At 62.4% G+C, this 53979-nt stretch carries 61 protein-coding genes and 2 pseudogenes (1 of these 63 only partly in view); 12 read left to right on the top strand and 51 right to left on the bottom strand.

Annotated features, from left to right (window positions below):
* The 3 genes from NKJ18_RS22695 to NKJ18_RS22685 all read right to left on the bottom strand — a co-directional run.
* On the bottom strand, positions 1 to 835 hold the 5' portion of the coding sequence (locus NKJ18_RS22695) for a VOC family protein (RefSeq protein WP_352759735.1). The gene continues 38 nt to the left of window position 1, outside the view; the window shows 835 of its 873 coding nt (coding positions 1-835); the start codon lies at positions 833 to 835; its stop codon lies beyond the left edge, outside the window.
* Positions 836 to 890: 55 nt separating this feature from the next.
* Complete coding sequence (locus tag NKJ18_RS22690) at positions 891 to 1181, bottom strand: Dabb family protein (RefSeq protein ID WP_023696086.1); 291 nt, start codon at positions 1179 to 1181, stop codon at positions 891 to 893.
* 114 nt (positions 1182 to 1295) lie between these two features.
* Positions 1296 to 1430 (bottom strand): hypothetical protein, encoded by a 135-nt coding sequence (locus NKJ18_RS22685; RefSeq protein WP_023688440.1) that lies wholly within the window; start codon positions 1428 to 1430, stop codon positions 1296 to 1298.
* Between the two features lie 259 nt (positions 1431 to 1689).
* Between NKJ18_RS22685 and NKJ18_RS22680 the strand changes: the two genes are divergently transcribed.
* Positions 1690 to 2940, top strand: a complete 1251-nt coding sequence (locus NKJ18_RS22680; RefSeq protein ID WP_023688439.1) for an SAM-dependent methyltransferase — start codon at positions 1690 to 1692, stop codon at positions 2938 to 2940.
* A gap of 60 nt (positions 2941 to 3000) precedes the next feature.
* On the opposite strand, the gene NKJ18_RS22675 is transcribed toward NKJ18_RS22680, so the two are convergent.
* Both NKJ18_RS22675 and NKJ18_RS22670 read right to left on the bottom strand, forming a co-directional pair.
* Positions 3001 to 4980, bottom strand: coding sequence for a bifunctional 2',3'-cyclic-nucleotide 2'-phosphodiesterase/3'-nucleotidase (locus tag NKJ18_RS22675; protein WP_023668903.1), 1980 nt, complete (start codon positions 4978 to 4980; stop codon positions 3001 to 3003).
* 141 nt (positions 4981 to 5121) lie between these two features.
* Positions 5122 to 6371 (bottom strand): annotated as a pseudogene (locus tag NKJ18_RS22670) (NAD(P)/FAD-dependent oxidoreductase).
* 181 nt (positions 6372 to 6552) lie between these two features.
* Here NKJ18_RS22670 and NKJ18_RS22665 point away from each other — a divergent pair.
* Positions 6553 to 7218, top strand: coding sequence for a 5-formyltetrahydrofolate cyclo-ligase (locus NKJ18_RS22665; protein ID WP_023821346.1), 666 nt, complete (start codon positions 6553 to 6555; stop codon positions 7216 to 7218).
* Here the strand turns inward: NKJ18_RS22665 and NKJ18_RS22660 are convergent.
* Positions 7215 to 7688, bottom strand: coding sequence for an Lrp/AsnC family transcriptional regulator (locus tag NKJ18_RS22660; protein ID WP_023668897.1), 474 nt, complete (start codon positions 7686 to 7688; stop codon positions 7215 to 7217). The genes NKJ18_RS22665 and NKJ18_RS22660 overlap by 4 nt on opposite strands.
* 155 nt (positions 7689 to 7843) lie before the next feature.
* Between NKJ18_RS22660 and ald the strand changes: the two genes are divergently transcribed.
* Positions 7844 to 8959, top strand: a complete 1116-nt coding sequence (gene ald, locus NKJ18_RS22655; RefSeq protein WP_352759732.1) for an alanine dehydrogenase — start codon at positions 7844 to 7846, stop codon at positions 8957 to 8959.
* 275 nt (positions 8960 to 9234) lie between these two features.
* Positions 9235 to 10467 carry an outer membrane protein gene (locus NKJ18_RS22650; RefSeq protein ID WP_352759730.1) on the top strand — a complete coding sequence of 411 codons (1233 nt, stop codon included), beginning with the start codon at positions 9235 to 9237 and terminating at the stop codon, positions 10465 to 10467.
* Positions 10468 to 10857: 390 nt separating this feature from the next.
* On the opposite strand, the gene NKJ18_RS22645 is transcribed toward NKJ18_RS22650, so the two are convergent.
* The 5 genes from NKJ18_RS22645 to NKJ18_RS22620 all read right to left on the bottom strand — a co-directional run bounded on the left by NKJ18_RS22645 (position 10858) and on the right by NKJ18_RS22620 (position 14877).
* Positions 10858 to 11325, bottom strand: a complete 468-nt coding sequence (locus tag NKJ18_RS22645) for a DUF1203 domain-containing protein (RefSeq protein ID WP_023736671.1) — start codon at positions 11323 to 11325, stop codon at positions 10858 to 10860.
* Positions 11326 to 11583: 258 nt separating this feature from the next.
* The gene (locus NKJ18_RS22635) at positions 11584 to 12147 is read right to left on the bottom strand and encodes a GNAT family N-acetyltransferase (RefSeq protein ID WP_023682574.1); all 564 of its coding nucleotides are present in this window, start codon (positions 12145 to 12147) and stop codon (positions 11584 to 11586) included.
* Positions 12148 to 12152: 5 nt separating this feature from the next.
* Complete coding sequence (sseA, locus tag NKJ18_RS22630) at positions 12153 to 13004, bottom strand: 3-mercaptopyruvate sulfurtransferase (protein WP_023734046.1); 852 nt, start codon at positions 13002 to 13004, stop codon at positions 12153 to 12155.
* A gap of 95 nt (positions 13005 to 13099) precedes the next feature.
* On the bottom strand, positions 13100 to 13843 hold the full coding sequence (locus NKJ18_RS22625) for an alanyl-tRNA editing protein (RefSeq protein ID WP_352759728.1): 744 nt from the start codon (positions 13841 to 13843) through the stop codon (positions 13100 to 13102).
* Positions 13843 to 14877: a cysteine synthase A gene (locus tag NKJ18_RS22620; protein WP_023738892.1), complete on the bottom strand. Its 1035-nt coding sequence runs from the start codon at positions 14875 to 14877 to the stop codon at positions 13843 to 13845. Before NKJ18_RS22620 ends, NKJ18_RS22625 begins: the two co-directional genes overlap by 1 nt.
* A 214-nt stretch (positions 14878 to 15091) precedes the next feature.
* Between NKJ18_RS22620 and NKJ18_RS22615 the strand changes: the two genes are divergently transcribed.
* Together NKJ18_RS22615 and NKJ18_RS22610 are read left to right on the top strand one after the other, a co-directional pair.
* Entirely contained in the window at positions 15092 to 15913 is an 822-nt protein-coding gene (locus NKJ18_RS22615; RefSeq protein ID WP_023805244.1) for an SDR family oxidoreductase, read from the top strand.
* Positions 15914 to 15983: 70 nt separating this feature from the next.
* The gene (locus NKJ18_RS22610; RefSeq protein WP_352759726.1) at positions 15984 to 16964 is read left to right on the top strand and encodes an alpha/beta hydrolase; all 981 of its coding nucleotides are present in this window, start codon (positions 15984 to 15986) and stop codon (positions 16962 to 16964) included.
* 93 nt (positions 16965 to 17057) lie between these two features.
* Here the strand turns inward: NKJ18_RS22610 and NKJ18_RS22605 are convergent, their stop codons facing one another.
* Positions 17058 to 18494 carry a DEAD/DEAH box helicase gene (locus NKJ18_RS22605; protein WP_023672782.1) on the bottom strand — a complete coding sequence of 479 codons (1437 nt, stop codon included), beginning with the start codon at positions 18492 to 18494 and terminating at the stop codon, positions 17058 to 17060.
* A 407-nt stretch (positions 18495 to 18901) separates the two neighbouring features.
* On the opposite strand from NKJ18_RS22605, the gene NKJ18_RS22600 reads away from it, so the two are divergent.
* Complete coding sequence (locus NKJ18_RS22600) at positions 18902 to 20434, top strand: acyl-CoA carboxylase subunit beta (RefSeq protein ID WP_013531455.1); 1533 nt, start codon at positions 18902 to 18904, stop codon at positions 20432 to 20434.
* A gap of 153 nt (positions 20435 to 20587) precedes the next feature.
* Positions 20588 to 21511: a M48 family metallopeptidase gene (locus tag NKJ18_RS22595; RefSeq protein WP_196814072.1), complete on the top strand. Its 924-nt coding sequence runs from the start codon at positions 20588 to 20590 to the stop codon at positions 21509 to 21511.
* A gap of 25 nt (positions 21512 to 21536) precedes the next feature.
* On the opposite strand, the gene NKJ18_RS22590 is transcribed toward NKJ18_RS22595, so the two are convergent.
* Positions 21537 to 23537, bottom strand: a complete 2001-nt coding sequence (locus NKJ18_RS22590; protein WP_352759723.1) for a hypothetical protein — start codon at positions 23535 to 23537, stop codon at positions 21537 to 21539.
* The gene (locus NKJ18_RS22585) at positions 23534 to 25087 is read right to left on the bottom strand and encodes a bifunctional ADP-dependent NAD(P)H-hydrate dehydratase/NAD(P)H-hydrate epimerase (protein ID WP_023745021.1); all 1554 of its coding nucleotides are present in this window, start codon (positions 25085 to 25087) and stop codon (positions 23534 to 23536) included. The genes NKJ18_RS22590 and NKJ18_RS22585 overlap by 4 nt, the downstream gene beginning before the upstream one ends.
* Before the next feature lie 385 nt (positions 25088 to 25472).
* Between NKJ18_RS22585 and NKJ18_RS22580 the strand changes: the two genes are divergently transcribed.
* Positions 25473 to 25811, top strand: a complete 339-nt coding sequence (locus NKJ18_RS22580) for a P-II family nitrogen regulator (RefSeq protein WP_006205430.1) — start codon at positions 25473 to 25475, stop codon at positions 25809 to 25811.
* Positions 25812 to 25869: 58 nt separating this feature from the next.
* Positions 25870 to 27279, top strand: coding sequence for a type I glutamate--ammonia ligase (gene glnA, locus NKJ18_RS22575; protein WP_023672775.1), 1410 nt, complete (start codon positions 25870 to 25872; stop codon positions 27277 to 27279).
* A 136-nt stretch (positions 27280 to 27415) separates the two neighbouring features.
* On the opposite strand, the gene NKJ18_RS22570 is transcribed toward glnA, so the two are convergent.
* Positions 27416 to 28456, bottom strand: a complete 1041-nt coding sequence (locus NKJ18_RS22570; protein ID WP_023688423.1) for a glutamine synthetase beta-grasp domain-containing protein — start codon at positions 28454 to 28456, stop codon at positions 27416 to 27418.
* A 316-nt stretch (positions 28457 to 28772) separates the two neighbouring features.
* On the opposite strand from NKJ18_RS22570, the gene NKJ18_RS22565 reads away from it, so the two are divergent.
* Positions 28773 to 28970 (top strand): DUF2735 domain-containing protein, encoded by a 198-nt coding sequence (locus tag NKJ18_RS22565; protein WP_023688422.1) that lies wholly within the window; start codon positions 28773 to 28775, stop codon positions 28968 to 28970.
* 93 nt (positions 28971 to 29063) lie between these two features.
* Here NKJ18_RS22565 and NKJ18_RS22560 read toward each other — a convergent pair whose 3' ends face one another.
* The 8 genes and pseudogenes from NKJ18_RS22560 to NKJ18_RS22525 form a co-directional block, all read right to left on the bottom strand.
* Positions 29064 to 30950: an MFS transporter gene (locus tag NKJ18_RS22560; RefSeq protein ID WP_023682590.1), complete on the bottom strand. Its 1887-nt coding sequence runs from the start codon at positions 30948 to 30950 to the stop codon at positions 29064 to 29066.
* A gap of 181 nt (positions 30951 to 31131) precedes the next feature.
* Positions 31132 to 31923, bottom strand: a complete 792-nt coding sequence (locus tag NKJ18_RS22555) for an ATP12 family chaperone protein (protein WP_023688421.1) — start codon at positions 31921 to 31923, stop codon at positions 31132 to 31134.
* An 11-nt stretch (positions 31924 to 31934) separates the two neighbouring features.
* Positions 31935 to 32789: pseudogene (locus NKJ18_RS22550) on the bottom strand (DMT family transporter).
* A gap of 62 nt (positions 32790 to 32851) precedes the next feature.
* The gene (locus NKJ18_RS22545) at positions 32852 to 33832 is read right to left on the bottom strand and encodes an RluA family pseudouridine synthase (RefSeq protein ID WP_023672769.1); all 981 of its coding nucleotides are present in this window, start codon (positions 33830 to 33832) and stop codon (positions 32852 to 32854) included.
* Positions 33833 to 33965: 133 nt separating this feature from the next.
* A complete protein-coding gene (crcB, locus tag NKJ18_RS22540) occupies positions 33966 to 34340 on the bottom strand; it encodes a fluoride efflux transporter CrcB (RefSeq protein ID WP_023688419.1) in 375 nt (124 codons plus the stop codon).
* A 24-nt stretch (positions 34341 to 34364) separates the two neighbouring features.
* The gene (locus tag NKJ18_RS22535) at positions 34365 to 35195 is read right to left on the bottom strand and encodes an aspartyl/asparaginyl beta-hydroxylase domain-containing protein (protein ID WP_023682594.1); all 831 of its coding nucleotides are present in this window, start codon (positions 35193 to 35195) and stop codon (positions 34365 to 34367) included.
* 182 nt (positions 35196 to 35377) lie between these two features.
* On the bottom strand, positions 35378 to 36688 hold the full coding sequence (locus NKJ18_RS22530) for a replication-associated recombination protein A (RefSeq protein ID WP_352759720.1): 1311 nt from the start codon (positions 36686 to 36688) through the stop codon (positions 35378 to 35380).
* 47 nt (positions 36689 to 36735) lie between these two features.
* Complete coding sequence (locus NKJ18_RS22525) at positions 36736 to 38229, bottom strand: DegQ family serine endoprotease (protein WP_023736687.1); 1494 nt, start codon at positions 38227 to 38229, stop codon at positions 36736 to 36738.
* A 134-nt stretch (positions 38230 to 38363) separates the two neighbouring features.
* Between NKJ18_RS22525 and NKJ18_RS22520 the strand changes: the two genes are divergently transcribed.
* Complete coding sequence (locus tag NKJ18_RS22520; protein ID WP_155922398.1) at positions 38364 to 38990, top strand: hypothetical protein; 627 nt, start codon at positions 38364 to 38366, stop codon at positions 38988 to 38990.
* Positions 38991 to 39072: 82 nt separating this feature from the next.
* Here NKJ18_RS22520 and rplQ read toward each other — a convergent pair whose 3' ends face one another.
* From rplQ to NKJ18_RS22380, 28 genes are all read right to left on the bottom strand, one after another.
* Positions 39073 to 39504, bottom strand: a complete 432-nt coding sequence (rplQ, locus tag NKJ18_RS22515; RefSeq protein ID WP_023736689.1) for a 50S ribosomal protein L17 — start codon at positions 39502 to 39504, stop codon at positions 39073 to 39075.
* Positions 39505 to 39609: 105 nt separating this feature from the next.
* On the bottom strand, positions 39610 to 40620 hold the full coding sequence (locus tag NKJ18_RS22510; RefSeq protein ID WP_023682599.1) for a DNA-directed RNA polymerase subunit alpha: 1011 nt from the start codon (positions 40618 to 40620) through the stop codon (positions 39610 to 39612).
* A gap of 102 nt (positions 40621 to 40722) precedes the next feature.
* Complete coding sequence (gene rpsK / locus NKJ18_RS22505; protein ID WP_006205444.1) at positions 40723 to 41112, bottom strand: 30S ribosomal protein S11; 390 nt, start codon at positions 41110 to 41112, stop codon at positions 40723 to 40725.
* 127 nt (positions 41113 to 41239) lie between these two features.
* Positions 41240 to 41608 (bottom strand): 30S ribosomal protein S13, encoded by a 369-nt coding sequence (rpsM, locus tag NKJ18_RS22500; protein ID WP_006205445.1) that lies wholly within the window; start codon positions 41606 to 41608, stop codon positions 41240 to 41242.
* 211 nt (positions 41609 to 41819) lie between these two features.
* Positions 41820 to 42428 carry an adenylate kinase gene (locus NKJ18_RS22495; RefSeq protein ID WP_023726809.1) on the bottom strand — a complete coding sequence of 203 codons (609 nt, stop codon included), beginning with the start codon at positions 42426 to 42428 and terminating at the stop codon, positions 41820 to 41822.
* Positions 42425 to 43765 carry a preprotein translocase subunit SecY gene (secY, locus tag NKJ18_RS22490; RefSeq protein ID WP_023672761.1) on the bottom strand — a complete coding sequence of 447 codons (1341 nt, stop codon included), beginning with the start codon at positions 43763 to 43765 and terminating at the stop codon, positions 42425 to 42427. Before secY ends, NKJ18_RS22495 begins: the two co-directional genes overlap by 4 nt.
* A 257-nt stretch (positions 43766 to 44022) precedes the next feature.
* Positions 44023 to 44493, bottom strand: coding sequence for a 50S ribosomal protein L15 (rplO, locus tag NKJ18_RS22485; RefSeq protein WP_023672760.1), 471 nt, complete (start codon positions 44491 to 44493; stop codon positions 44023 to 44025).
* A 22-nt stretch (positions 44494 to 44515) separates the two neighbouring features.
* Entirely contained in the window at positions 44516 to 44713 is a 198-nt protein-coding gene (rpmD, locus tag NKJ18_RS22480; RefSeq protein WP_006205449.1) for a 50S ribosomal protein L30, read from the bottom strand.
* A gap of 24 nt (positions 44714 to 44737) precedes the next feature.
* Positions 44738 to 45301, bottom strand: coding sequence for a 30S ribosomal protein S5 (gene rpsE, locus NKJ18_RS22475; RefSeq protein ID WP_006333394.1), 564 nt, complete (start codon positions 45299 to 45301; stop codon positions 44738 to 44740).
* 154 nt (positions 45302 to 45455) lie between these two features.
* Entirely contained in the window at positions 45456 to 45815 is a 360-nt protein-coding gene (gene rplR / locus NKJ18_RS22470) for a 50S ribosomal protein L18 (RefSeq protein WP_023682602.1), read from the bottom strand.
* A 140-nt stretch (positions 45816 to 45955) separates the two neighbouring features.
* Positions 45956 to 46489, bottom strand: coding sequence for a 50S ribosomal protein L6 (gene rplF, locus NKJ18_RS22465; protein WP_023682603.1), 534 nt, complete (start codon positions 46487 to 46489; stop codon positions 45956 to 45958).
* Between the two features lie 41 nt (positions 46490 to 46530).
* Entirely contained in the window at positions 46531 to 46929 is a 399-nt protein-coding gene (rpsH, locus tag NKJ18_RS22460; protein WP_006205453.1) for a 30S ribosomal protein S8, read from the bottom strand.
* A 12-nt stretch (positions 46930 to 46941) separates the two neighbouring features.
* Entirely contained in the window at positions 46942 to 47247 is a 306-nt protein-coding gene (rpsN, locus tag NKJ18_RS22455) for a 30S ribosomal protein S14 (RefSeq protein ID WP_010909282.1), read from the bottom strand.
* A gap of 27 nt (positions 47248 to 47274) precedes the next feature.
* Positions 47275 to 47874, bottom strand: coding sequence for a 50S ribosomal protein L5 (rplE, locus tag NKJ18_RS22450; protein ID WP_023672755.1), 600 nt, complete (start codon positions 47872 to 47874; stop codon positions 47275 to 47277).
* Positions 47867 to 48181, bottom strand: coding sequence for a 50S ribosomal protein L24 (gene rplX, locus NKJ18_RS22445; RefSeq protein ID WP_013531428.1), 315 nt, complete (start codon positions 48179 to 48181; stop codon positions 47867 to 47869). Before rplX ends, rplE begins: the two co-directional genes overlap by 8 nt.
* A gap of 12 nt (positions 48182 to 48193) precedes the next feature.
* On the bottom strand, positions 48194 to 48562 hold the full coding sequence (gene rplN, locus NKJ18_RS22440) for a 50S ribosomal protein L14 (RefSeq protein WP_006205457.1): 369 nt from the start codon (positions 48560 to 48562) through the stop codon (positions 48194 to 48196).
* Between the two features lie 72 nt (positions 48563 to 48634).
* Complete coding sequence (rpsQ, locus tag NKJ18_RS22435; protein WP_010909280.1) at positions 48635 to 48874, bottom strand: 30S ribosomal protein S17; 240 nt, start codon at positions 48872 to 48874, stop codon at positions 48635 to 48637.
* 11 nt (positions 48875 to 48885) lie between these two features.
* On the bottom strand, positions 48886 to 49086 hold the full coding sequence (gene rpmC, locus NKJ18_RS22430) for a 50S ribosomal protein L29 (protein ID WP_006205459.1): 201 nt from the start codon (positions 49084 to 49086) through the stop codon (positions 48886 to 48888).
* Between the two features lie 13 nt (positions 49087 to 49099).
* Positions 49100 to 49513, bottom strand: a complete 414-nt coding sequence (gene rplP, locus NKJ18_RS22425; RefSeq protein WP_006205460.1) for a 50S ribosomal protein L16 — start codon at positions 49511 to 49513, stop codon at positions 49100 to 49102.
* 26 nt (positions 49514 to 49539) lie between these two features.
* Positions 49540 to 50265, bottom strand: coding sequence for a 30S ribosomal protein S3 (gene rpsC / locus NKJ18_RS22420; RefSeq protein WP_023672753.1), 726 nt, complete (start codon positions 50263 to 50265; stop codon positions 49540 to 49542).
* Entirely contained in the window at positions 50265 to 50654 is a 390-nt protein-coding gene (gene rplV, locus NKJ18_RS22415; RefSeq protein WP_006205462.1) for a 50S ribosomal protein L22, read from the bottom strand. The genes rpsC and rplV overlap by 1 nt, the downstream gene beginning before the upstream one ends.
* Positions 50655 to 50656: 2 nt before the next feature.
* On the bottom strand, positions 50657 to 50935 hold the full coding sequence (gene rpsS / locus NKJ18_RS22410) for a 30S ribosomal protein S19 (RefSeq protein WP_006205463.1): 279 nt from the start codon (positions 50933 to 50935) through the stop codon (positions 50657 to 50659).
* A 16-nt stretch (positions 50936 to 50951) separates the two neighbouring features.
* A complete protein-coding gene (gene rplB, locus NKJ18_RS22405; protein ID WP_023706515.1) occupies positions 50952 to 51785 on the bottom strand; it encodes a 50S ribosomal protein L2 in 834 nt (277 codons plus the stop codon).
* A gap of 22 nt (positions 51786 to 51807) precedes the next feature.
* Positions 51808 to 52101 carry a 50S ribosomal protein L23 gene (locus NKJ18_RS22400; RefSeq protein WP_023672751.1) on the bottom strand — a complete coding sequence of 98 codons (294 nt, stop codon included), beginning with the start codon at positions 52099 to 52101 and terminating at the stop codon, positions 51808 to 51810.
* Entirely contained in the window at positions 52098 to 52718 is a 621-nt protein-coding gene (rplD, locus tag NKJ18_RS22395) for a 50S ribosomal protein L4 (RefSeq protein ID WP_023672750.1), read from the bottom strand. Before rplD ends, NKJ18_RS22400 begins: the two co-directional genes overlap by 4 nt.
* On the bottom strand, positions 52718 to 53446 hold the full coding sequence (gene rplC / locus NKJ18_RS22390) for a 50S ribosomal protein L3 (protein ID WP_023682606.1): 729 nt from the start codon (positions 53444 to 53446) through the stop codon (positions 52718 to 52720). Before rplC ends, rplD begins: the two co-directional genes overlap by 1 nt.
* 61 nt (positions 53447 to 53507) lie before the next feature.
* Positions 53508 to 53816, bottom strand: coding sequence for a 30S ribosomal protein S10 (rpsJ, locus tag NKJ18_RS22385; protein ID WP_010909272.1), 309 nt, complete (start codon positions 53814 to 53816; stop codon positions 53508 to 53510).
* A gap of 69 nt (positions 53817 to 53885) precedes the next feature.
* Positions 53886 to 53979 (bottom strand): EF-Tu C-terminal domain-related protein (locus tag NKJ18_RS22380; RefSeq protein WP_476738618.1); only part of this gene is annotated, 94 nt, incomplete at its 5' end.

Here is a 53979-nt window from a genome sequence, read left to right as displayed (position 1 = left end):
CGGATGCCGGCTGCACGACGATTTCGTTGCCCGCTATATCGTGCCCGACGGCGTTGTCTGCAAGCAGCCTCGCGACAGCGCCGACACTGCGGACTGAAAAGACAATCGCGGCGAAGCGAACTCTTGTCGGCGCACCGGCCGGAATGTCGAAGCGCGCGGTGAAAGCCGCAGGATCCAGAACGGTCAGACGCGCATTCGGCAGGTCGAAGACCGCGCTGCTCTGCTGCTCCGGGCCAACCACTGTCGAGATCAGGCTGATCTGCGTGGAAGGCGCGTCGCTGACCGCGACGATTTCGGCAATGCCGGTCACGCCGTTGGCATGGGCCTGCAGTGCCGTACGGTCGATTTGAGGGGCGTTGATCCGCTCGCAAGCGAACAGAAAGGCGTCCATCGTCTCGGCGCCGGCGGCGAAAGCCAGTTTGAACGAGGCCATGTCGCTCTTTCCGGCCGTGTCGGTGAAGGCGCGGGAAAAGCTCAGCACGTCCCCCGCCGACAGACCGGCCGAGACATAGCGCGCATGATCCGCATCGGCATCATCGGTGGCCAGCACCACGGCGGAAAAGCCCTCATCGCCCAGGCTGGCGCGATAGAGCCGGTCGCGGGCGACAAAGACATTGCCGCCGGCGATCGCACTCGCTGCCACCTGTTCATTCCCAACCGCCAGCGGTTCGAGATAGGTGCCGTCGGCAAGGAAGACGCAGCAATTTTCGGTGCCGAAGGGATGAACGCCGGTTGGCGCGACGATGAAGCCAAGCGATGTCAGCCGCGCCCGCGCCACGGCGAGGCTCGCCGTCGGCAGCACCAGATGGTCAAGCGGATGGGTCGTGCTGGTCATGCCGGCGCGGTGTGCATCATTCCCGAAATTGGTTCAAGGCCTCTTGCCGGCCCGATCAGGCCGTCGCCACGATATCGGCCGAATAGCGCAATTCGCGCAAGGGTTTGACCCGGCTGGTCGTCTCGGCATAGAGCGGGTGCGCCTTGTATGCGGCAAGCGCGGCATCGTCCTCGAACTCGGCATAGACGACCACGTCGATCGCATCCGACAGCGGATCGACCTTGGTGTTGAGCGTCACCTCGAAGAGGCTTGAATGCGGGATCTTGCCCAGTGTGAGCAAGCCCGTGCGCACGGCCTCGACATCGTCCTTGCGCCGCGCGCTGAAGAAAACGATATGCCGGATCACGCCTGCCTCCACGTTCGATTTGCGGCATGTTTTGTGTGAGCGGGACCGTCGCGTCAACCGCCACGATGTCGCGCCCGGCAATGCCGGCAGGCGACTTTGCAGAGGCGCAAAAAGCTAGGCTTTGCCGGTGACGTAGCGCACGACGCGCGACATCTCCCTGACCGTCGTGTCGAGATAGCGGCCCTGATTGTAGAGGCCGTCCCAGATCAGGAAAAAGGCGATGGCGACGATGACGATGACATAACGCATGGCTGAAACTAACGTATGTGGCTGTTCGTAACCATAGCGATTTCGCCGAGGGCCGCGCTCTCCCGCGGATTCTGGCCTCAGGCCGGCAAGCTGGGCCAGCGCCGCACGAAGCTTGCCTCTTGAAGTTTCGGCCAATGCCATGGAAGATTGTGGGGAAAATTCACGCAGGCTACGGCGTTCGCGCATGGCGAATGAAAGTGGAGGATGTGGAGGCCGGCAGATCTTGCGCCGCCCCCGCGGAAGTCCAGGGGGGTGTGAGATGGCTGTCAGGGAATACAAAGGCTTCGGCGACGCCATCAGGCTGGACGAACTCAATTTCGCCGAGATGGTCAAGGGCCTGCCGGCCAAGGCGCGCATGGTGCTGTCGGCGGCGATGAAATTGCCGCGCGGTTCGCTGAAGGTGAGGATGCCGGATGGCCGGGCGGTGCTTGTCGGCGGCAACGGACCCGGGCCGGATGCCGAGCTGGTGTTGAAGAACTGGCGCCTGCCCGGCCGTGCCTTTTCCGGCGGCACCATCGGCGTTGCCGAATCCTACATGGACGGCGACTGGGAAAGCCCTGATGTAACCAGCTTCCTCGAACTGTTCGTCGTCAACTCGGCCGTTGGGGAACGCATTGCCGGCGGCGCCAACTGGCTCATCAACACGGTCCAGCGCATCCGCCACTGGTTCAACGAAAACACCCGCACCGGCTCGAAGCGCAACATCTCGGCGCATTACGATCTCGGCAACGCCTTCTACAAGCAATGGCTCGATCCCAGCATGACCTATTCGTCGGCGCTCTATGCGACCGGCGCCAACGACCTGGAAAGCGCTCAGGCCGCCAAATACCGCGCGCTGGCCAAGGATACCGGCATCGGCAAGAAGGACCATGTGCTCGAGATCGGCTGCGGCTGGGGCGGTTTTGCCGAATTTGCCGCGCGCGAGATCGGCTGCCGCGTCACCGGCCTGACCATCAGCCGCGAACAGCACGATTTCGCCAAGGCGCGCATCCAGAAGGCGGGACTGTCTGACAAGGTCGACATCAAGCTGCAGGATTACCGAGACGAAACGGGCACTTACGACCGCATCGCCTCGATCGAGATGTTCGAGGCGGTCGGCGAAAAATATTGGCCGGTATTTTTCGGCAAGATGAAGGCGTGCTTGAGGCCCGGCGGCACCGCCGGCCTGCAGATCATCACCATCAACGAGGCCGCCTACGACACCTATCGGGCGAGGCCGGATTTCATCCAGCGCTATGTCTTCCCAGGCGGCATGCTGCCGACGCCGTCGATCCTGAAGACGCTGGGCAGCGACCATGGCCTTGCCCATCTGCGCGAGCGCGTCTTTCCGGACGACTATGCCCGCACGCTTGCCGAATGGCGCAACCGCTTCTGGGCGTCGTGGGAAAAGATCGTCCCGCTCGGCTTCGACGACCGCTTCAAGAAGCTTTGGGAATTTTATCTCCACTATTGCGAAGCCGGCTTTAGAGCCAGCTACATCGACGTGCGCCAAGTGGTCTACAAAGCCTGATCCGAAGCGTGATTGAGCGGGCGTATGCCCGCTCGTTTTCCCTGTTAGCTGCACGTTGCCTCAAAGCAGGATGCGATACTTCGCAAACCCGGATTCGCCCTCGCCGGCCGGCTCGATCTTGAGCGATTTCACTCCCGATATAAAATCCTTCGCTTTGGGGCCGGTCTCGAACACGACGCTGGTGCCGGGCAGCGGCGTGAACGACCAATTGTCGTCGGCCGAGGGATTGATCGTGCCTTCGCTGACGACGTAGCGCACGATCACGTCGCGGTTGGTGTCAGGCGCCTCGTAGATGATCTTCGAGGCATTGATGTCGGGGAAATTGCCGCCACCGCCGGCGCGGTAATTGTTGGTGGCGACGACGAATTTCGCTGCCGGATCAATAGGCTTGCCGTCGAAGCTGAGGCCGACGATGCGGTTCGAGCCGGCATTGGCGACGCCACCCTTGGCATCGTATTTCGGCAGCTGCGACAGGTCTATTCCGTAGCTGACGCCATCGATCACATCGAAATTGTAGGACGGGAATTCGGTGTCGATGAGCGCCTGGTCGGCCTTGCCCGGCTCGATCTTCCTGAAAATGCCGGCCGACATTTCCAGCCATTCCTTCACTTGCGCGCCGGTGATTTCGACGGCGCGCACCGTGTTCGGATAGAGATAGAGGTCGGCGACGTTCTTGATGGCGATGTCGCCCACCGGCACGTCGGTATAGTAGTCGGCGCCGTTGCGCCCGCCGGCCTTGAAGGGTGCTGCCGCCGACAGCAGCGGCACATCCTTCCACTGCGTGCTCTTCAATATGTCCTTGAGGTACCAGCTCTGCGCCTGGTTGACGATCTGCACCGACGGATCGTCGGCGACCAGCGCGAAATAGGAATAGAGCGGCGCCGAGGTCTTGCCGACCGGTCGGCGGACATAGGCAAGTGTCGCCTCATGGTCCGCCTTCAGCGCATCGACGACGCGCTGGTCGTCCGCCACCGTCGGCTTGTTTGCCTTGTCGACGCGCTGGTAGATCGGCCTTGCCTCCGATGTGGCCGAGGCTACGCGCCATTTCGATCCGTCCCGTTCCAGAAGCAGATCGATCAGTCCCATATGCGAGCCCCAGAAACCGCCCATCACGGCGGGCTTGCCCTGCAGCGTGCCTTTCTCGGTGTCGACGCCTTCGAGCGCCTGAAAATCCTTCTTGCCGGGGAAGACGAGATGCTGATGGCCGGTGAACACCGCATCGATGCCTTCGACGCCGGCGACGAAGAAGGAGGCGTTCTCCATGCCGTCGCCCTGCTTGATATCGATGCCGGAATGCGAGAGCGCGATGACGATGTCGGCGCCCTCCTCCTTGATCTGCGGCACCCATGCCCTGGCCGCCTCGACGATGTCGCGCGTCCTGACATTGCCTTCCAGGTTCTTCAGGTCCCAGACCATGATCTGCGGCGGCACAAAGCCGATGATGCCGATCTTGATCGGCTGCTCGGCGCCCGACCCGTCCTTGATCTTCTTGTCGAGGATGACATAGGGCTTGAGGTAGAGCTTGTCGTCGCGCGGTTTGGCGGCAAGCTCGGTGCCGCGGATCAGATTGGCGCAGACGAAGGGGAAATTGGCTCCGGCCAGCACCTTGTCGAGGAACGACAGGCCGTAATTGAACTCGTGATTGCCGAGCGTCGAGCATTCATAGCCCAGCAGGTTCATGCCCTTCATGATCGGATGCAGATCGCCTTCCTTGAGGCCCTTCTCATAGGCGATGTAATCGCCCATCGGATTGCCCTGCAAAAGATCGCCATTGTCGATCAGCATCGCATTGGTGGCTTCCTTGCGCACCGCCGCGATCAGTGAGGCCGTCCGTGACAGGCCCATCGTGTCGTTGGCTTTGTCGGCGTAGTAGTCGTAAGGCAGCACATTCACATGGATGTCGGTGGTCTCCATGATCCTCAGATGCGCCTGATTGGCCTGCGCGCGGGCGGAAAACGGATGGAGCATGATCAGCGCCCCGCTGGCGGCCGTACCGGCAAGAAAACTACGGCGGGAGACGGGGTAATTGAGATGCGGCATTGGTTTTCCTTCCCAGCGACGTGACAAGATCCCAGCCCCGGGCGGAAGCTTCGCGCCGAAAACCGGCCATGTCCATCGGGAAGTCAGTCGATCAGCAAAAGGTGACGGCTGGATGAATATCCTTGGCCGCGGTTGAGAACCTCAGCCCTTGTCATCGTCGCCCTGGGTGATCAGCCGCGCGCTGCGCTGGCCGGTGAAATAAGCGACACCGAGAGCCGGTTGCGGAAACCGATCAGGAAGTAGATATGCGCCACGCCCCACAGCCACCAGGCAAGCCATCCCGTGAGCTTGATCGAGCCGAAATCGATCGCGGCTGCCCACTTGCCGATCGTCGCCAGGTCGCCGGCATGTTTGTAGCGGAAAGGCCGCGGCGCGCCATCGCCGGCCAGCCGCGCCCTGATCGTCGCGGCGACATGCTTGCCCTCCTGCTTGGCCGAGGGCGCCACGCCGGGCACCGGTTTGCCGTCCGGCCGCAAGACATGCGCGGTGTCGCCGATGACGAAGATTTCAGGACTGTTCGGCACGGTCAGATCGGGCTCGACCATTACCCTGCCCGCCCGGTCCACCGGCGCGCCCAGCCACTCTCCCGCGGGTGAAGCCGCCACGCCGGCGGCCCACAGGATGGTTCGCGCCTGCAGATGCGTATCGCCAAAGACGACGCCTTCGGCATCGAGGCGCGTGACGGCGCGGCCAAGCTCGACCGTGACGCCCCGCCGCTCCAGCGCCTTGCGCGCATAGTCGGACAGCTTTGGCGCGAAATTGGCTAGGATCCTGTCTCCGGCCTCGACCAGCACCACACGCGCCTCACGCGTGTCGATGTTGCGGAATTCGCCGCGCAGCGTTTCATGCGCGAGTTCGACAATGGTGCCGGCAAGCTCCACGCCGGTCGGGCCGCCGCCGACGATGACCAGTGTCAGCAGTGCCTGGCGCTTGGCCGGATCGGTCTCGCGCTCGGCCTGCTCGAAGGCGAGCAGGATGCGCCGCCGAATGGTGGTTGCGTCTTCAAGCGTCTTCAGCCCGGGCGCGAAAGGCTCCCATTCGTCGTGGCCGAAATAAGCATGACGCGCGCCGGTGGCGAGCACCAGCGTGTCGTAGGGAACAGAACTGCCGTCCTCAAGCAGCACGCGTTTGCCTGGACGGTCGACGCCGGTGACGTTGCCGAGCAGGGTCGTCACGTCCTCGCGCTTGCGCAGCAGATGACGGATCGGCCAGGCAACTTCCGAGGTCGCCAGCGAGGTGGTCGCCACCTGGTAAAGCAGCGGCTGGAAAAGGTGATGGTTGCGCTTGTCGATCATGGTGATGCGCACGGGTGCGCCGGCCAGCGCCCGGGTGAGTTAGAGACCGCCGAACCCTGCGCCGACGACAACGACATGATGGCTGGTTTCACTCATCGCATTCACCCCTGTTTGTCTCTCTTTATCTAGTGATTTTTGTGCACCGCAACAATGTCGCGGCGCGCTAGACTGCCGCGCGTAAGGCTGCCCAGGACTCGTCGCCGGATGTCGCGAATGCCTATGTCGGCAAGCCTGGACGGGTATAGCCTTGCAGGGGCTGGAACCACGGGAGTGAAGCATGGCCAACGACGATGACAAAGATCGCAAAGGGCGGGCGCAATATTCTTCGCCGCCTTGCTTCATGCACGAACTCGATCCGGAATTTCGCGCGCCATTGACCGACTGGACCGATGTGCGCCGTTGGCGCAAGGCCGAGCGCGAGCGTCTGATCGCGGCACGGTTGGCGGTTTCCGCCGATGCGCGGGTGGCGATGTCGCGGGCTATCGCCGAAGGGCTCGACGCGACCATCGGCGACATTGCCGGCCGCATGGTCAGCCTCTATTGGCCGTTTCGCGGCGAGCCGGACCTGCGGCCGTGGATGGCGTCGATCAACGAACGCGGCGGCCGCACGGCGCTGCCCATCGTGATCGAGAAGGGCCAGCCGCTGATCTTCCGCGCTTATGTGCCTGGCGACCGGCTGGAAAAAGGCGTCTGGAACATCCCTATCCCCGCCGAAGGCGACCCGGTGCTGCCCGACATCGTCATCTCGCCGATCGTCGGCATCGACCCGCGAAACTACCGCCTGGGCTATGGCGGCGGCTTCTTCGACCGCACGCTGGCTGCCATGCCGTTCAAGCCATTGGTCATCGGCGTCGGCTACGAACTGCAGCGCATAGCCACCATCTACCCGCAGCCGCACGATATTCCGATGGATAGGCTGGTGACCGAGGCTGCTCAGGGCTAGGCCAGTTCCGGCTTCATGCCCATCGCCGTGCGATCGACGATCTCGCGCAGGGCAAACGACGAATTGATCTTGGTCACGTGCGGCATCGCCGACAGCCACTCCTTGTGGATGCGCTCATAGTCGACCAGATCCTTGGCGGCGATGCGCAGGATATAGTCGTATTCGCCCGACATCAGGTGGCAGGACAGCACATTGGGGCAGCGCTTGATCGCCGCCTCGAAATCCGACAGCGTCTTTTCGAATTGTCCCGACAGCGATATGTGCACGATCGCCGTCATCTGGTGGCCGAGCGCTGCATTCGAAAGCCGGGCGTGATAGCCGCGGATGGTGCCGGATTTCTCCAGATTGTCGAGCCGGCGCGAACAGGCCGACTGCGACAGGCCGACCCTTTCGGCGAGCGCCGCATTGGGTATGCGGCCATCCTTCTGCAGTGCCTCGAGAATGGCGATATCGATCCTGTCGAGCGGCATTGCTCGTGATTCCTGCGAAACTTCCTTGATTTCGCGCAACGATTATCGAAACGCGTGACCCCGCGCAAGCGCATTCGCAAACACCTGCGCAACGATTCGTGGTTCACTCGCTTGATACAGGGAACGAGCCCGAAGGGCCGGATCAGGAGAAGACTATGCACGTCGGCTGCCCCAAGGAAATCAAGAACCACGAATACCGAGTCGGCCTGACGCCGGGCTCCGTCCGCGAATATGTCGCGCATGGCCATGAAGTGCTGGTCGAAAGCGGCGCCGGCGCCGGCATCGGCGCCGATGACAATGCCTACCGCGCCGCCGGCGCCACCATCGCCAGGACCGCCGCCGACGTGTTCGCCAAGTCGGACATGATCGTCAAGGTCAAGGAGCCGCAGCCCAACGAATGGGCGCAGCTGCGCGACGGTCAGATCCTCTACACCTATCTGCACCTGGCCCCCGATCCGGAGCAGACCAAGGGCCTGCTCGCGTCCGGCGTCACCGCAATCGCCTATGAGACCGTAACCGACGACCGCGGCGGCCTGCCGCTCTTGGCGCCGATGTCGGAAGTTGCCGGCCGCCTGTCGATCCAGGCCGGCGCGACCGCGCTGCAGAAGGCCAATGGTGGCCGCGGCGTGCTGCTCGGCGGCGTGCCCGGCGTACTGCCCGGCAAGGTCGCCGTGCTCGGCGGCGGCGTCGTCGGCCTGCATGCCGCCCGCATGGCGGTCGGCCTCGGCGCCGACGTCACCATCATCGACCGCTCGATCCCGCGCCTGCGCCAGCTGGACGACCTCTTTACAGGCCGCGTCCACACCCGCTACTCCACAGTCGAGGCGCTTGAGGAAGAATGCTTCTCGGCCGACATCGTCGTCGGCGCCGTGCTCATCCCGGGTGCTGCTGCACCCAAGCTGGTGACCCGCGAAATGCTGTCGGGCATGAAGAAAGGCTCGGTGCTGGTCGACGTCGCTATCGACCAGGGCGGCTGTTTCGAGACCTCGCACGCCACTACCCATGCCGAGCCGACCTATGAGGTCGACGGCGTGATCCACTACTGCGTCGCCAACATGCCGGGAGCCGTGCCGGTGACCTCGGCGCACGCGCTCAACAACGCGACGCTGCATTATGGCCTGCAGCTGGCCGACAAGGGCCTGAAGGCACTGGTCGACGACCACCATTTGCGCAACGGCCTCAATGTCCACAGGGGCAAGATCACCAATCGCGCCGTCGCCGAAGCACTCGGCTATGAGCTGGTCGAACCGAAAGTGGTTCTGGCTGCCTGACCAGACGCCTTAATCGACTCAAGCAGTTCTGCCTCCCTCACCCGCCGGTTGCGCCGGCGGGTTTTTTATTGGCCGCGTGCTCACAAATTGCGGGCTCTAAGGCAACATCACGGCGAAACGGCCCGGCTTGGCGGTGCTTTTGCCTGCCGATGTGGCATTTTTGTCATTCCAATATTGGCGAGCGTCCTGTTAGAACACGGACGGGTTTGTTCTTATGCTAAGGGGCTAAAATGTTCATCTCTGCTAAATCCGTTCTTCTCGGGGCCGTTTCGGCAATGGCTTTGATATCGGTAGCGCATGCCGCCGATGTTGTGCAGCCAGTGGAAGAACCTGCCGGTTTCAACTGGAGCGGCGCCTATGTCGGCATCGGCGGCGGCTTCGGCGCCACCGTGCATCGCATCAGCGTCGACCCGGTGATCGACTTCAACGGGATCGGCGGCAACGGCGTGTTTGGCGAAATCACCGCCGGCTACGACTATATGGTCTCCGAGCGCTTCCTGCTTGGCGGCTTCATCGACGCCAACATCGGGAATATCGGTCCGTCGATCAGCCTTCCGGGCGCTGATATCGACCTGACGAACGCTTATGGCTTCGACGTCGGCTTGCGCGCCGGCTATCTCTTGAACCCCGATACGCTCGGCTATGTGCTCGGCGGCTACACCTGGAACCATTTCAAGCTCGAGGGTTCGGGCTTTGCCGACGGTCTCGATTTCACGGAGAACCGTGGCGGCTATGTCGTCGGCGTTGGCATGGAAACCGTGCTGCGCGGCAACTGGACGATTAAGACCGAGTACCGCTACGCCAACTATGGCGACGACTCGGTGGCTGACCTCGGCATTATTGGCGGCCCGGGAACCTCTCTGGATGTCGAGCCATCCAGCCACACCTTCCACATCGCGGCCAACTACCGCTTCGGCGCCCAGAATGGCGGCGGGGCCTCGTTTGCTGCTCCGACCTACAACTGGGCCGGCTTCTATGTCGGCGGCGCGCTTGGCGCCGGCACGGTGGTACATGACCTGACGCTGGGCGGTGCCCTCGAGTTGGATGGCATCGGTGGCGAAGGCGTGTTCGGCGAGGCGAGCATCGGTTACGACCATGATTTCGGCGGATGGGTCGCCGGCGTGCTGCTTGATGCCCGCTATTCCGGCATTCGCTCGAAGCTGGATCTCTTCGGCGGCTCCATTAAGGGCGATGCCGACTATGGCTTCGATGCCCTGGCCCGCATCGGCGCCAAGGTCAACGAATCGACGCTGGCCTATGTCCTCGGCGGTTACAGCTGGCAGCATTTCGACCTGCATGCTTCGCCTGGCGGCGACATTACCGACTGGGGTTCGAGCGGCTTCTCGGTCGGTGGCGGCCTGGAAACGGCCGTTTCCAGCAACATGACGCTTGGTCTCGAATACCGCTATTCGCAGTATGAGAAAGAAGATTTCGGCTCGGGCGGCTTCCTCACCGACGAGCCTTCCTTCCAGACCGTTCGCGTCGGCGCGAAGTATAAATTCAACTAAACGCCGCACACACACACGGCGAAGGCCCGTCGGTCAATTCCGGCGGGCTTTTTCTTTGCGCAAAATTCCTGGCGCCGGAATTGAACAGGCTGGCGGACATCAAAAAAGCGGAGCCAAAGCCCCGCTTCCTCGGTCATCGAGATCCCCGCCGGTTCATCCGCGGTCGGCAATCCATCGACGCTGGTCTTTTACCGAGAGAATGCGACGGGAGTACGACAAGTCCCAACCGCCATCGGCGTGCGTCGCCATGCCGGCGAGGATCGCGATGCTGTGTGAAGTGCTTCACATCCGCAATTCGAAAAGCATGCGCAGACAGGGATGCCAACTTGACGGATCGAGCCGTCACACGGTTCCCAACTGCCCGCCAGACCACCGGCGGGCATCTTTTTGTCAGAAACGCTCGATGCGGCACTGATAACAATTGTTGCGCGCCGAGCGGACGTGGACATAGGCGATGTCAGCGCGCTCAAACAGCGTCTCTGCCCGCGCCGCAATGCCGCCAGTCGGAATGACGCCGCCGCTGCCATAGACGATGCGGTCATCCGCACCATAGCCGCGCACGATATAGTCGCTGCTCTCAAGCATCTCTGGAAGCGCTTCTGTCTCGGCTGCGCGTTCGCATTCCTGCGCATGCAGGAAGATCGGTCCTGTCTCGGCGTAAGGCTGCAACGCCGGAAACGGCCGATAGGCCATGATCAGATAGCCATCGCCTTCGGCGACGTTTCTCAGGCAATGCCGGCACGGCACCCCGTCGCCATCTGAAACCTTCCGCTCCGGCGTTTGCCCGTAGGCGTCCGGCCCGCCGCGCTGCAGCGCTCTCACATCTTCTGTCGGCAAGGCTTTGAACTGGACGGTCATGGCTAAATCTCCGGTGTGGTTGACCGGAAATTATGCCCCCGCCGAGGTGCTTCCCACCCGATTCCTGTCAACTGTCAGCAGCCCGGCCAGTCTCAGGCCGGACTGCTTCGGCATTGGGCAGGTCCCGCGCCGGCTCAGCGGATGAAATCGTCGAAGCGGCGCAGCATCACCCGGCGCCTGCGCCAGTTCTCGTCCTGGGTCCGCACGAGCAGGAATTCCTCGCCATGAACGGTCGGTTCGGCCTTCAGTCGGAGAAAGTCACGGCCGCATGACGCTGGCCGAGCGCTCGGCGAACGACAGCGGATGCACGGTCTCCTTCTTTTGCGCCACCGGCGCAAAACCGAGCTTCTGGTAGAGCGGCAAGGCAGCCGGATGGTCGAGCGTGCAGGTCTGCACCGTCACCCGTTTCGGCCCATACGACCATGCTGCGGCGATCGCCGCACCGAGGAACCAACGGCCAATGCCTTGCCCGGTCGCATGTTCCATCATGCCGAAATAGGCGAGTTCGACTTCCTCTGGCAAATGCGGCTTGAGGTCGAAGAACCCGGCCGGCGCGCCGTCGAGATAAAGCACCCTGATGTCGCGGTCCTCGCGGTGGATGCCGGCGGCAAGCTCGTCATCGTCCAGCCTCAGCACATTGACCCAGTGCCATTTGCGTCCGACCCGATCCATCAGATAGCGGTAGAAATGCAGCGGAATGTCCTTGGTCCTGAGCAGCGCGATCTGCCTGTTGTAGGGCAACGGCGGCGAATAGGCCGGCGGCACATGCATTTCCAGAAACGTGACCGTAACCTCGATGTCGTCCAGCGCGCCATTTTCCATCGCCATCATTCCTTGCCCGTCACCACGGGCGTGTCTGCCAGCCCGCCCCATTCCGTCCATGAGCCGTCGTAGAGCCGGTTGTCGGTGTGGCCGAGCGTCTCCAGCGCCAGAGTGACGACAGCCGCCGTGATGCCGGAACCGCAAGAGGTGACGACCGGTTTCGACAGATCGATACCGGCATCCTCAACGGCCTTGCGCAACTGGTCCTTCGACAACAGCGCGCCGTCCTGTGACAGCGCCGAATAAGGCAAATTGTGCGCGCCGGGCATGTGGCCGGAGCGAACACCCGCGCGGGGCTCTGGCTCGGCGCCGGTGAAGCGGCCCGCGCCTCGGGCGTCCGCAATCTGGCTCTCGCCAGTCTCGACGATGCGGCGCATGTCGGCAAGGCTGGCGACGCGAGCGGCATCGAAATCGGCATGAAACACATTCGGCGCGATCTTGGTCGGCTCCGCCGTCACCGGCCGGCCCGCCGCCTTCCAGCGGTCGAAGCCGCCGTCGAGCACATAGACCTGGAACACGCCCATGACGCGGAACATCCACCAGGCGCGCGGCGCCGAGAAGAAACCCGGACCGTCATAGACGACAATGGTGTCGTCGGCCGAAATTCCCATGGCGCCTACATATTGCGCGAAATGCTGTGGCGAGGGCAGCGTGTGCGGCAGCTTGGCATCAGGATCGGAGGCCGCATCATGATCGAAGAATCGCGCGCCCGGAATATGCGCAGCCTCATACTCGGCGCGCGCATCGCGCTTCTGCGCCGGCAGATACCAGGATGCATCGACGATCGTCAGGCCGGGCTCGCCAAGACGGCTCTGCAACCAGTCCGCATCGACGGTGAAAGAGCTGTCATCGGCCATTGTTCTTCTCCTGCTCCGCCTTGGCGAAGCATTGCTTCCTGTTGACCATGATCTTCCCCGAAAACCGGCTTCCACTTTTCGGGATCATGGTTCGTTCAAGCCACCGGCATTGGTCCGAAGCGAATGCGAAAACGCCGGTTTTCGCGGCCCTTCTTCTCGATCTTGCCGATATGGATTTCACCGACTTCGCCGGTGCTTTTGACATGGGTGCCGCCGCAGGGCTGGCTGTCGATCGAAGCGTTGTCGCCGATGCAGACCAGGCGGATCTTGCCGGTGCCGGCGGGCGGCCGGACATTCTTGGATTTCATCAGGCCAGGATTGGCTGCCAGTTCCTCGTCGGTGATCAGCCTGATGAAGATCGGATGATCGGCTCGCACCAGCTCCAACAGCCCGGCGGTGACGTCTTCCCTGGTGAAGCCGGCATCGGGAGCGTCGAAGTCGACGCGGCTGTCATCTTCGGAAACCGCGGCACCGGTAATCGGAAACGGACAGACGACGGTGAGCAAATGGCAAGCTGCGTGCATGCGCATCAGGAGATGCCGCCGCTCCCAGCCGATGGCGAGTTTCACCTGCTCGCCGACCTCGGGTGCCGGTTGCTCCGGCGCCGGCACATGGATGATCTCGTCCTTGGTCTCGCCGGTGATGGTGGCGGCAATGGCGATGCGGCTGCCGTCGGCGCGCTCTAATGTGCCGGTATCGCCAGGCTGGCCGCCCGATGTGGCATAGAAGATGGTCCGGTCGAGAATGATGCCGCCGCGCTCGTTGATGGCGACAACAGTGGCGTCGGCCGCTCTGAGATAGGCGTCGTCGCGAAACAGCGCTTCTGTTCTTTGCGCCATCAGGCGACCTTCTCATACGGCACCGAAATCGTGCTGCGCTCATCCATCCAGCCCGGCACCGGCAGGTTCTTCTCGCGCAGGAATTCCGGGTTGAACAGCTTCGACTGGTAGCGCGTGCCATAGTCGGCAAGGATGGTCACGATGGTGTGGCCGGGGCCAAGCTCGCGCGCCAGCCGTATCGCGCCGGCAATGTTGATGCCGGTCGAACCGCCGACGCACAGGCCTTCTTCCTGGATCAGGTCGAAGACGATCGGCAGCGCTTCCTCGTCCGGCACCTGGAACGAGAAGTCCGGCGTGAACCCATCGAGATTTGCCGTGATGCGCCCCTGCCCTATCCCTTCGGTGATCGAGCTGCCGTCGGACTTCAATTCGCCACTGGTGTAGAAGGAATAGAGCGCCGCACCCAGCGGATCGGCGAGTGCGATCTTGACGTTGCTGCTCCTGGCCTTCAGCCCGAAGGCGACGCCGGCCAGCGTTCCGCCCGAACCCACCGCCGAGACGAAACCGTCGACCTTGCCGCCGGTCTGCGTCCAGATTTCTTCCGCCGTGGTGCGGATATGGCCGTCGCGATTGGCAACGTTGTCGAACTGGTTGGCCCAGATCGCGCCGTTCGGCTCCGACCTCGCCATCTGCTCGGCCAACCGCCCCGACAGTTTCACGTAATTGTTGGGGTTCTTGTAAGGCACCGCCGGCACTTCGATCAGCTCGGCGCCAAGCAGCTTGATCGTGTCCTTCTTTTCCTGGCTCTGGGTGTCGGGAATGACGATCACTGTGCGATAGCCCAGCGCCTTGGCGACCAGCGTCAGGCCGATGCCGGTATTGCCTGCCGTGCCCTCGACGATGACGCCGCCCGGCTTCAACAGCCCGCGCTGTTCGGCGTCGCGGATGATGAACAGGCCGGCGCGATCCTTGACCGACTGGCCGGGGTTCATGAACTCGGCCTTGCCCAGGATCTCGCAGCCGGTCTGCTCCGAGGCCTTGTTGAGGCGGATCAGGGGCGTGTTGCCGATCGCTTCGATCACAGAACGGGGCATCCGGGATTCCTTATGTAGCTGCGGCGAGACCCTAGAAACCCGAAGCGTGCGTTTCAAGGCAAGAATTCGCCTGGTCCAGTCGCATTTCGGGCACTGCAATCTCCCGCGGCCGGACATCGCGCGATGACGATCATTTCAACCAGTACGGAAAAGCGCTCTTTTCATTCGATTTTTTCACCGCTAGAGCACTAATGACAGATCGGCAGGGCGCAGAATGACACTTTACCGGGCCAACCCGAAGCACGGCGTCGCCTGGATAACCGGCGGCAGCAGCGGCATCGGCCGTGCGCTGGCAAAGGACCTCGCGGCAAAGGGCTTTGTCGTCGCGGTCACCGCACTCGACGGCGACCCACTCGACGCGCTCATCGTCGAGACGGCGCAGATGCCGGGACGTGTCGTCGCCTACCCTTGCGACGTCACCGATGAGCCGCGCATGGCAAGCACGGTGGCGGCGATTGAAAAGGAGCTCGGGCCGATCGTGCTCGCCGTCTTCAACGCCGGCAACTACATCGCCACGCCCGGCGAAGACCTCAGGGTCCGCGACTTTCGCCAGACCTTCGAGGTCAACTATTTCGGTATCATCAATGGCCTCGTCCCGCTCATGGAGCGCATGCGCATCCGTGCGCGCGGCCATATCGTGCTTGTCGGATCGGTTACCGCCTATTTCGGCTGGCCGACCACGGCGGCCTATGGCGGCTCGAAGGCGGCGATCAACATCCTAGCCGAGTCGCTGAAATACGATTTCGACAAGATGAATGTCCGGATCCAGGTGATGAATCCGGGCTTCATCGACACCCCGCTGACGGAAAAGAACATGCTGCCGATGCCGGGGCTGATGCCGGTCAACCGCGCCTCGCGCCGCCTGCTGCGCGGCATCGAGCATGGCGGCTTCGAGGTTACCTTCCCTCACCGGCTGAGCTGGGGGCTGAAGTTGCTGGCACTGCTGCCAAGGCCAGTCTGCCGGTGGTTCATCAGCACGGCGACCCGCTGGACAGGGCGGCCGCTGAATTTCGACCGCAAGCCGCCGAACGAATAGCTGTCCACAGCCCCGGCTGTTGCCTGACTGCACCGGCCGCCATAGCTTTAGAATTGTCATGGAGTCTGAGATGGGGCGGCGGATCGTGCTTGCGGTGCTGGGCGTCGTCATCATCCTTGTCCTGGCCTTCCTGCTTGGTCCGCGCGTTCCCGTCGACACAACAATCAGCTTCGACCCCAAGGTGATCGGCGACGATCCGCAAGCATATATCGCGCGTGAAGAGGCTGCCGTGCCCAACGTCCGCGACGGGCTCGAGAAAGAAATCATCTGGGCCGATCCGATGGTTCACGCCAGGACGCCATTGGCGATCGTCTATATCCATGGCTTTTCGGCATCGAAGGGCGAGGTTCGCCCGCTGGCCGACGAGGTCGCCGACCAACTCGACGCCAACCTTTTCTACACCCGCCTCACCGGTCATGGGCAGGACGGCGCTGCTATGGCGCAAGGCAGCGTCAATGCCTGGATCAACGACTATGAGGAGGCGCTCGCCATCGGCCGGGCCATCGGCGACAAGGTGATCGTCATCGGCACCTCGACCGGTGGATCGCTGGCGGCATGGGCGGCGACTGAGCCTGGCGCATCGGACGGCGTCGCTGCAATCGCATTCATCTCGCCGAATTTTGGCATCAGGGCTTCAGGCGCCGAGCTGCTGACCATGCCCTGGGGCAGGCAGATCGCCGAGTTCGTCGGCGGCAAGGAGCGCAGCTTTCCGATCCGCAACGCGCTGCACGAGAAACTCTGGACCCACACATATCCAATGGCAGCCGTGCTACCGATGGCGGCGCTGACCAACCTTGCCTACGCAGCGCCTGTGGAGAAGGCAACCATACCGGCGCTGTTCATCTTCTCGGATTCCGACAAGGTGGTGCGCCAGGATCGCACCCGCGAAATCGCCGGCCGCTGGGGCGCACCGCATGAACTGGTGCCCGTCGACGACAATGGCGATCCGGACGACCACGTCATTGCCGGCGACGCGCTGTCGCCCTCGACCACGGCTTTCCTGGCGCAGCGGATCGTCGTGTGGGTGAAGGCAATTACCGGGCAGCCCTAAACGAAAAGGACGGCCGAAGCATTGCCCCGGCCGTCCTCATATACAATCGTCAGCAATCAAGCCAGGCTCGACGAGCCTGACCGGTTCGTCTGATCACGCAGCCCGCGCCGCGGGCCGCTTGCCGCCGAAGCGGCGCTTGTTGTTGCCCTTGAAGGCCTTGGCGCCTTCCGGCTTGCGCTCGCTTGCACCCGCAAAGGCCGGCTTGTCACCAAAACGCTTCTTGGCGAAGCCGTTGTTCTGGCCACCGGGCCGCCTGCCGTCGCGACGGCCATTGCGGTCGTTGCGATCATTGGCGGGCTCGAAGCGCTCGTTCTTTTCGGCCGGATTGCGCACCGGATCCGGGCTGCCGAGATGGTCGGCAACGATCGGCAGCTTGCTGCGGATGATGCGCTCGACCTGACGCAGCTTGCTGTTTTCGGAAGGATCGCAAAGCGTGATGGCGATGCCGTCCATGCCGTTACGGCCGGTACGGCCGATGCGGTGGACATAGCTTTCGGCCTCATCCGGCAGGTCGAAATTCACCACATGGCTGATGCCGGGGACGTCGATGCCGCGCGCCGCGATATCGGTCGCCACGAGAATGCGCACCGAGCCCTCGCGGAAATCGTTGAGCGCCTTCTGGCGGGCGTTCTGCGACTTGTTGCCGTGGATGACGGCGGCCTTGAAGCCGTCGCGTTCGAGGTCCTTGGTCACCCGGTCGGCGCCATGTTTGGTGCGCGAGAAGATGATGACGGACTTCATTGCCTCGTCGGCGAGCATCGTCGACAGCACCTGGCGCTTCTGCTTGGTGCGGGCAAAGACGACGCCCTGCACGATCTCGGCGGCCGCGGTGCTCTGCGGCGCGACTTCGACGCGGATCGGGTTCTTCAGCAGGCCCTTCGCCAGCTCGGCGATTTCGTTGGGCATGGTGGCCGAGAACAGCACCGTCTGACGGTCGGGCGCGGTCGCCTTGGCGATCCGCTTGACGTCGTTGATGAAGCCCATGTCGAGCATGCGGTCACCCTCGTCCAGCACCAGCCATTTGGTGTCGGAGAGAATGAGGTCGCCCTCGCGCACCAGGTCGGTCAGGCGGCCGGGCGTGGCGATCAGGATGTCGACGCCGGGCGCAACCTTCTTCACCTGGCTGAAGCGCGAGACGCCGCCAAGCACGAGAGCGGTCGAGACATGCGCGCCCTTGGCGAGGATCTTGATGGTGTCCTCGATCTGGACGGCGAGTTCGCGCGTCGGCGCCAGGATCAGCGCACGAGTGGTCTTGGCCCGGCGCTTGGTGCCGAGCGCGATGATCTTCGACAGGATCGGCAGCGCGAAGGCAGCGGTCTTGCCCGAGCCGGTCTGGGCGATGCCGAAGATATCACGGCCTTCCATCTGCGGCGGGATCGCCTGCGTCTGGATCGGCTTCGGCTCGGTGAAGCCGGCGCCATGCGTCGCCTTGAGCAGCGCGCCGGTGATCCCAAGAGCTGCGAAACCGGTAAGGTCCGCAGTGGTGCCGGTCGAGATCGCGTTACCGGCTGAGGTGTTTTCGTTGGTCAAAATAGTCTTCTTTCACGCGGTCTTGGCCGCAAACATCGATGGCGGCAGGGCGCAACCTGCCGTCGAAAAATTTGATATGGAACGACAAGGCGGGCGGACGGTAACGTCCACTCGGCTGCGCTGTCGTGCCCGCAGCCATCATGCCACGGGGCTCTTTCGCCACTTCGTGATGTATCGGAAAGAGGGGCCGATATACCGGAAAGAGGGAAAACAGACGCAACCAGTCTCATTTGTCGAGAAGGCCGGAATCTCCGGCCCAAGCGCCTATGGGCTGCATATGGCTGAGTTCGCTCCGGAATGCAAGGGGCCACATGTTGCAGCGCAATAATCGAGGCCGAAAGCGGCGCTTGCACACGCCTGCAGGCATCATTACCACAAATGCAGCTGCCATCTCTGGAGACCGAGCGATGAAGGACGTGCTGAAGGAACTCGAGCGCCGCCGCGAGATCGCCCGCATGGGCGGCGGCCAGGCCCGCATCGACGCCCAGCACAAGAAGGGCAAGCTGACGGCGCGCGAACGCATCGAGGTCTTTCTCGACGAAGGCTCGTTCGAGGAGTTCGACATGTATGTCGAGCATCGCTCGACCGATTTCGGCATGGAGAAAACCAAGATCGCCGGCGATGGCGTCGTCACTGGTTGGGGCACGGTCAATGGCCGCCCGGTCTATCTGTTCGCCAAGGACTTTACCGTCTTCGGCGGCTCGCTGTCGGAGGCGCATGCCGAAAAGGTCATCAAGGTGCAGGAGATGGCGCTGCGTAATCGCGCGCCGATCATCGGCCTCTACGACGCCGGCGGCGCCCGCATCCAGGAAGGCGTGGCGGCGCTTGGCGGCTATGCCGAGATCTTTCAGCGCAATGTGCTGGCCTCCGGCGTCATTCCGCAGATTTCCGTGATCATGGGCCCTTGCGCCGGCGGCGACGTCTATTCGCCTGCGATGACCGACTTCATCTTCATGGTCCGCGACACCTCTTACATGTTCGTCACCGGGCCGGATGTGGTCAAAACGGTCACCAACGAGACGGTGACGGCCGAGAGCCTTGGCGGCGCGTCCGTCCACACGACCAAATCGTCGATTGCCGACGGCGCCTACGACAATGACGTCGAGGCGCTGTTGCAGATGCGCCGGCTGGTAGACCTTTTGCCCGCGTCAAATACGTCGGAGCTTCCTGAGATCGAGTGCTACCAGTCGGTCACCGACCATGATCTGTCGCTCGACCGGCTGATCCCAGACAACGCCAACAAGCCTTACGACATCAAGGAGCTGATCCTCAAAGTTGCCGATGAAGGCGATTTCTTCGAGATCCAGCAGAACTTTGCCAAGAACATCGTCACCGGTTTCGGCCGCGTCGAAGGCCGCACCGTCGGCTTCGTCGCCAACCAGCCGATGGTGCTGGCCGGCGTGCTCGATTCCGACGCAAGCCGCAAGGCGGCGCGCTTTGTGCGCTTCTGCGACTGTTTTTCCATTCCCATCGTCACCTTCGTCGACGTCCCCGGCTTCCTGCCCGGCACCGCGCAGGAATATGGCGGCCTGATCAAGCATGGCGCGAAACTCCTGTTTGCCTACGCCGAGGCGACCGTGCCGAAAATCACGGTCATCACCCGCAAAGCCTATGGCGGCGCCTATGACGTGATGGCCTCAAAGCACCTGCGCGGCGATATGAACTATGCCTGGCCGACGGCGCAGATCGCGGTGATGGGGGCGAGAGGCGCGGTCGAGATCATCTACCGCAAGGATATTGGCGACGCCGAAAAGATCGCAGCTCACACAAAGGCTTACGAGGACCGTTTCCTGTCGCCCTTCGTCGCCGCCGAACGCGGCTATGTCGACGAGGTGATCATGCCGCATTCGACCCGCCGCCGCATTGCCCGGGCACTGCGCATGCTGCGCAACAAGGACATGCAGAACCCTTGGAAGAAGCACGACAACATCCCGTTGTAACATCCAATGTCGCGACTGATCATCAGCGCCGGTCGGCGGTTTGGCAGGTTCACGGTCCTGTTTTTCGTTGTTCCCGCTCTCATCGTCTTCTGCGTCTGGATGTCCCTGCTCGACAACCATCCAATCTGGTTTATCGCCAGCGGCTTCGTCGTCATGCCGATCGCCACCACGGCCTTGGCATTTCTGTTCGGCACATTGTTTGCGGGCTTCCGACGCAGCAAGATCAAAGGCGTCAGTGAAGCAGAAGCGCCCGGCCTGTGGGCGCTGTGGCGGAGCGTCGCCGGACCGCGCCGTGCTGCGCGCACGGTTGTCATACTAGAGGGCAACCTGAACGCCAGCGTGCGCGAAGAGCGCACGCTTCTCGGCCTTCTCGGCAATCGGCTGTTTCTAACCATTGGCATCCCTCTCCTCGCAGTGACCGATGAAAGAGCGCTTGCCGCGATCCTTGCCCATGAGGACGCGCATGTGCGCAACAAGGATACCAATGGCAGCCTCAATCTCGCTGAGTTCGAAAACGGTTTCGGATTTGTCTTCGAGTATGCCCCGCCCGGAACCACGATCACAGGCAGCCTGCTCCACGCCGCTATCGGCTGGCTGTCGCAATCGTTCGAGCGGGAAGAAATCCGGCTTTCGCGCGAAGCGGAGATCAAGGCAGATCGACACGCGGCATCCTCCGGCGACGCCGAGCACGCCGCACGCGCGCTGTTGCTTCTTGCCACGGCAGACGTGCATTTCACGGAGACGGTCTATGACCCTTTGCAGCATGAATTGCGAGGTGCTTTGCGTCCGCCGCGACCGCCGCTCGAGCGCATGCTGGAAGCTGCCGGCCAGCTGCGAGAACCCATTTGCCTCGATGTTTGCGCCCGCAAGGCGTGGGCAAGCCCGGATGACGCAAAGTCCACCCATCCATCATGGGCTCAACGGCTGGCGGCGCTTGGCTACACGGAGCCGCCCGACCTGGACCCGATCGCCGTGACCGCGCTCTCGACGCTGCTGAACTCGAGCGTAGCACAGCGCCACATTTCGGAATTCGACACCAAATGGACTGCGCGGATGGAAGACTATCTCCAGCGCTGAACTGGTGGTCGCCCAACTCGCAGGCTCACTCCTCTTCCGCCGCCCCGAACCCCGCATCCCTGGGGGCGCTGGTCGCGCTCGCCCAAGGCGTTGCGTGGTTGTCGATGCGCATCTGGAAGATGAAATAGGTCGGTGAGCAATAACCAATGCCTTTCACCTTGGCGGCGCCCGGCGTGTCCGGCGGCAGCGACTGGCACATGTAATCCTCGCGGCAGAAATGATCGGCCGAACATGCGGGACGGTTGCCGCGGTTGACCGCGCCGCCGAGGCACTGGTCGAAATTGTTGGTGGCGACGCAGGTGTCGAATTTCTTGCCGCCGACCATGCCGCAAATTTCCGATGGCATCGGCTTGCCCGTCTTGAAGGCGGCGAAGCTGCGGTCCTTGTCGTCGCAGGCGCGATAAGCGATGCCTGCCGGTACGCCGATTTTCGGTGGCCGGCAGGTGTAGGCGGTCCGCGAAAAGGTCGGCGCAAAAGCAGCGAACTGGCCGGTGATCTTGTAGCGGTCGTTGAACGGCTGAGACGGGTTGCTGGCGATCGACCCGGTCAGGCAGGGATGGCCCGAAAACATCTTTGGGCTGTCCTTGGGCAACAGACATTGCGCCAGCGTGGTGCGCACGCCTGAGGCCGTCGCCAGCGGCGTGCAGACGGTGCCGCCACCGCATTGCCAGGTCGCGCCGAAGCGTCTTGCATCATCCGGCATCAGGCACGGCATCGCCATCTCGGCCGGGGCGTAGTCGACATCGCCGGCATCGGTCCATGTCGCCGGCGGCGCGAAGGACAGCGGCCGGTAGCGGTTCGGCTCCTTGCCTTCTTCCGTCGCGCGCAGCCAGGCCTCACGTCGCGCAATCTCGGCATGGAGATGCGGCGAGATGCCGACCTCGATCCGGTTGAGAGGCGACGTCGTTTTGTCGTCGAGGCCGATGAAGTGAAAGCCGGCCGTCGAGCCTGCCTGGTGGCAGCCCTGGCAGGCGCCATTGTCCAGCCGCTCGACCAGCGCCTCCGGTGTCCGCACCAGCTTTAGCGCCGCATAGTCCAAGCCGGCGAAATCCGCTGGCTGGAACAGCGGCGTGAACGGATGGTTGGCCCGTCTCGCGCTGCCGAAGGTCGACCACGAGATGATTTTCTTCGCCAGGAATTCGTCGGGGATTTCGTAGACGCCGAGATCGACCGCCGCGACATTGGCGCTGACGTAGTCGGCGAGCCCTTTCTTGAGTGCAGCATCGTCGGAGAGCCGCGCGACGTCTGGCGTATTCTCCAGCGGATTCTCGCTGACGGTAGCGCCATCGATGCCGAAGATCCGCATCAGATAGGCCGCCTGCCCGCCGAACTCGGTCTCCTGGCCCGAGGGAAAGCGCACCACTTGCGCGTTGAGTTCGAGCTGTTTGAAAGTCAGTTCCTCCGGTGCCAGCGGCCCGCCGACCAGCCAGCCGGCATCGACGTTTTCGTCGATCTGCGGTGTCCAGCGCCCGGCAACGCCGACGCAGCCGCCATCGGCATCCGGCGCCACGCTGTAGACGGCGTTGAAATTGAATGGCAGCCGCGATGCCAGAACCTTGCCGTTCTTGCGGAAACTGTAGGCCAGGCGATAGACAAAGCGCACCTCGCCACAGCTCTTGTCACCTTGCAGCGCGGTGAAGTCACGCCGGTCCAGCCGGTTGACGACGCCGACCAGGCGGAAGCGCGCGGCCTCGGTCTTCAGCCAGCGCATATCCATGATGCGGCCGACATTGCCGTCGGTCACCTCGTAGAGCGTGCGCCCGCCGGCCTTTATCTCGGCCCGCAGCGTGGCAATATCGGCCGCCACCATGTCGACAACAGCACGATAGGCCGGCACCTCACTGTAGAGCGTCTTCAGATCGTCCGCGCCGTCGACGGCGAAAATGCCGGCGAAGCCAAACCCCTTGGCATCGAGGGCGGCGAGCACCGCCGGATCGTCGACGATGGTCACCGGCTGCTCAGCGCGCACGCCATGCGAGGCGAACAGCGCGATGATGGCTGCAATGGCGAGCGCGAAACGCTTCATCCGATCGGCACCTTCTGCCGCGCCTCGACAAGTTCACGCAGCACCGGCACCAGCGCCAGCGGCAGATCCTCGGCGATCAGACCCGGTCCGAAGCGGCTGCCGGCCTCGGCATGAATCCAGACCGCTGCGCAGGCGGCCTCGAATGCCTGCATGCCCTGCGCCAGCAGCGCGGCGACAATGCCCGCCAGCACGTCGCCGGAACCGGCGGTGGCGAGCCATGGTGCACCATTGGCGTTGATCACCGCGCGGCCGTCCGGCGCCGCGATGACGGTGTCGGCGCCCTTGTAGACCATGATGGCGTTGGCTCGTTCAGCGGCTGCGCGCGCCTTGGCGAGTTTCGACTGCTTCTTGTCCTTCGCGATGTCGGGAAAAAGTCTGGCGAATTCGCCTTCATGCGGCGTCAGCACCAAAACCGGCGCCAACGGGAGCAGCGCGGCGTCGAACAGGGCCTGAGGCTGATGCGCCAATGACGTGATGGCGTCAGCATCCAAGACAATGGCAGGGCGCTGAATTCCGAATGAACTCGTCGACGTGCGGTTTAGGTCAGCGACCGTCGCGATCAATTGCAACGCGAAATCCCCCACCTTGGGTTTCGGCCCGAGCCCTGGTCCGAACACAAGTACTTCGGGGTGCCTCGCCGACAAAAATTCCTGCACTTCCTCCATCGAACCGGCCTCGCGCAGCATGATCGATGTCAGATGCGCGGCGTTTACCTGCATGGCATTTTCAGGCGAGAGCACGGTCACCGCCCCTGCCCCGGCTCTGGCTGCAGCCATCGCCGACAGCCGCGCCGCACCTGTCGCGCTCGGCCCGCCGGAAAAGACGCTGACGTGGCCGCGCTTATACTTATGTGTATCGACCGCCGTTTTCGGAAAACTGTATAGCCAGAAGTCAGGCGTGTTCTCGAACGTCTTGATCTTGAACTCATCGACGATCGCATCCGGAATGCCGATATCGGCGACGATGATCTCGCCGCAGAGGCTGCGCCCCGGCATCAGCAGATGGCCGGGCTTTTTCCGCACGAACGTCACCGTCACGTCGGCCTTGAAATAAGCGTTGCTCAAGCCGGTCTCGCCCGACACGCCAGAAGGCAGGTCGATTGACACCACAGGCACGCGCTCCGCCGCGGCCAATCCTGAGACGGCAGAGGCATGCAGGGATATCTTCTTCGACAATCCCGCACCATAGAGCGCGTCCACGACGACTTCACCCGGTTCCGGGTAGCAGTGTCCGATGTGCTCGACCGGCAGATTGCAGGCCTCGGAAGCTCGCGCCGCATCACTCCCGGGCTTCTGCTTGCCTTCGGCCCAGAGCGCCACATTCACACCAGCCTCGGCCAGCAACCGCGCTACAACATAGCCGTCGCCACCATTGTTGCCGGGGCCGCACAGCACGTGCACGCGGCTTGCTGCGGGATAGCGTGCCAGGACCACAGCAGCGACCGCTTCGCCGGCGCGCTGCATCAGGCCATAGCCGTCGAGCGGACCGGCCGCGATCGCCAGCCGGTCGGCCTCGCCCATCTCGGCCGGCGACAGGACTTCATTGCTCATGGATTGCCGATCCCGCATTTCGTTCAAGGCCGACCCCTTTGTCCCTATCGAGCATTGTCCAGTTTCGGATTCGAAGCAAACGGCCAGGTGCTGCGTTGGCGTGCGGCCAATCCTTTCGCAGACTGGTGCCACGGATCCGCGCGGGCCTGCAAAATGCGCAATCTGCCTAATTATCGTGCAGACGCCCGAAGCGGCAATGTGTAGGCTTCGGGCAGCTTTGCCGCAGCCGAAGCAGAGGATGACGCGAATGTGCATCCCGGCGCGGCGCGGCATTGGAATTGCGCGAAACCGCTTCGCGTGGGCTGAAATTGGCACGGTTCGTGCTTGATGGAGGCGCAAGCGGGGCGCACAACCCGTTTTTTTGGCAGTGGAGGCCACTTTTTACATGAAAAAGATCGAAGCGATCATCAAGCCGTTCAAGCTAGACGAAGTGAAGGAAGCGCTTCAGGAGGCCGGTCTGCAAGGCATTACCGTCACCGAGGCCAAGGGCTTTGGCCGCCAGAAAGGCCATACCGAACTCTATCGCGGCGCCGAATATGTCGTCGACTTCCTGCCCAAGGTGAAGATCGAAGTCGTGCTGGGCGACGACGCCGTCGAAGGCGCCATCGAAGCCATCCGCAAGGCGGCGCAGACCGGCCGCATCGGCGACGGCAAGATCTTCGTCTCCAATATCGAGGAGGTCGTTCGCATCCGTACCGGCGAAACGGGGATGGACGCCGTCTGAGCTTTCTGATTTCAGATTAACGTCTCCTCGAAACGTCATCACACAGGGAAGAAACGACATGACGACAGCCAAAGACATCATGAAGCAGATCAAGGACAACGACGTGAAATTCGTCGACCTGCGCTTCACCGATCCGAAGGGCAAGCTGCAGCACGTCACGATGGATGTCATCGAGGTCGAGGAAGACATGTTCGCGGACGGCGTCATGTTCGACGGCTCCTCGATCGCCGGCTGGAAGGCGATCAACGAGTCCGACATGGTGCTGATGCCCGATGCGGACACCGTCCATATGGATCCGTTCTTCGCCCAGTCGACCATGGTCATCCTGTGCGACATTCTCGATCCGGTCTCCGGCGAATCCTACAACCGCGACCCGCGCGGCACCGCCAAGAAGGCCGAGGCCTACATGAAGGCCGAAGGCATCGGCGACACCATCTATGTCGGCCCCGAAGCCGAGTTCTTCGTCTTCGACGACGTCAAGTACAAGGCCGATCCCTACAACACCGGGTTCAAGCTGGACTCGACCGAACTGCCGTCCAACGACGACACCGACTACGAGACCGGCAATCTCGGCCACCGCCCGCGCGTCAAGGGCGGCTACTTCCCTGTGCCGCCGATCGACAGCGCGCAGGACATGCGCTCCGAAATGCTGACCGTGCTCGCCGAAATGGGCGTGCGCGTCGAAAAGCACCATCACGAGGTTGCCGCTGCCCAGCACGAGCTCGGCATCAAGTTCGACACGCTGGTCCGCAACGCCGACAAGATGCTGATCTACAAATATGTCGTGCACCAGGTCGCCAACGCCTATGGCAAGACGGCCACCTTCATGCCGAAGCCGATTTTCGGCGACAACGGCTCGGGCATGCACGTCCACCAGTCGATCTGGAAGAACGGCAAGCCGACCTTCGCCGGCAATGAATATGCCGGCCTGTCGGAGTCGTGCCTGTTCTACATCGGCGGCATCATCAAGCACGCCAAGGCGATCAACGCCTTCACCAACCCGCTGACCAACTCCTACAAGCGCCTTGTGCCTGGCTATGAAGCCCCGGTGCTGCTCGCCTACTCCGCGCGCAACCGTTCGGCCTCCTGCCGCATTCCGTTCGGCTCGTCCCCGAAAGCCAAGCGCGTCGAGGTCCGCTTCCCCGATCCAGGCGCGAACCCCTACCTCGCTTTCGCCGCCATGCTGATGGCCGGCCTCGACGGCATCAAGAACAAGATCCACCCGGGACAGCCGATGGACAAGGATCTTTACGATCTGCCGCCGAAGGAACTGAAGAAGATTCCGACCGTCTGCGGTTCGCTGCGCGAAGCGCTGCAAAGCTTGGACAAGGACCGCGGCTTCCTGAAAGCCGGCGGCGTCTTCGACGACGACCAGATCGACAGCTACATCGAGCTCAAGATGGCCGAAGTGATGCGCTTCGAAATGACACCGCATCCGGTCGAATACGACATGTACTATTCGGTCTGAGCGATAAGCCTCAGCGACAAGGAAAAACCCCGGCGTCAGTTCAGACGCCGGGGTTTTTGTTTGACCAATAGCAGACCGTAGACGTGGTAGCAGCAGGCTACGGCGCAGCTTACGAAGCCTGCGCCGCTATAGATGCTTAGGCGGCCGCCGAGACCTGCGCGCTGGTCGAAACCTCCGCGATGGTCTTCAGGATCTGCGAAGCGATCTGGTAGGGGTCGCCTTGCGAATTCGGGCGGCGGTCTTCCAGGTAGCCCTTGTAGTCATTGTTGACGAAGGAATGCGGCACGCGGATCGAGGCGCCTCGGTCGGCGATGCCGTAGCTGAAGCGGTTCCACGGAGCGGTCTCATGCTTGCCGGTCAGGCGCTTGTCGTTGTCCGGGCCGTAGACGGCGATGTGGTCCATCAGGTTTTTGTCGAATTGAGCCATCAGCGCTTCAAAATAGGCCTTGCCGCCGACTTCGCGCATATAGGCGGTCGAGAAGTTGGCGTGCATGCCCGAGCCGTTCCAGTCGGTGTCGCCGAGCGGCTTGCAGTGATACTCGATGTCGATCTCGTACTTTTCGGTCAGGCGCTGCAAGAGATAGCGGGCCATCCACATCTGGTCGGCGGCCTTCTTGGAGCCTTTGCCGAAAATCTGGAATTCCCACTGGCCCTTGGCCACTTCGGCGTTGATGCCTTCATGGTTGATGCCTGCTGCGAGGCAAAGGTCGAGATGCTCCTCGACGATCTGGCGCGCGATCGGGCCGACATTCGAATAGCCGACGCCGGTGTAGTACGGGCCCTGCGGCGCCGGATAGCCGCTCTCGGGGAAGCCGAGCGGACGGCCGTCCTTGTAGAAGAAATACTCCTGCTCGAAGCCGAACCAGGCGCCTTCGTCGTCGAGGATGGTGGCGCGCTTGTTGGACACATGCGGCGTCACGCCATCTGGCATCATCACTTCGCACATCACCAGCACGCCATTGCTGCGGGCCGGATCCGGGAACACGGCGACCGGCTTCAGCACGCAGTCGGAGCTGTGGCCTTCGGCCTGCTGCGTCGAAGAACCGTCGAAGCCCCACAGCGGCAGCTGCTCGAGCGTCGGGAACTCGGCGAACTCCTTGACCTGGGTCTTGCCGCGAAGATTGGGGACCGGGGTGTAACCATCGAGCCAGATATACTCGAGCTTGTATTTCGTCATTCTAGAGCCTCTCGTTGCTTGATCACCGAACCTGGATGACGCCGGCGCGCCGAGCCATCCAGCAGCCCAGCTGCCGGTCGATAAAATGCAAATCGTGTGCCACTTCAGTTGGTCAGGGTGCGGCAAAAATGCCCTTTCATCCCGCCGGTGATGGCAAGCCGCCTAAGCAATGCGCCCGGATCAATCAAAGGCAGAATTTGCTTAAATAACAGGCAAATGCAGATCTTTCTTTAGGCATCTTGCCTAAAAGGATTGCAGGACCTACCTTGATGGAAAGATGAATCGAAGAGCCTCTCCAGAAGAAAGGAGACCGACCATGGAAATCACCTCAGCCCGTCCGTCGGCCAAAATCCTGATATTCCCGGCGGCATCGCGTGTAACTGCCTCAAATTTAGGCGTAAAGGCCAAGTTTGCGGCAGAGCTTGCTTCGCTGCGCGATCACCCGCTTGCCCATGGCGAGGCCTGGTATCATGAGGCCGCCATTGCGGAGGCCGAACAGCCTCGCAAGAGCTAGGCGTCTTCCGCGCTGATAGATCGAACAGGCCCACAAATCAAAAACCCGGCGCGATCGCTCGCGCCGGGTTTGTGTTTGATACAGAGCCGTCGGCTACTGCTTGGTATGCAGGTCGGTGCCGAGCGTATCCCTGACGAAGATCATGCCGATGATCAGCGTCACCGCCGCGATCACCACCGGATACCAAAGGCCGTAATAGATATCGCCCTTGTAGGCGCTGAACGCGAACACGATCGCGGGCAGCAGGCCGCCGAACCAGCCATTGCCGATGTGATAGGGCAGTGACATGCCGCTGTAGCGGATGCGGGTCGGGAACATCTCGACCAGGATTGCCGCGATCGGCCCGTAGACCATGGTCACGTAGAGGACCAGGATGAACAGGATGCCAATGACCTTGGCCCAGTTGACCTGTGCGGGGTCGGCAAACATCGCGAACGCGCCCGCTGCCGGAACGCTGTAGACGGTCACCTCGGTGGCGCCCGCGGCTTCGTCCTTGGTCAGCACCTTGTCCTTGATCGCCTGTTCGGTCGGGACCGCGGTCTTTTCGCCGGCGCGGATGGCTGCCGCGTCGAGCTTCAGTTCAGGATTGGCCGCGACAAAGGCGTCGAGCTTCTGGTCGGCAACCTTGGCGGCAGCACGCTTCAGCGGATAACCGCCCCCCTGAAGCGCGAGATTGATACCCTTCTTGAAGGCAGCGTCGCTGGCAGCCTTCTTGTCGCCCGCGGCCTTGGCATCATAAGACGCCACGGTTTCGCTGCCGATCATGACACTCGCCGGGGTCCCCGCCGCCGCCGTCGAGACGATGTCGTAAGGCACCGAGTTCTTGGCAAGGAAATCGGTCGCGATATCGCACGAACTGACCGGTACGCGCGTGCCGGTCGGATTGAACTGGAAGTTGCAGTCTCCCGGAGCCGCCGTCACCGTGGCGCGCGTGTTCTGCTGTGCGGTGGCGAGCGCCGGATTGGCGGCCCAGGTCAACGCCTTGAACAGCGGGAAGGTGGTGACGACCGCCAGCGCAAGGCCGGCCATGATGATCGGCTTGCGGCCGATCTTGTCGGACAGCCAGCCGAAGAAGACGAAGAAGCCCGTACCGAGTGCCAGCGCAATGGCAATCATGATGTTCACCGACTGCGCGTCGACCTTGAGCACATTGGCCAGGAAGAACAGTGCGTAGAACTGACCATTGTACCAGACCACGGCCTGACCGGCGGTGAGGCCGAACAGCGCCAGGATGGCGATCTTGGCGTTTTTCCACTGGCCGAAGGCTTCCGACAGCGGCGCCTTGGAACTCTTGCCCTCTTCCTTCATGCGCAGGAAGGTCGGCGATTCCGAAAGCGACAGCCGGATCCAGACCGAAATGCCGAGCAGGATGGCCGAGACCAGGAAAGGAATGCGCCATCCCCAGGCGTTGAAGGCGTCCTTGCTTACAGAATTCTGCACCAGCAGGATGACAATCAGCGACAGGAACAGGCCGAGCGTCGCCGTCGTCTGGATCCATGACGTGTAGAAGCCGCGACGGTCATCCGGCGCATGTTCCGCGACATAGGTCGCGGCGCCGCCGTACTCACCGCCAAGCGCCAGGCCCTGCAGCATGCGCAGCGCGATCAACAGGATCGGCGCCAGAATGCCCAGTGTCTCTGAGCCCGGAAGCAGGCCGACAAGGAAAGTCGACAGACCCATGATCATGATGGTGACAAGGAATGTGTATTTGCGGCCGACGAGATCGCCGATGCGGCCGAACACCAGCGCGCCGAACGGGCGCACGATGAAGCCGGCGGCGAAGACCAGCAGCGTGAAGATGTAGCGGGTGCTTTCGGGAAACGAGTTGAAGAAGGTCAAGCCGATCGCGCCGGCCAACGCTCCGTAGAGATAGAAATCATACCATTCGAAAACCGCGCCCAGCGAGGAGGCGAAGATGACCTTCTTCTCCTCTCGTGTCATGCCGCGGCTGGCTCCGCCGGCGGTCGATGCCAATGCCATTGAACTGTCCTCCCGTGAAATCCCGTCTGTCCTCGAGGCTGGGCGTCATCGTCGGCGTTCCCTCTGAACGCGACTCGAACCAGCCATCGGCGTAAAAAATGACAGAAAGCGACCGCCGGAGGCAGACAGACCTTGGATTTATGACTTTGGTATTAGGTGCAGTGCGGCAAAAGGCCGAGGATCAGGTCTTCAGCGCGTCGAGCAGGCCGACGGCCGCCATCATGTCGCGTTTGCGGGCCGAGCGGCGTGCGACAGCCTCGGCGTCCTGGCCCCAGTGCTCGACCTGCCAGTCCTCGTCGACATGGCCGGCGGCCCAGGCCGCGTCGCCGTCGAGCGCGCCGTAATCGACCGCCAGCGCCAGCAGCGCCGACCCGGTCAGCGAAGTCATGACATGGATTGCAGCCAGCCGCAGCGGCTCGGCACGCTGGGCAAGATGGGCGCCGAGGACGGCGAGGCTTTCGCGCGGCTGCTCGACATGGATGATGCCCTCGGCGAGGTTGAACCGAGCCCCTAATGTCGCCCTCGCCCAGTCGATCACCGGATCCCAATGCTGGTTCTGCCGCTCGACCAGCCCCTGCGGCGCGTCGGCGCGGTAGCAGGTCAGATCGGACGAGGCGAAGCGCAAGACGTCCTCCAGCACCGCCTGCGGGTCGCTGGCGACGCCGTCGATGGCGGTGTTGACCAGACGCAGCACCGGCATCGTGACCGGGTCGATGGTCTCGCCCTGTGCAGCGAACTCATTGGCGACCAGGGCGGCGGCCTTTTCGGTCGGCAGCGCCAGCAGCGCCTTGCCCGGCGTGCGCACCGGCTTGCCATCGAGGTGGACGACAAAACCGTCCTCCACAGCTACGACCGACACGTCCTTGTAGAAGCGCTTCGGCAGGTGCGTCTTCATCTGGATCTGGGCGCGGCGGACCGGATCCGGATCGGACAGATGCTTTCCCGCTTCGAGGTCGTTGAGGATGTCACGCATGGTCGAACTTTCTATCCAGGTACCTGCTTGCGCGCCGGCCGGTTGACGATGATCAGGCCGACTGCGATCAGCCCAAGCGCCACAAAGATCCTGATCGTTGGCGCCTCGCCAAGAATGATAGCGCCGCAGAGGACGCCGAACACCGGCGACAGGAAGGCGAAGCTCGACAGGCCCGATGCCGGATAGCGCCTGAGCAGCCAGAATCACAGCACATAGGTGAAGGCAACTATATAGAGCGACTGGAACAGCAGCGCCAATGTCGGCAAGGCACTGACCGCGCGGATCGGCGGGCCGGCGAAAGGCAGAACCAGGACACCGACAATGGCCGCACCGGCCAGCTGATAAAGCAGCAATTTCTCGGCACTGGTCTCGACCAGTTTCGAACGCTTGATGACGATGCTGGTCGCCGCCCACAGGATACCGGAGCCGAGGCTGAGCAGATCGCCCATCAAGGTCATCTCGGTGCCGCCGGCAATCCCGTCGGAAAACACCGCCACCAGGCCGCAGAAGGCGAGAACGAGCCCGCCAAGCTTGCGCGCGTTGATACGCTCACCGAGCAGGAAATGGCCGCCGATCAGGACCCAGAACGGCATGGTGTTGACCAGCAGCGTGTTGCGGGCAACGGTCGTGTATTCCAGCCCGATATAGAGGCACAGGAACTCGACGCCGAACAGCACGCCGACGATGCCGGCGACAAGCGACCCGTCGGCCTTAAACAGCCTGATGCCGCGCAGCCAGCACCAGCCGAGCACACAGAGCCCGCCGATGATCGAACGTGCGATCGAGACGAAAACCGGATCGAAGCCGGCATAGGAGATCTTGGCGGCGACATAGTTCAGCCCCCAGGAAAAGGTCAGCCCGACCATGATGGAAGCAGCCGCCAGATCGACCGCATCGCGGCGATCCAATGCCGAGGCAACGGCCAATGTCAGTCCTCCGCGCTGGCGTCGTCGAAGCCGATCAGGTTCCAGCTCTGGCGCATATGCGGCGGCATCGGCGCGGTGACGTCGATGACGCCCTTGTCCGGGTGCGGAATGACGATGCGGCGCGCATGCAGATGCAGGCGGTTCTGAATGCCGCCCGGAAAGTCCCAGTTGGTGTCGGCCTCGAAATATTTGGGGTCGCCAAGGATCGGGCAGCCGATATAGGCGGCATGAACGCGCAGCTGGTGGGTGCGGCCAGTGTACGGCTCCATTTCCAGCCAGGTCATCGTCTGAGCCGCCTGCTCGATGATGCGGTAGTAGGACACGGCGTGGTCGGCGCCCTTTTCGCCATGGGCTGCCACGCGCACGCGGTCGCCGTCCTCGGTCGGTTCCTTGATCAGCCAGGTCGAGATCTTGTCCTCACGCTTGGGCGGGACGCCCTTGACCAGCGCCCAATAGGTCTTCTTGGTCTCGCGCGCCCGGAATGACTCGGAAAGCTTCATCGCCGCAAGCCTGGTGCGGGCAACCACCAACACGCCCGACGTGTCGCGGTCGAGCCGGTGCACCAGGCGCGGCTTCTCGCCCTTCTGGCTGCGCCAGGCCTCCAGCATGTCGTCGACATTGCGGGTGACGCCCGAGCCGCCTTGCACCGCCAGGCCCGCCGGCTTGTTGAAGACGAAGACTTTTGGATCTTCGTGGATCAGCATCTTGGCCAGCACATCGGCGTCGCCCTGGTTGCGGATCGAGTAACCCGTAAGCGCACTCTCGCCCTTCTTGTCGACCTCGAGCGGCGGCACACGCACCACCTGGCCGGGCTCGACACGGCTGTCGGCCTTGACCCGGCCGCCATCGACGCGGATCTGGCCCGAGCGCAGCAACTTCTGCAGATGGCCAAAGCCGAGACCGGGGAAATGGGTCTTGAACCAGCGATCGAGCCGCATGCCCGCCTCGCCGGCCTCCACCGTGATCTGTTCTACGCCTGCCATGATTTTCGCTTTATCCGTTTCTAGCGCGTGACCCCGAAAATCTACTCCGGCTTTCGGAAAGGATCATGCGCAAGATCAAAGTTTCTGCAGCGCGTCCAGAGGATGCGGCGTGCTCCAGGTCGGGGCAATAACACTATGAAACGGTTCTTGCGAGCCAAAGTCCCAGAAACAGGGCGATAATGGCGCCAACGACGCTGGCCAGCGCATATCCCAACGCCGGCAGCGTCGCTCCGCGCTCCCACAGGGTCGCGAAATCGAGCGAAAAGGCGGAGAAGGTGGTGAAGCCGCCAAGGATGCCGGTGGCGACGAACAGCCGGAGCTCATTGGAACCGCCGCGCCGCATCAGCGCGGCGATGAACAGCCCCATGGCAAAGGAGCCGACGATGTTGATCGCCATCGTCCCCCAGGGGTAGTTGGGGCCGACGAGGCGCAAGGCGCCGATGTTGGTAAGGTGGCGGATGCCGGCGCCGATGCCGCCGCCGACCACAACGAGAAGCAGATTGAACATGCCCAATCCCTTCAGGCCAACGCCTCAGGTCGTCTCGACCTTCTTTGCCTTGCTCGAGCCGATCATCTTCCAGTTCTTGTAGAACATGGAATTGATGCGCTCGACGGTGACCGAAACGATGGCCAGAAGTCCGGCGATGAAGCCGGGGAACGGCGACGGGCGGATGATGTCCATGAACACGCAGTAGCGGCGTCCGTCATACTCGTTGACCGAGCGGTGCAGCAGCGTGTCGTCGAAAATATAGAGTGGGTTGTCGTGCCAGTAATTCCTGGCGCCGTTGCATTCGACGAAAACCTCTGCCTTCACCGGCAAGAGATTGTAGAGGATGCGCAGGCTGAGCCGCAGCGGTCCGAAATGCCAGGAAGTCGATTCCTTGCCTCTGAAGACAGACACGGCAATGGTCTTGATGTATTTGAAATCCTTGTTGAATTCTGCGACATTGTCGATCCGGTGCTTGCCGTACCACTGATAGACATACATGCCGCGACGACCGGTGCCGAAATTGGCGTCGATATCGGCGATGATCTCGTCCTTGCGCGCCTTGAAGACGTCAAGAACCTCGTTGACCTCGCGCTGATAATCGGCAGGAAACTGCTCCAGCTTCCACACACCCGGGTTGCGGTAGCAAACGAGGTCCACCAGCAGATTGAAGGGCGACAGCAGCCAGGTGAAGATGCCATTGCCGAGGAAATAGCCGCGCAACAGCGACAGATCCTTGCTGGCGTTGCGCAGCACATCGATCAGGCCGCAGACGATCCAGATCGTGGTCAGGATCGGAATGAAATAGAAGCCGAGCGCGAGCAGCGGGACAGCAATCACAGCCTGGCGAAGCGTCTTGCGAAGGGATTTTGTCATTTCTGTTCGCGCGGCGCGCTGTCCCCGTTCCGAATTATCGCCCGTCCTGGCAGCCTCCCGGCCGAGTCATGCGACGTGATAGGGCTTTTTGTCATGCGGTACAATCACACTGCTGTGACTGGCGGGGACAGAATTTCAGTTCATCGCGGGCAGGCCGAGTTCGTCCCGTTTGTCCCGCGCGCCTATTTTTCCCGCTCGCTGCGCAGCTTTGCCCAATAGTCCAGCCGTTTCTTGATATCGCGCTCGAAGCCGCGTTCGGGCGGATCGTAAAAGATCTGCCGGCCCATCTTTTCGGGGAAATAGTCCTGGCCGGAAAAGGCATCGGGCTGGTCGTGATCGTAGCGGTAGCCGGCGCCGTAATCCCCCTCTTTCATCAGCTTGGTCGGCGCGTTGAGGATGTGCTTGGGCGGCAGCAGCGAACCGAACTCCTTCGCCGCCCGCGTGGCTGCCTTGAAGGCGGTATAGACGGCGTTGGATTTGGGCGCGGTGGCGAGATAGACGGTGGCCTCGGCGAAGGCCAGTTCGCCTTCGGGCGAGCCGAGGTAGTCGTATGCGTCCTTGGCGGCGTTGGCGATAACCAGCGCCTGCGGGTCGGCCAGCCCGATATCCTCCATCGCCATGCGCACCAGCCGGCGGCCGAGATAGAGCGGATCCTCGCCGGCGTCGAACATGCGGGCAAGATAATAAAGCGCCGCGTCCGGATCGGACCCGCGCACCGACTTGTGCAGCGCCGAGATCAGATTGTAGTGACCGTCCTGGCCCTTGTCATAGATCGGCGCGCGGCGCTGCACGATGCGCTGCAACCCTTCGGGATCAAAAACCTCGCCGGGTTTGGCGGCGCGCCAGACTTCCTCGGCCAGCGTCAGCGAGGCCCGGCCGTCGCCATCGCTCATGCGGATGAGCATCGCCCGCGCCTCGTCGTCGAGCGGCAGCGCCCTGCCCTCTGTCTCCTCCGCGCGCGTCATCAGCTTGGCGATGCTCTCCTCGCCCAGCGAGTGAAACACCAGCACCCGCGCTCGCGACAGAAGCGCGGCGTTCAGCTCGAACGATGGATTTTCGGTGGTGGCGCCGACCAGAACAACTGTTCCATCCTCCATGACCGGGAGGAAAGAGTCCTGCTGGGCACGGTTGAAGCGATGGATCTCGTCGACGAACAGCAGCGTCTGCCGGCCATTGGTTCGCCGCAGCTTCGCTGCCTCGAACACTTTCTTCAGGTCCGCGACGCCGGAAAACACCGCCGATATCTGCTCGAACGCAAGACTGGTCTCACCGGCCAACAGCCGTGCAACGGTTGTTTTGCCGGTTCCCGGCGGTCCCCAGAAAATCATCGAGCCGAGCGAACCCGAGTTGATCAGCCGCGTCAGCGCGCCGTCCGGCCCGGTCAAATGCTCCTGGCCGACGACCTCGCCAAGATTTTTCGGGCGCAGCCGATCGGCCAAAGGCCGGCCGGGCGGCGCTCTTTCCGGTTCATCGACGCTGAACAGATCGGCCATCTAGGTCTTCTGGTTGGAGCACGATCCTCAGAAATGGGAAGATCGCCTCAGTAACGCAACACCTGGCGCAGTATCTGCCCGCCGCGCTCGACGGTAAAGCGCCACCAGCGTGTATCCTGCTGGGCAAGCTGCGCCAGTGTCGCCGCCGTATCGACCGTCGTGCCGTTCACCTCGCGCACGATGTCGCCCGGCTGGAAGCCGAAATCGGCGGCCGGCGAATCGCGGTTGATGTCGACCACGGTGACCCCCTTTAGGTCGGTGCGCAGGCCGAGCCGCTGGGCGAGCCTGGGCGACAGTTCCGCGACCTTGGCGCCGGAGAACGGGCTGCGGCCATGCAGGGTCACTTCCGACGCCTTGGCGCCTTCCGGCGCGCGCTCCAGTGCGATCTCCATCGTCGCCTGCTGGCCCTTGCTCAGGATGGCGAAGGTCGCCTTGGTGCCGATCGACAGGGTCGCCATGCGGTAGTCCAGCGCCTCGATGCCTTCGACGGTCGTGCCATTGAGCTGCAGCACGACATCGCCGGGCTTCAGCCCTGCCTTGGCCGCCGGTCCGGCTTCCTCGACCGACGACACCAGCGCGCCGGTCGGCTTCTCCATGCCAAGCGATTCGGCGATCTGAGGTGTGACCGCTTCGAACTCGGCGCCTATATAGGGCCGCTCGAAGAAATCGAGCCCGGCCTTGGCCGCATCGGCGAAGGCACGCACCATGTTGGCCGGGATGGCAAAGCCGATGCCGATCGAGCCGCCGCTGCGGCTGTAGATGGCGGTGTTGATGCCGACCAGCTGGCCGCCCATGTTGATCAGCGCGCCGCCGGAATTGCCGGGATTGATGGCGGCGTCGGTCTGGATGAAATAGCCCGAATCCGAAACGCCGATATGGCTGCGGGCAAGCGCCGAAACGATGCCGCTGGTGGTCGTCTGGCCGACGCCGAACGGATTGCCGATGGCCAGCACCAGGTCGCCGACCTCGAGCGCGTCGGAATCGCCGATGGCGATCACCGGAAACGGCTTGTCGGAGGTGATCTTGAGCACGGCGAGGTCGAGCGTCTCGTCCTTGAGCATGACCTTCGAGGTGAATTCGCGCCCGTCGGCGGTCGCGACCTTGACCTCGTCGGCATCCTTGATCACGTGGAAATTGGTGACGACGACGCCGCTCGGGTCGACCAGCACACCCGAGCCGAGCGAGGATTGCGCGCGCGGCTGTGCGCGGCCGAAGAATTCCTCGAAGAAAGGATCGCCGTCGAAGGGCGACGTGACCTTGGCCGTCTGCGAAGCATAGACATTGACCACCGCCGGCGCCGTCTGCTTGACCAGGGGCGCAAACGACAGCTGTACCTCTTCGCGGCCGAACGGCACGCGCTTGTCGGGACCGGAGGTGCCGTTCTCGCCTTCGACGCCATGCAAGAGGTCGGTCAGCACATCGGAGAGCCCCGGATCGGCTGGCTTGGCGGCGTCCTCGGCCAGGGCGTCTTTCACGGCCGGTGCCGCGGCAAAGGCGGCCAGCGCGCAAAGGGCAACAAGAAACAGCCGTTTGAAGTGCATTCCGAATCCTCCAGGTCGGGCGCCATTGTCCCGACGATTGTGCAAAATGAAAGGCTAAGCCGCTGAAATCTGATTATTCTGGCCCGCAAAGCAGCTATAGGTCGGCTTGAAACTGAGAACCTTCGTCGACCTTCATGAAAAAACAACTCCTGTCATTCCGTGACTTTTTGAAGACCGGCACTTTTGGGCCCGTTTCCCCTTCTCTGAAAATGATCGACATCGCCGGTGTGCTGGGTCCGCCTGACGGCTGGGTCACGGAACCTGCAGGGACGATTCCGGTCTATTGGATTTTCGGAAAGCTCGAAATTTCCTTTGATGAAGAAGCACCTCATTGGATGAACTGGTTTCAGATCGAAGAAGCGGGCTATCTCGAAGGTGATTTTGAGGTTCTCACCGATCGCCTTGTGCTCTCATTGGATGGGTTCAGTGGAGAGACGAAGCCTTCGGAATTCCTGGCTGCCGGCCTTTGGGCTCCAGAAGAGGCAGCGGTTTTCTACGCCGCCTTGAGCGACGATATCTTGCTGAACATCTGCGCGGGTCCCATTCAGATTCATTTCCGAGTCGATACAGACTTCATCGAAGATGGGGACGCCCAAAAATACCTGGCCAATTCCACCGTGTCGCAAGTGGTCAGCGATATCGATTCCCGCGCCACCCTCGACAGTATCTATTCCTATCCCCAACCGGCGTTCGAAGAGATCCCCGGCGCCTTCAATTGGAATCTGCTTAGCGGTCGCGACTACCTGACGCTTGCTCGCTAAACGTAAGGCTCGCTAAACGTAGGACGCTGGTAACAAAAAGGGGCCCGAAGGCCCCTTTGAATTCATCCAGAAACCCCCAGCCTTATGCGGCCGCGGTTTCCTCATTGGTGCCTTCAGCTTCGAGGCGAGCGCGGTCGCCGGCGCCCTTGGCGTCGGTGTCGCGATCGACGAACTCGATGACTGCCATGGCGGCATTGTCGCCGTGGCGGAAGCCGGCCTTCATGATGCGCAGATAGCCGCCATTGCGGGTGGCGTAGCGCGGCGCGATGGTGTCGAACAGACGCTTGACGACGCCTTCATTGCCGATCTGGGCAATGACCTGGCGGCGCGCATGCAGGTCGCCGCGCTTGCCGAGCGTCACCAGCTTCTCGACGATCGGACGCAAATCCTTCGCCTTCGGCAGGGTGGTGACGATCTGTTCGTGTTCGAGCAGCGACACGGCGAGGTTGGCGAACATCGACTTGCGATGGCTAATGCTTCGGGCGAAGCGGCGGCCTTTAAAACCGTGGCGCATGGCTCTTTTCCTTCTTCAGTTGTTCAAGAGGCCGTGGCCTCTGATGGTTTTCCGCATGACCGTCGGATCGAGCGGCCCACGCCGCCGATCCTTGGAAATTCATGCTCAATATTGGTCTTCGTAACGCTTGGCGAGGTCTTCGATGTTTTCCGGCGGCCAGTCCGGCACTTCCATGCCGAGGTGCAGGCCCATCGCCGCGAGCACTTCCTTGATCTCGTTCAGCGACTTGCGGCCGAAGTTCGGGGTGCGCAGCATCTCGGCTTCGGTTTTCTGGATAAGATCGCCGATATAGACGATGTTGTCGTTCTTCAGGCAGTTGGCCGAACGCACCGAAAGCTCGAGTTCGTCCACCTTCTTGAGCAGCGCCGGGTTGAAGGCGAGCTCGGTGACGGCCTCGGTGGCGACTTCCTTCTGCGGCTCGTCGAAATTGACGAACAGGCCAAGCTGGTCCTGCAGGATGCGGGCAGCGAAAGCCACCGCGTCCTCCCCCGAGATCGAACCGTCGGTCTCGATAGTCATGGTCAGCTTGTCATAGTCGAGAACCTGGCCCTCGCGGGTGTTCTCGACCTTGTAGGAGACCTTCTTGACCGGCGAATACAGGCTGTCGACCGGGATCAGGCCGATCGGCGCGTCTTCGGCGCGGTTGCGGTCGGCCGGCACGTAACCCTTGCCGGTGTCGACGGTGAATTCCATGCGGATTTCAGCGCCCTCGTCCAGCGTGCAGATGACGTGGTCGGGGTTGAGGATCTCGACGTCGCCAACCGTCTGGATGTCGCCAGCCAGAACCGCACCCGGGCCCTGCTTGCGAACGACCATGCGCTTGGGACCATCGCCTTCCATGCGGATGGCGATTTCCTTGATGTTGAGGACGATGTCGGTCACGTCCTCACGCACGCCGGCAATCGACGAGAATTCATGCAGAACGCCGTCGATCTGCACGGCGGTGACAGCCGCACCGCGCAGCGAAGACAAAAGCACGCGGCGCAGCGCGTTGCCGAGCGTCAGGCCAAAGCCGCGTTCGAGCGGCTCGGCGACCAGCGTGGTCAGCGTCTTCTTCTTCGACGAGAACTCGATCTTGTTCGGCTTGATCAGTTCCTGCCAATTTTTCTGGATCATGATGCTTTCCTTCCGTTGACCCGCCACCATCCAATCGTGGCGGGCGACCTGGAGTGCCGTGGAGGAGCGCCTTGAGGCGCTCACGCGGCGTTCGGTAATGTCTTAGACGCGGCGCTTCTTGCGCGGGCGGCAGCCATTGTGCGGGATCGGCGTCACATCACGGATCGAGGTGATGGTGAAGCCGGCCGCCTGCAGGGCGCGAAGCGCCGATTCACGACCGGAGCCGGGTCCGCAGACCTCGACTTCGAGCATGCGCATGCCGTGTTCCTGGGCCTTCTTGGCGACGTCTTCGGCAGCCATCTGGGCGGCGAACGGGGTCGACTTGCGCGAACCCTTGAAGCCCTGGGCACCGGCCGACGACCAGGCAATGGAATTGCCCTGCGCGTCGGTGATGGTGATCATCGTGTTGTTGAAGGTCGAATTGACGTGGGCAACGCCCGACGAGATGTTCTTGCGTTCGCGACGGCGAACACGAGCGGCTTCCTTGGCCATGATAGTCCTTTCAGTTGATCTCTACACCGCCGTAATGCCAGCGGCTCCACCTTTGAAAGCGAGTAGTGAGCAGGGACCAGCGAATAGGGAACCCCTACTCGCTAATGGCTACTCGCTATTCGCTCACTTACTTCTTCTTGCCTGCAATCGACTTGGCCGGGCCCTTGCGGGTGCGTGCATTGGTGTGCGTGCGCTGGCCGCGAACCGGCAGCGAACGGCGGTGACGCAGACCGCGGTAGCAGCCGAGGTCCATGAGACGCTTGATGTTCATCGACACTTCGCGGCGCAGGTCGCCTTCGACCTGGTAGTCGCGGTCGATGGTCTCGCGGATCTGCAGCACTTCCGCGTCCGTCAGCTGGTTGACGCGGCGCTCGGCCGGGATGCCGACCTTGTCGACGATCTCCTGGGCGAACTTCTTGCCAATGCCGTGAATGTACTGAAGCGCAATGACGACGCGCTTGTTGGTCGGAATGTTGACGCCGGCTATACGAGCCATATTCTTCTCTTCTCCATGTGGGACCGGCCGGCCTTCAAAACAAGGCATGCGCGGCGCTGTTCAAATTACCCCGCGTCCGGTGGAGGCCGGCCCTTGCGGGAGTTCCCTAGTTTCAATGCGGCCGCCTTGCCCTTGCGGACAAGCAAGCCTCATGCCTGATAGGAAGACGGGCCGCCATAACCCAGCGAACCGTTCCAGTCAAGCGCAATCTCTACTTTGCCGTAACGGTTTCCCGCGTCACCGCCGCGAGCAGCGCTTCAATCTCCGCCGTCACGGTCTCGACAGGGGCCATGCCGTCGACACTCCTAAGCGAGCGTTTGGCATAATAATAGCCGATCAGCGGCGCGGTCTTCTTGTAATATTCCCGCAGGCGCTCTTCGAACACCACCGGATTGTCGTCCTTGCGCACCGGCTGTCCGGCGGCCTTGGCGTCGTCGGCGCGCTTGACGATGCGGCCGACCAGCGCTTTGTCGTCGACGACGAACTCGATCACGGCATCGAGGCCAATGCCGCGCTCGGCGAGCATCGATTCAACCGCATCAGCCTGCACCAGCGTGCGCGGATAGCCGTCGAGAATGAAACCGTTGATGCAATCGGGCTGATCGATGCGCTCGGCCACGATGGCGTTGACGATGGCGTCGGAAACCAGCTCGCCGGCGTCCATCACCGCCTTGGCGCGCTTGCCGACTTCGGTGCCGGCCTGCACGGCCGCCCGCAGCATGTCACCCGTCGACAGCTGCGGTATGCCGTATTTTTCTACCAGTCTTTGTGCTTGCGTCCCCTTGCCCGCTCCTGGCGGCCCAAGCAATATCAATCTCATCTGGCCTTCTTCCCCCCGCGCAGCTTCGACTTCTTGATCAGGCCCTCATACTGGTGCGCGATCAGGTGACCCTGGATCTGCGCCACCGTATCGAGGGTTACACTGACCACGATCAGAAGCGATGTGCCACCGAGGTAGAATGGTACGCCAGTCGCCGAAATCAGGAACTCGGGCAGCAGGCACACCAGCACCAGATAGATGGCGCCGACGACGGTGATGCGCGTCAGGACATAGTCGATGTAATCGGCGGTGCGCTCACCCGGACGGTAGCCCGGAATGAAGCCGGAATGCTTCTTGAGCTGGTCGGCGGTGTCCTTCGGATTGAACACGATGGCCGTGTAGAAGAAGGCGAAGAACACGATCATTGCCGCATAGAACAGCATGTAGAGCGGCTGGCCGTGGCCGAGCGAGGCGAGCACGGTGCTTGCCCAGGCCGGCAGGTTTGTCGTCTGCGAGAAGCCGGCGACCGTTGCCGGCAGCAAAAGCAGCGACGACGCGAAGATCGGCGGAATGACGCCCGACGTGTTGAGCTTCAGCGGCAGATGCGAGGTATCGCCCTGGAACATGCGGTTGCCGACCTGGCGCTTCGGATACTGGATCAGCAGGCGGCGCTGCGCGCGCTCGAAGAACACGATCAGCGCGATGACGATGATAGCCAGCACGATGATCGCGAGTATCAGCCCGGTCGATAGGGCGCCGGTGCGGCCGAGCTCCAGCGTGCCGGAGATGGCGCGCGGCAGGCCGGCGACGATGCCGGAAAAGATGATCAGCGAAATGCCGTTGCCGATGCCGCGGGCGGTGATCTGCTCGCCCAGCCACATCAGGAACATGGTTCCGCCAACCAGCGTGACGACGGTCGAGATGCGGAAGAACATGCCGGGATCATTGACGATGCCGTTGCCGCCTTCCAGGCCCACCGAAATGCCGTAGGCCTGCACCAGCGCCAGGAGTACCGTGCCGTAGCGCGTGTACTGGTTGATGACCTTGCGGCCCTGCTCGCCTTCCTTTTTCAGCGCCTCCAGCGACGGAATGACCGAGGTCATCAGCTGCATGATGATGGAGGCTGAGATGTAAGGCATGATGCCGAGCGCGAAGATCGCCATGCGCTGCACGGCGCCGCCGGCGAACATGTTGAACATGCCGAGCACGCCCTTGGCCTGCGAAGAGAAGGCCTGCGCGAATGCATCCGGATTGATGCCGGGCAGCGGGATATAGGTGCCGAGGCGATAGACGAGCAGCGCGCCGACGGTGAACCAGATTCGCTTCTTCAGGTCCTCCGCCTTGGCGAAAGCCGCAAAATTCAGATTCGAGGCTAGTTGTTCAGCAGCCGAAGCCATGCCTGATTCTCCGCTAGAGCATGATGCCGAAAAGTGTGAAGCGGTTTTCGGACAACGTCATGCGCTACTTCTTTGATTTGTATGTCACGCTCGATGCCCGCAGCTCAGGCGGCGCGTGGCACCGAAGCTCACGAGATAAGCTCCGGGCTCTAAACATGCAAGCGGCCGCGTTGACGCGGCCGCCTAATTGATTGGATCAAAGCGCAATCGTGAACAAAAACGGATACCGTTCCTGCCGACCGCGCTTCAAATTGCCGTTACTCCGCTGCCGCTTCCGGCAGCTTGACCGAACCGCCGGCCTTTTCGATCTTCTCGATCGCGGCCTTGGAGGCGCCCGCGACGTCGAAGGCAAGCTTTGCCTTGAGCTCGCCGTCCGAGAGGATGCGCACGCCGTCCTTGACGCGGCGGATGACGCCGGCGGCAACGAGCGCCTCGGCCGTCACGGTCGCCTTGGCGTCAAGCTTCTTGGCATCGAGCGCCGTCTGGATACGAGCCAGCGACACGACGACAAAGCTCTTGGCGAAGATGTTATTGAAGCCACGCTTCGGCAGGCGCCGATAGAGCGGCATCTGGCCGCCCTCGAAGCCGTTGATGGCAACGCCGGAGCGCGCCTTCTGGCCCTTGACGCCGCGACCGCCGGTCTTGCCCGAGCCGGAGCCGATGCCACGGCCGAGACGCTTCTTGGAGTGCGTCGCGCCGTCCTTGTCACGCAGATCGTTGAGTTTCATCTGGGTTCTCCTGCGCTTTTGCTCAGCCCTCGTCCACGACGCGGACGAGATGCTGGACGGCAGCGATCATGCCGCGCACCGAGGGAGTGTCCTCCAGCGTGCGCTGCTTGTGCATCTTGTTGAGGCCGAGGCCGACCAGCGTCGCGCGCTGTTCCTTCGGGCGGCGGATCGGCGAACCGATCTGCTCAACGGTGATGGTCTTGGTTGCTTTCTTGGCCATGGTCAAAATCCCTGGTCAGATCGACTATTCTTCAGCCGCAACGGCGGTGCCGCGGCGGGCCTGAAGGGTCGAATATTTGATGCCGCGCGCAGCAGCCACATCCTTGGGATGCATCTGGCTCTTCAGCGCGTCGAATGTGGCGCGAACCATGTTGTAGGGGTTCGACGAACCCATCGACTTGGCGACCACGTCATGCATGCCGAGCGTCTCGAAGACAGCGCGCATCGGGCCGCCGGCGATGATGCCGGTACCCTGCTTGGCAGCGCGCAGCAGCACGCGTCCGGCACCCCAGCGTCCTTCGACGTCGTGGTGCAGCGTGCGGCCCGAGCGCAGCGGCACGAAAATCATGTCGCGCTTGGCCGACTCGGTTGCCTTGCGGATCGCTTCCGGCACTTCGCGCGCCTTGCCGTGACCGAAGCCGACGCGGCCCTTCTGGTCGCCGACGACGACGAGTGCTGCAAAACCGAAGCGACGGCCGCCCTTGACGACCTTGGCGACACGGTTGATGTGGACGAGCTTGTCCACCATGCCGTCATCGCGTTCTTCACGATCGCGGCCGCGGCCGCCATCCCTACGTTCCTGTGCCATATCCTGTTCCTTGTTTTTTTCCGGAAGCACGGTTGCTGATAAGATCCGGTGCGCCTCTTTGGGTCACCGGGGGCGAATTATTTTTCCTTGCATGATCTTGTCCGAAAAGTCTGCAACTTTTTGCTGCGCTGACCTTCGGTTCGGGATCAGGCAATTAGAAGCTCAGACCGCCTTCACGGGCAGCCTCGGCCAGCGCCTTGACGCGGCCGTGATAGATATAGGCGCCGCGGTCGAAGACGACTTCCTTGACGCCGGCCTTCGAAGCACGCTCGGCGATCAGCTTGCCAACAGCGGCTGCTGCCTCGGTGTCGGCGCCGGTCTTGAGCGAACCCTTGAGGTCCTTCTCGAGTGTCGATGCAGCCGCGATGGTATGGCCCTTGGCGTCGTCGATGACCTGCACGTAGATGTTCTTCGACGTGCGGTGAACCGAGAGACGCGGGCGCTCGCCGGCGACCTTCTTGATCTGGCGGCGGACGCGCTGCGCGCGGCGCTGGATGGATTCCTTGGTAGCCATGATAATCTTCCTTGCCTTCAAAAAACGGGGGCCGCCATGTGCGGTAGGCGAAAGCGCCTCCCGCGACCGCTCCCCGCGGCGTTGCACTTCTTTGGCTTGGCCTTTTCCGAAAAGTCTGCAACTTTTCGGGACCAGGCCTACTACTTCTTCTTGCCTTCCTTGCGGACGATCTTCTCGCCGGCATAGCGGACACCCTTGCCCTTGTAGGGCTCGGGACCGCGATACTCGCGAATCTCGGCGGCAACCTGGCCGACCTGCTGCTTGTCGATGCCGGTCACGGTGATTTCCGTCGGCTTCGGCACAGTGATCGTGATGCCGGCCGGCGTCTCGTAAACGACGTCGTGGCTGAAGCCAAGCGCCAGCTGCAGGTTCTTGCCCTGAAGTGCCGCGCGATAGCCGACGCCGGTGATCTCGAGCTTCTTTTCGAAACCGTCCTTGACGCCCTGCAGGATGTTGACGATCTGCGTGCGCGACATGCCCCACTTGGAGCGGGCGGTCTTGGTCTGGTCGCGCGGCTGGACAGCGATTTCGCTGCCTTCCATCTTGACCAGCACTTCGTCGTTCACCACGAACTTCAGCTCGCCCTTGGGGCCCTTCGCCGTCACGGTCTGGCCGTTGACGGTCGCGGTCACGCCCTGCGGCAGCGAAACGGGTTTCTTTCCAATACGAGACATTTGGTTGTCCTCGTCACTTCTCTTGTTTCAGGTCTGCCGAATTAGAAAATCTGGCAGAGGATTTCGCCGCCGACATTCTGTTCGCGTGCTTCGTGATCGGCCATCACGCCCTTCGGCGTCGAAAGGATGGCGATGCCGAGGCCGTTGGCGACGTGCGGGATCGACTTGGCCGAAACGTAAACGCGGCGGCCAGGCTTCGAGACGCGGGCGATTTCGCGCACGACCGGAGCACCGTCGAAATACTTCAGCTCGATTTCGATTTCGGACTTGCCGTTGTCGAAGTCGGTCTGGCTGTAGTCGCGGATATAGCCTTCAGCCTTCAGCACGTCGAGGACGCGGGTACGCAGGCGCGACGCCGGCGTCGAAACGCTCGACTTCTTACGGCCATACGCGTTGCGGATGCGGGTCAGCATATCGCCGAGAGGATCGCTCAATGACATGTTATGTCCTCCTTACCAGCTCGACTTGACCAGGCCCGGGATCTGGCCGTTATTGCCGAGATCACGAAGCGCGATGCGCGATACTTTGAGCTTGCGATAATAGGCGCGCGGACGGCCGGTAACTTCGCAGCGGTTGCGGATGCGGATCTTGGCCGAGTTGCGCGGCAGGGCAGCAAGCTTCAGCTGAGCGCGGAAACGCTCTTCCATCGGCTTGGACTGGTCCATGATGATCGCCTTGAGCGCTGCGCGCTTGGGACCGTACTGGTCGGCAAGCTTGCGGCGCCTGTTGTTCTTCTCGACTGAGCTGGTCTTTGCCATTTCAGATTTTTCCTTTTCTCGCTGCCGTTACTGGCGGAAGGGGAAGTTGAAGGCCTTGAGCAATGCCCTGGCTTCGTCGTCCGTCTTCGCAGTCGTACAAACGATGACGTCCATGCCCCAGATCTGATCAACCTTGTCGTAGTTGATCTCCGGGAACACGATGTGTTCCTTGATGCCCATGGCGTAGTTGCCACGGCCATCGAAGCTCTTCGGATTCAGTCCGCGAAAGTCGCGGACGCGCGGCAGTGCGATGTTCACGAGACGGTCGAGGAACTCGTACATGCGTTCCTTGCGCAGCGTGACCTTGGCGCCGATCGGCATCTTCTCGCGGACCTTGAAGCCGGCGATCGAATTACGGGCGCGGGTGACGACGGCCTTCTGGCCGGCGATCATCGCCAGGTCTTCGGCCGCGATCGAAGGCTTCTTCGAATCCGCGGTCGCTTCGCCGACGCCCATGTTCAGCACGATCTTGTCGATGCGCGGAACCTGCATCTCGTTCTCGTAGCCGAACTGCTCCTGCAGCGCCTTGCGGATGGTCTCGTTGTAGACCTGCTTGAGGCGCGGCGTGTTCTGGGCCTTGGACTGTTTGCTTTCAGCCTTGGGCTTCGTGGTTTGAGCCTTAGCCATTGATGACTTCTCCCGAGCGCTTGGCGACGCGCACCTTCTTGCCGTCCTTCTGGAAGATGAAGCCGACGCGGGTCGGCTTGCCATCCTTGGGGTCGGCGAGCGCGATGTTCGACAGCTGGATCGGCGCTTCCTTGGTGATGATCCCGCCCTCTTGGGACTGGGACTGCTTCTGGTGACGACGGATCATGTTGACGCCGCGCACCAGCGCGGTGTCTTCCTTCGGCTGAACCGAGAGGACTTCGCCCGAACGGCCCTTGTCCTTGCCGGCCAGCACGACGACCTTGTCGCCTTTTCTAATCTTTTGCATTGGTCCGGCTCCTTACAGCACTTCAGGCGCGAGCGAGATGATCTTCATGTGGTTCTTGGCGCGGAGTTCGCGCGGAACCGGTCCGAAGATACGCGTGCCGATCGGCTCTTTCTTGTTGTCGACGAGAACGGCCGCGTTCTTGTCGAAACGGATCACGCTGCCGTCCGGGCGGCGGATGTCCTTGGCCGTGCGAACCACGACCGCCTTCATCACATCGCCCTTCTTAACGCGGCCGCGCGGAATGGCTTCCTTGATCGACACCACGATGATGTCGCCTACGGAAGCGTATTTCCGCTTCGAGCCGCCCAGCACCTTGATGCACATGACACGACGGGCGCCGGAATTATCCGCGACGTCGAGGTTTGTTTGCATCTGAATCATGACTGGCCGCCTTCTTCTCTTCTAACGGGACGGGCTCAAAGCCCCTCCCCGGTCTGTCCAAAATTCGGTTTGTTACGCCTGGTCCGAAGACACGACGATCCAGCGCTTGTCCTTGGAAATCGGCTTCGATTCCTGGATGAACACCTGATCGCCGACCTTGTGGGCGTTGTTCTCGTCGTGCGCCTTGTACTTCTTGGTCATGCGCACGGTCTTCTTCATCACGGGATGCGTGAAGCGCCGTTCGACCTTGACGACTACCGTCTTCTCGTTCTTGTCGCTGACGACAGTGCCCTGCAGAATGCGCTTTGGCATGATTTTCGTCCTTAAGCCTTCTTGGCCGCGGACTTTTCCGCAGCGATGGTCTTGATACGCGCAATGTCCTTGCGAACCTGCCGCACGCGCGCGGTCTTCTCGAGCTGGCCGGTGGCCTTCTGGAAGCGCAGGTTGAACTGCTCCTTCTTCAGGCTGGCCAGATCGTCGGTCAGCTGGTCCTGGGTCTTCGTCCGGATGTCTTCGGCTTTCATGATCAGCCCGTCCTTATTCTGCGATGCGCTGTACGAAGCGCGTCCTGACCGAGAGCTTGGCCGCGCCGAGACGCAGCGCCTCACGGGCGGTTTCTTCGTTGACGCCGTCGATCTCGAACATGATGCGGCCCGGCTTGACGCGCGCCGCCCAGTAATCGACAGCGCCCTTGCCCTTGCCCATGCGCACTTCGGTCGGCTTCGACGTCACCGGCACATCAGGGAAAATACGGATCCACACGCGGCCGGCACGCTTCATCTCACGAGTGATCGCGCGGCGGGCCGCCTCGATCTCACGCGCGGTGACGCGGTTCGGCTCCAGCGCCTTCAGCCCGAAACCACCGAAATCCAGGTTGGTGCCGCCCTTTGCGGTACCATGGATACGGCCCTTGAACTGCTTGCGGAACTTTGTGCGCTTTGGCTGCAGCATCGTTCTAACTCCAAATTCCTAAATAATCAGGCGTTTTCGCGACGACGACCGCGTTCGCGATCACCACCACCGCCATGCGCAGCATCACCCTCGGTCGCGCGACGCTCCGAAGCCATCGGATCGTGCTCGAGGATTTCGCCCTTGAACACCCAGACCTTGACGCCGCAGATGCCGTAAGCCGTATGCGCTTCGGCCGTGCCATAGTCGACATCGGCGCGCAGCGTATGCAGCGGCACGCGGCCTTCGCGGTACCATTCCATGCGTGCAATCTCGGCGCCGCCGAGACGGCCGGCGCAGTTGATGCGGATGCCTTCGGCGCCCAGGCGCATGGCCGACTGAACGGCGCGCTTCATGGCGCGGCGGAACGCGATACGACGCTCGAGCTGCTGGGCGATCGACTGGGCGACCAGGGTCGCGTCGATTTCCGGCTTGCGCACTTCAACGATGTTCAAGTGCGTCTCGGACTTCGTCATCTCCATCAGCTTCTTGCGAAGCTTCTCGATGTCGGCGCCCTTCTTGCCGATGATCAGACCCGGACGCGCCGCATGGATGGTGACGCGGCACTTCTTGTGCGGACGCTCGATCACGACCTTGGAGATCGCAGCCTGCTTGAGTTCCTTCTCAAGATACTTGCGGATCTTGATGTCCTCATGCAGCAGCTTGCCGTACTCGCCGGTGTTCGCGAACCAGCGCGAATCCCAGGTGCGGTTGATGCCGAGGCGCAGACCGATCGGATTGACTTTCTGACCCATTATGCGGCCTCCCCTTTTTCTTCGACTTCACGAACGACGATCGTGAGGTGCGAGAACGGCTTCTCGATACGGCTGGCGCGACCGCGGCCACGAGCATGGAACCGCTTCATGACGATCGACTTGCCGACATAGGCTTCCGCCACGATCAGCGCATCGACGTCGAGGTCGTGGTTGTTTTCCGCGTTGGCGATCGCCGATTCCAGCGTCTTCTTGACCGTGCCGGAAATCCGCTTGGCCGAGAATTCGAGGTCGGAAAGCGCTGTCGCGACCTTCTTGCCGCGGATCAGCGCGGCAACCAGGTTCAGCTTCTGCGGGCTGATACGGATCGTGCGCAGAACGGCGCGCGCTTCGTTGTCAGCAAGCCTGCGCGGAGCTTTGGCCTTGCCCATGATTATTTCCTCTTCGCCTTCTTATCCGCGCCGTGACCGTAATAGGTCCGGGTCGGAGCGAATTCACCGAACTTGTGACCGACCATGTCCTCGTTCACCGAGACGGGAACATGCTTCTGGCCGTTATAGACACCGAAGGTGAAGCCGACGAACTGCGGCAGGATGGTGGAGCGACGGCTCCACATCTTGATCACCTCATTGCGACCACCTTCACGAACCTTGTCCACCTTCTTGAGAAGGTAGCCGTCGATGAAGGGGCCTTTCCAAATAGAACGAGTCACTTGGCGTTACCTCTTCTTAGCTCTTGCGCTGATGGCGCGAGCGCAGGATGAACTTGTCGGTCGCCTTGTTGGACCGCGTCTTCTTGCCCTTGGTCGGCTTGCCCCACGGGCTGACCGGATGACGGCCACCGGAGGTGCGGCCTTCACCACCGCCATGCGGATGGTCGACCGGGTTCATGGTCACGCCGCGATTGTGCGGGCGCTTGCCGCGCCAGACCGTGCGGCCGGCCTTGCCGTCGTTGATGTTGCCGTGGTCGGGGTTCGACACGGCGCCGACGGTGGCCATGCAGGAGCCGTGAACGACACGCTGCTCGCCCGAGTTGAGGCGCAGGATCGCCATGCCCTGATCGCGACCGACCAGCTGGCCGTAGCCACCTGCCGAGCGGGCAACCTGGGCGCCCTTGCCCGGCTTCAGCTCGATGTTGTGGACGATCGTGCCGACCGGCATCGAGGCCAGCGGCATCGCATTGCCCGGCTTCACGTCGACCGATTCACCGGCCACGATCTTGTCGCCGGCGGCAAGGCGCTGCGGAGCGATGATGTAGGACAGCTCGCCATCGTCATACTTGATCAGCGCGATGAAGGCGGTGCGGTTCGGATCGTATTCAATGCGCTCGACCGTGCCGACGACGTCGAACTTGCGGCGCTTGAAGTCGATGATGCGGTACGAACGCTTGTGACCGCCGCCGATGAAGCGGGCCGTGATGCGGCCGTGATTGTTGCGGCCGCCCGACTTCGTCAGGCCTTCGGTCAGGCCCTTGACGGGCTTGCCCTTGTAGAGGCCCGAGCGGTCGACGATGACCAACTGGCGGGTGCTCGGCGTTACCGGGTTGAATTTTTTAAGTGCCATTGTCCTGTCCTCGCGGCCTAGCTCAGAGACCCGTCGCGACGTCGATCGACTGGCCGTCGGCCAGCGTCACGATCGCCTTCTTGACGTCGCTCTGGCGGCCGATCGTGCCGCGGAAGCGCTTGATCTTGCCCTTGCGGACAAGCGTGTTCACGGCCGTAACCTTGACGCCAAACAGCGCTTCGACAGCGGCCTTGATTTCCGGCTTCGACGCCTTCTTGGCGACGTTGAAAACAACCTGGTTGTTCTCGGAAGCCATGGTCGACTTTTCGGTGATCGCCGGCGAGACGATCACGTCGTAATGACGGAGGTCGGTCATTTAAAGCGCTCCTCGAGAGCCTCGACGGCGGCCTTCGAAAGGACCAGCGTGCCGCGGCGCAGAATGTCGTAGACGTTGATGCCCTGGATGGGCAGCACGTCGATGTTCGGGATGTTGGTCGCCGCCAGCTTGAAGTTCTGGTCAAGCTCGGCACCGCCAATCACCAAGGCATTGGTCAGGCCCAGCGTCGCGAAATTCGCGATCAGCGCCTTCGTCTTGGCCTCGGTCAGCTTCAGCTCGTCGATGATGATGATCGACGCGCTCTTGGCCTTGGCCGAGAGAGCATGCCGCAAGCCCAGAGCGCGCACCTTCTTCGGCAGATCGTGCTCGTGGCTGCGAACGACCGGGCCGTGGGCCTTGCCGCCGCCGCGGAACTGCGGAGCGCGTGCCGAATGGTGACGGGCGCGGCCCGTACCCTTCTGCTTGTACATCTTGGCGCCGGTGCGCGCGATTTCGGCGCGGCCCTTGGCCTTGTGCGTGCCCTGCTGCCGTTTGGCCAGCTGCCAGCGCACGACGCGCTGCAGGATGTCCTCGCGCGGATCAAGGCCGAAAATCTCCTCGGAGAGTTTCACCTTGCCGGCGTCCTTGCCGCCAAGCGTTGTGATCTTGAGATCCATTATTCTGCTCCCTCTGCGGCCGGAGCCTCGTTCTTGGCGCCACTCTCGGCGGCAACGGCGCGGATCGCGGCAGGCTTCGGCGCATTGGCCGGCAGTGCCACCTTGGCCGCATCGCGGACCAGGATCCAGGCGCCCTTCGATCCGGGAACCGCACCGCGGATCAGGATCAGGCCGCGATCGGCGTCGGTCGAAACGATCTCGACATTCTGTGTGGTGACGCGGGTGTCGCCCATGTGGCCAGCCATATGCTTGCCCTTGAACACTTTGCCCGGATCCTGACGCTGGCCGGTCGAACCGTGCGTACGGTGCGAAACCGAGTTACCGTGCGTCGCGCGGCCACCACCCATGTGGTGGCGCTTGATGACGCCCTGGAAACCCTTGCCGATCGTCGTGCCCGTCACATCGACCTTCTGGCCGGCGACGAAGTGCTCGACGGTGATCTCGGCGCCGACATCGATCATGTTGTCGGCGGAGACGCGGAACTCGGCGACCTTCGCCTTCGGCTCGACGGAAGCGGTCGCGAAATGGCCGCGCATCGCCTTCGACGTGTTCTTCACCTTGGCAAGGCCAACGCCGAGCTGGACGGCGGTATAGCCGTTCTTCTCCTGCGTGCGCTGAGCCACGACCTGGCAGTTCTCCATCTGGAGAACGGTGACGGGAACATGTTCCCCGGCATCATTATAGATGCGGGTCATTCCCACCTTCTTTGCAATCACACCTGAACGCATCGGTTCAATTCCTTTAGAGTTCCGGGCCAGGGGCACCGCCCCTTACCGCGCTCTCATTCCCTTAGAGCTTGATCTCGACGTCGACACCGGCGGCCAGATCGAGCTTCATCAAAGCATCGACCGTCTGCGGGGTCGGATCGACGATGTCGAGCAGACGCTTGTGCGTGCGCATCTCGAACTGCTCGCGGCTCTTCTTGTCGACGTGAGGCGACCGGTTGACCGTGAACTTTTCGATCCGCGTCGGCAGCGGAATGGGGCCGCGGACGTTTGCTCCGGTGCGCTTGGCCGTCGACACGATTTCTTTCGTCGAGGCGTCGAGCACGCGGTGATCAAACGCCTTCAGGCGGATGCGGATATTCTGTCCGTTCATGCGTCACTTCCTTGTTCTGGCGCGGCGCGGGCAAATCCTGCGCCCGCGACAGATCGGTTTAAGTCTAAATTACTCTTTGATGGTGACGACGATGCCGGCACCGACGGTGCGGCCGCCTTCACGGATGGCGAAGCGCAGCTTCTCTTCCATGGCGATCGGCACG

This window comes from Mesorhizobium sp. M0217, assembly GCF_040321955.1.
In the GTDB taxonomy this organism is placed as follows: Bacteria; Pseudomonadota; Alphaproteobacteria; order Rhizobiales; family Rhizobiaceae; genus Mesorhizobium.
Note: the sequence above shows the minus strand (reverse complement) of the source record. Positions and strands in the feature narration are given on the sequence as shown.

Excerpts from the sequence above, each read along its gene's own strand:
- rplP (WP_006205460.1), bottom strand. The coding sequence starts at position 49,513 with ATGCTGCAGCCAAAGCGCACAAAGTTCCGCAAGCAGTTCAAGGGCCGT.
- rplO (WP_023672760.1), bottom strand. The coding sequence starts at position 44,493 with ATGAAACTCAACGATCTGCGTGACAAGGACGGCGCGACGCACTCCAAG.
- NKJ18_RS22565 (WP_023688422.1), top strand. The coding sequence starts at position 28,773 with ATGGAAATCACCTCAGCCCGTCCGTCGGCCAAAATCCTGATATTCCCG.
- NKJ18_RS22535 (WP_023682594.1), bottom strand. The coding sequence starts at position 35,195 with ATGACAAAATCCCTTCGCAAGACGCTTCGCCAGGCTGTGATTGCTGTC.
- secY (WP_023672761.1), bottom strand. The coding sequence starts at position 43,765 with ATGGCTTCGGCTGCTGAACAACTAGCCTCGAATCTGAATTTTGCGGCT.
- NKJ18_RS22520 (WP_155922398.1), top strand. The coding sequence starts at position 38,364 with ATGAAAAAACAACTCCTGTCATTCCGTGACTTTTTGAAGACCGGCACT.
- rpsN (WP_010909282.1), bottom strand. The coding sequence starts at position 47,247 with ATGGCAAAGACCAGCTCAGTCGAGAAGAACAACAGGCGCCGCAAGCTT.
- NKJ18_RS22650 (WP_352759730.1), top strand. The coding sequence starts at position 9,235 with ATGGCTTTGATATCGGTAGCGCATGCCGCCGATGTTGTGCAGCCAGTG.
- NKJ18_RS22685 (WP_023688440.1), bottom strand. The coding sequence starts at position 1,430 with ATGCGTTATGTCATCGTCATCGTCGCCATCGCCTTTTTCCTGATCTGG.
- ald (WP_352759732.1), top strand. The coding sequence starts at position 7,844 with ATGCACGTCGGCTGCCCCAAGGAAATCAAGAACCACGAATACCGAGTC.
- NKJ18_RS22595 (WP_196814072.1), top strand. The coding sequence starts at position 20,588 with ATGCCGATCGCCACCACGGCCTTGGCATTTCTGTTCGGCACATTGTTT.
- NKJ18_RS22570 (WP_023688423.1), bottom strand. The coding sequence starts at position 28,456 with ATGACGAAATACAAGCTCGAGTATATCTGGCTCGATGGTTACACCCCG.
- NKJ18_RS22555 (WP_023688421.1), bottom strand. The coding sequence starts at position 31,923 with ATGCGTGACATCCTCAACGACCTCGAAGCGGGAAAGCATCTGTCCGAT.
- NKJ18_RS22635 (WP_023682574.1), bottom strand. The coding sequence starts at position 12,147 with ATGGAAAATGGCGCGCTGGACGACATCGAGGTTACGGTCACGTTTCTG.
- rpsQ (WP_010909280.1), bottom strand. The coding sequence starts at position 48,874 with ATGCCAAAGCGCATTCTGCAGGGCACTGTCGTCAGCGACAAGAACGAG.
- NKJ18_RS22620 (WP_023738892.1), bottom strand. The coding sequence starts at position 14,877 with ATGCCCCGTTCTGTGATCGAAGCGATCGGCAACACGCCCCTGATCCGC.
- NKJ18_RS22645 (WP_023736671.1), bottom strand. The coding sequence starts at position 11,325 with ATGACCGTCCAGTTCAAAGCCTTGCCGACAGAAGATGTGAGAGCGCTG.
- NKJ18_RS22510 (WP_023682599.1), bottom strand. The coding sequence starts at position 40,620 with ATGATCCAGAAAAATTGGCAGGAACTGATCAAGCCGAACAAGATCGAG.
- NKJ18_RS22660 (WP_023668897.1), bottom strand. The coding sequence starts at position 7,688 with ATGCCGCTCGACAGGATCGATATCGCCATTCTCGAGGCACTGCAGAAG.
- NKJ18_RS22590 (WP_352759723.1), bottom strand. The coding sequence starts at position 23,537 with ATGAAGCGTTTCGCGCTCGCCATTGCAGCCATCATCGCGCTGTTCGCC.
- NKJ18_RS22585 (WP_023745021.1), bottom strand. The coding sequence starts at position 25,087 with ATGAGCAATGAAGTCCTGTCGCCGGCCGAGATGGGCGAGGCCGACCGG.
- rplC (WP_023682606.1), bottom strand. The coding sequence starts at position 53,446 with ATGCGTTCAGGTGTGATTGCAAAGAAGGTGGGAATGACCCGCATCTAT.
- rpsJ (WP_010909272.1), bottom strand. The coding sequence starts at position 53,816 with ATGAACGGACAGAATATCCGCATCCGCCTGAAGGCGTTTGATCACCGC.
- rplV (WP_006205462.1), bottom strand. The coding sequence starts at position 50,654 with ATGGGCAAGGCCAAAGCTCCGCGCAGGCTTGCTGACAACGAAGCGCGC.
- NKJ18_RS22625 (WP_352759728.1), bottom strand. The coding sequence starts at position 13,843 with ATGGCGCAAAGAACAGAAGCGCTGTTTCGCGACGACGCCTATCTCAGA.
- NKJ18_RS22615 (WP_023805244.1), top strand. The coding sequence starts at position 15,092 with ATGACACTTTACCGGGCCAACCCGAAGCACGGCGTCGCCTGGATAACC.
- rpsH (WP_006205453.1), bottom strand. The coding sequence starts at position 46,929 with ATGTCATTGAGCGATCCTCTCGGCGATATGCTGACCCGCATCCGCAAC.
- crcB (WP_023688419.1), bottom strand. The coding sequence starts at position 34,340 with ATGTTCAATCTGCTTCTCGTTGTGGTCGGCGGCGGCATCGGCGCCGGC.
- glnA (WP_023672775.1), top strand. The coding sequence starts at position 25,870 with ATGACGACAGCCAAAGACATCATGAAGCAGATCAAGGACAACGACGTG.
- NKJ18_RS22665 (WP_023821346.1), top strand. The coding sequence starts at position 6,553 with ATGGCCAACGACGATGACAAAGATCGCAAAGGGCGGGCGCAATATTCT.
- NKJ18_RS22600 (WP_013531455.1), top strand. The coding sequence starts at position 18,902 with ATGAAGGACGTGCTGAAGGAACTCGAGCGCCGCCGCGAGATCGCCCGC.
- rpmD (WP_006205449.1), bottom strand. The coding sequence starts at position 44,713 with ATGGCCAAGAAAGCAACCAAGACCATCACCGTTGAGCAGATCGGTTCG.
- NKJ18_RS22560 (WP_023682590.1), bottom strand. The coding sequence starts at position 30,950 with ATGGCATTGGCATCGACCGCCGGCGGAGCCAGCCGCGGCATGACACGA.
- rpsK (WP_006205444.1), bottom strand. The coding sequence starts at position 41,112 with ATGGCCAAGGAAGCCGCTCGTGTTCGCCGTCGCGAACGCAAGAACATC.
- sseA (WP_023734046.1), bottom strand. The coding sequence starts at position 13,004 with ATGGCCGATGACAGCTCTTTCACCGTCGATGCGGACTGGTTGCAGAGC.
- rpsC (WP_023672753.1), bottom strand. The coding sequence starts at position 50,265 with ATGGGTCAGAAAGTCAATCCGATCGGTCTGCGCCTCGGCATCAACCGC.
- rplB (WP_023706515.1), bottom strand. The coding sequence starts at position 51,785 with ATGGCACTTAAAAAATTCAACCCGGTAACGCCGAGCACCCGCCAGTTG.
- NKJ18_RS22610 (WP_352759726.1), top strand. The coding sequence starts at position 15,984 with ATGGGGCGGCGGATCGTGCTTGCGGTGCTGGGCGTCGTCATCATCCTT.
- rplQ (WP_023736689.1), bottom strand. The coding sequence starts at position 39,504 with ATGCGCCACGGTTTTAAAGGCCGCCGCTTCGCCCGAAGCATTAGCCAT.
- NKJ18_RS22495 (WP_023726809.1), bottom strand. The coding sequence starts at position 42,428 with ATGAGATTGATATTGCTTGGGCCGCCAGGAGCGGGCAAGGGGACGCAA.
- rplR (WP_023682602.1), bottom strand. The coding sequence starts at position 45,815 with ATGGCTACCAAGGAATCCATCCAGCGCCGCGCGCAGCGCGTCCGCCGC.
- NKJ18_RS22525 (WP_023736687.1), bottom strand. The coding sequence starts at position 38,229 with ATGCACTTCAAACGGCTGTTTCTTGTTGCCCTTTGCGCGCTGGCCGCC.
- rplD (WP_023672750.1), bottom strand. The coding sequence starts at position 52,718 with ATGGATCTCAAGATCACAACGCTTGGCGGCAAGGACGCCGGCAAGGTG.
- rplN (WP_006205457.1), bottom strand. The coding sequence starts at position 48,562 with ATGATTCAGATGCAAACAAACCTCGACGTCGCGGATAATTCCGGCGCC.
- NKJ18_RS22675 (WP_023668903.1), bottom strand. The coding sequence starts at position 4,980 with ATGCCGCATCTCAATTACCCCGTCTCCCGCCGTAGTTTTCTTGCCGGT.
- NKJ18_RS22545 (WP_023672769.1), bottom strand. The coding sequence starts at position 33,832 with ATGGCAGGCGTAGAACAGATCACGGTGGAGGCCGGCGAGGCGGGCATG.
- NKJ18_RS22530 (WP_352759720.1), bottom strand. The coding sequence starts at position 36,688 with ATGGCCGATCTGTTCAGCGTCGATGAACCGGAAAGAGCGCCGCCCGGC.
- NKJ18_RS22400 (WP_023672751.1), bottom strand. The coding sequence starts at position 52,101 with ATGACCGACCTCCGTCATTACGACGTGATCGTCTCGCCGGCGATCACC.
- NKJ18_RS22580 (WP_006205430.1), top strand. The coding sequence starts at position 25,473 with ATGAAAAAGATCGAAGCGATCATCAAGCCGTTCAAGCTAGACGAAGTG.
- rpsM (WP_006205445.1), bottom strand. The coding sequence starts at position 41,608 with ATGGCTCGTATAGCCGGCGTCAACATTCCGACCAACAAGCGCGTCGTC.
- rplX (WP_013531428.1), bottom strand. The coding sequence starts at position 48,181 with ATGCAAAAGATTAGAAAAGGCGACAAGGTCGTCGTGCTGGCCGGCAAG.
- rpmC (WP_006205459.1), bottom strand. The coding sequence starts at position 49,086 with ATGAAAGCCGAAGACATCCGGACGAAGACCCAGGACCAGCTGACCGAC.
- NKJ18_RS22680 (WP_023688439.1), top strand. The coding sequence starts at position 1,690 with ATGGCTGTCAGGGAATACAAAGGCTTCGGCGACGCCATCAGGCTGGAC.
- rplF (WP_023682603.1), bottom strand. The coding sequence starts at position 46,489 with ATGTCTCGTATTGGAAAGAAACCCGTTTCGCTGCCGCAGGGCGTGACC.
- rplE (WP_023672755.1), bottom strand. The coding sequence starts at position 47,874 with ATGGCTAAGGCTCAAACCACGAAGCCCAAGGCTGAAAGCAAACAGTCC.
- rpsE (WP_006333394.1), bottom strand. The coding sequence starts at position 45,301 with ATGGCACAGGAACGTAGGGATGGCGGCCGCGGCCGCGATCGTGAAGAA.